Source organism: Pseudoalteromonas sp. S4492 (assembly GCF_005886115.1).
GTDB classification, from domain to species: Bacteria; Pseudomonadota; Gammaproteobacteria; order Enterobacterales; family Alteromonadaceae; genus Pseudoalteromonas; species Pseudoalteromonas gelatinilytica.
In genome coordinates this window covers 1-42,089 of sequence record NZ_PNCP01000040.1, presented here as the reverse complement: position 1 = coordinate 42,089, position 42,089 = coordinate 1, and the positions used below count along the sequence as shown (strand labels likewise).

At 42.4% G+C, this 42,089-nt stretch carries 34 protein-coding genes and 5 tRNA genes; 31 read left to right on the top strand and 8 right to left on the bottom strand.

Annotation, left to right across the window (positions count from 1 at the left end; translation table 11 throughout):
• Positions 1-39: 39 nt before the first annotated feature.
• A complete protein-coding gene (gene pdxH, locus CWC28_RS13585; RefSeq protein WP_055020972.1) occupies positions 40-678 on the top strand; it encodes a pyridoxamine 5'-phosphate oxidase in 639 nt (212 codons plus the stop codon).
• Positions 679-1,452 (top strand): TatD family hydrolase, encoded by a 774-nt coding sequence (locus CWC28_RS13580; RefSeq protein WP_063703369.1) that lies wholly within the window; start codon positions 679-681, stop codon positions 1,450-1,452.
• Here the strand turns inward: CWC28_RS13580 and CWC28_RS13575 are convergent.
• On the bottom strand, positions 1,419-2,039 hold the full coding sequence (locus CWC28_RS13575; RefSeq protein WP_054560826.1) for an AhpA/YtjB family protein: 621 nt from the start codon (positions 2,037-2,039) through the stop codon (positions 1,419-1,421). The two genes, CWC28_RS13580 and CWC28_RS13575, sit on opposite strands and share 34 nt — an antisense overlap.
• Before the next feature lie 125 nt (positions 2,040-2,164).
• Between CWC28_RS13575 and serB the strand changes: the two genes are divergently transcribed.
• Positions 2,165-3,184 (top strand): phosphoserine phosphatase SerB, encoded by a 1,020-nt coding sequence (gene serB, locus CWC28_RS13570; RefSeq protein WP_063703371.1) that lies wholly within the window; start codon positions 2,165-2,167, stop codon positions 3,182-3,184.
• Here the strand turns inward: serB and CWC28_RS13565 are convergent.
• Positions 3,167-5,647 (bottom strand): PilZ domain-containing protein, encoded by a 2,481-nt coding sequence (locus tag CWC28_RS13565; RefSeq protein ID WP_063703374.1) that lies wholly within the window; start codon positions 5,645-5,647, stop codon positions 3,167-3,169. The genes serB and CWC28_RS13565 overlap by 18 nt on opposite strands.
• 354 nt (positions 5,648-6,001) lie before the next feature.
• Here CWC28_RS13565 and radA point away from each other — a divergent pair, with 354 nt between their 5' ends.
• Both radA and CWC28_RS13555 read left to right on the top strand, forming a co-directional pair.
• Positions 6,002-7,387, top strand: coding sequence for a DNA repair protein RadA (gene radA, locus CWC28_RS13560; RefSeq protein ID WP_138625275.1), 1,386 nt, complete (start codon positions 6,002-6,004; stop codon positions 7,385-7,387).
• A 50-nt stretch (positions 7,388-7,437) separates the two neighbouring features.
• Entirely contained in the window at positions 7,438-8,370 is a 933-nt protein-coding gene (locus tag CWC28_RS13555; protein ID WP_063703378.1) for an aq_1923 C-terminal domain, read from the top strand.
• 26 nt (positions 8,371-8,396) lie between these two features.
• On the opposite strand, the gene CWC28_RS13550 is transcribed toward CWC28_RS13555, so the two are convergent.
• Both CWC28_RS13550 and srmB read right to left on the bottom strand, forming a co-directional pair.
• Positions 8,397-8,735 (bottom strand): BON domain-containing protein, encoded by a 339-nt coding sequence (locus tag CWC28_RS13550; RefSeq protein WP_063703380.1) that lies wholly within the window; start codon positions 8,733-8,735, stop codon positions 8,397-8,399.
• A gap of 215 nt (positions 8,736-8,950) precedes the next feature.
• Complete coding sequence (srmB, locus tag CWC28_RS13545) at positions 8,951-10,183, bottom strand: ATP-dependent RNA helicase SrmB (protein WP_063703382.1); 1,233 nt, start codon at positions 10,181-10,183, stop codon at positions 8,951-8,953.
• A 76-nt stretch (positions 10,184-10,259) separates the two neighbouring features.
• Between srmB and CWC28_RS13540 the strand changes: the two genes are divergently transcribed.
• Positions 10,260-10,958 carry a tRNA1(Val) (adenine(37)-N6)-methyltransferase gene (locus CWC28_RS13540; protein ID WP_063703385.1) on the top strand — a complete coding sequence of 233 codons (699 nt, stop codon included), beginning with the start codon at positions 10,260-10,262 and terminating at the stop codon, positions 10,956-10,958.
• Here CWC28_RS13540 and CWC28_RS13535 read toward each other — a convergent pair whose 3' ends face one another.
• Positions 10,959-11,396 carry a hypothetical protein gene (locus CWC28_RS13535; RefSeq protein WP_063703387.1) on the bottom strand — a complete coding sequence of 146 codons (438 nt, stop codon included), beginning with the start codon at positions 11,394-11,396 and terminating at the stop codon, positions 10,959-10,961.
• A gap of 104 nt (positions 11,397-11,500) precedes the next feature.
• Between CWC28_RS13535 and CWC28_RS13530 the strand changes: the two genes are divergently transcribed.
• Positions 11,501-11,929 (top strand): DUF2147 domain-containing protein, encoded by a 429-nt coding sequence (locus CWC28_RS13530; protein WP_063703389.1) that lies wholly within the window; start codon positions 11,501-11,503, stop codon positions 11,927-11,929.
• Between the two features lie 43 nt (positions 11,930-11,972).
• On the opposite strand, the gene fldB is transcribed toward CWC28_RS13530, so the two are convergent.
• Entirely contained in the window at positions 11,973-12,494 is a 522-nt protein-coding gene (gene fldB / locus CWC28_RS13525; RefSeq protein ID WP_063703534.1) for a flavodoxin FldB, read from the bottom strand.
• 128 nt (positions 12,495-12,622) lie between these two features.
• On the opposite strand from fldB, the gene xerD reads away from it, so the two are divergent.
• The 22 genes from xerD (at position 12,623) to CWC28_RS13415 (ending at position 33,375) form a co-directional block, all read left to right on the top strand.
• Complete coding sequence (gene xerD / locus CWC28_RS13520) at positions 12,623-13,510, top strand: site-specific tyrosine recombinase XerD (protein ID WP_229677541.1); 888 nt, start codon at positions 12,623-12,625, stop codon at positions 13,508-13,510.
• 59 nt (positions 13,511-13,569) lie between these two features.
• The gene (dsbC, locus tag CWC28_RS13515) at positions 13,570-14,304 is read left to right on the top strand and encodes a bifunctional protein-disulfide isomerase/oxidoreductase DsbC (protein WP_063703393.1); all 735 of its coding nucleotides are present in this window, start codon (positions 13,570-13,572) and stop codon (positions 14,302-14,304) included.
• A 76-nt stretch (positions 14,305-14,380) separates the two neighbouring features.
• On the top strand, positions 14,381-16,102 hold the full coding sequence (recJ, locus tag CWC28_RS13510; protein WP_063703395.1) for a single-stranded-DNA-specific exonuclease RecJ: 1,722 nt from the start codon (positions 14,381-14,383) through the stop codon (positions 16,100-16,102).
• Between the two features lie 143 nt (positions 16,103-16,245).
• A protein-coding gene (gene prfB / locus CWC28_RS13505) for a peptide chain release factor 2 (protein WP_105181232.1) occupies positions 16,246-17,344 on the top strand; the annotation gives its coding sequence in 2 pieces (ribosomal slippage) (positions 16,246-16,320 and positions 16,322-17,344; 1,098 coding nt in all).
• A gap of 26 nt (positions 17,345-17,370) precedes the next feature.
• Entirely contained in the window at positions 17,371-18,906 is a 1,536-nt protein-coding gene (gene lysS, locus CWC28_RS13500; protein WP_063703397.1) for a lysine--tRNA ligase, read from the top strand.
• Between the two features lie 252 nt (positions 18,907-19,158).
• Positions 19,159-19,356 carry a hypothetical protein gene (locus CWC28_RS13495; RefSeq protein WP_063703399.1) on the top strand — a complete coding sequence of 66 codons (198 nt, stop codon included), beginning with the start codon at positions 19,159-19,161 and terminating at the stop codon, positions 19,354-19,356.
• A 112-nt stretch (positions 19,357-19,468) separates the two neighbouring features.
• Positions 19,469-19,561, top strand: a tRNA-Ser gene (locus CWC28_RS13490).
• Between the two features lie 38 nt (positions 19,562-19,599).
• A tRNA-Arg gene (locus CWC28_RS13485) sits at positions 19,600-19,676 on the top strand.
• Between the two features lie 142 nt (positions 19,677-19,818).
• A tRNA-Arg gene (locus CWC28_RS13480) sits at positions 19,819-19,895 on the top strand.
• A 220-nt stretch (positions 19,896-20,115) separates the two neighbouring features.
• Positions 20,116-20,192: transfer RNA gene (locus CWC28_RS13475), tRNA-Arg, on the top strand.
• Positions 20,193-20,290: 98 nt separating this feature from the next.
• A tRNA-Arg gene (locus CWC28_RS13470) sits at positions 20,291-20,367 on the top strand.
• A gap of 785 nt (positions 20,368-21,152) precedes the next feature.
• Positions 21,153-22,589 (top strand): alpha/beta fold hydrolase, encoded by a 1,437-nt coding sequence (locus tag CWC28_RS13465; RefSeq protein ID WP_138625274.1) that lies wholly within the window; start codon positions 21,153-21,155, stop codon positions 22,587-22,589.
• The gene (locus CWC28_RS13460; RefSeq protein WP_105181231.1) at positions 22,573-23,445 is read left to right on the top strand and encodes a hypothetical protein; all 873 of its coding nucleotides are present in this window, start codon (positions 22,573-22,575) and stop codon (positions 23,443-23,445) included. Before CWC28_RS13465 ends, CWC28_RS13460 begins: the two co-directional genes overlap by 17 nt.
• A gap of 160 nt (positions 23,446-23,605) precedes the next feature.
• On the top strand, positions 23,606-24,904 hold the full coding sequence (locus tag CWC28_RS22535; protein WP_249324972.1) for a peptide deformylase: 1,299 nt from the start codon (positions 23,606-23,608) through the stop codon (positions 24,902-24,904).
• A gap of 28 nt (positions 24,905-24,932) precedes the next feature.
• The gene (locus CWC28_RS13450; protein ID WP_138625273.1) at positions 24,933-26,309 is read left to right on the top strand and encodes an SH3 domain-containing protein; all 1,377 of its coding nucleotides are present in this window, start codon (positions 24,933-24,935) and stop codon (positions 26,307-26,309) included.
• A gap of 8 nt (positions 26,310-26,317) precedes the next feature.
• Positions 26,318-27,430, top strand: coding sequence for a dipeptide epimerase (locus tag CWC28_RS13445; protein WP_138625272.1), 1,113 nt, complete (start codon positions 26,318-26,320; stop codon positions 27,428-27,430).
• Positions 27,427-28,176 carry a L,D-transpeptidase family protein gene (locus tag CWC28_RS13440; RefSeq protein ID WP_119852322.1) on the top strand — a complete coding sequence of 250 codons (750 nt, stop codon included), beginning with the start codon at positions 27,427-27,429 and terminating at the stop codon, positions 28,174-28,176. Before CWC28_RS13445 ends, CWC28_RS13440 begins: the two co-directional genes overlap by 4 nt.
• An 80-nt stretch (positions 28,177-28,256) precedes the next feature.
• A complete protein-coding gene (locus tag CWC28_RS13435; protein WP_138625271.1) occupies positions 28,257-29,825 on the top strand; it encodes a sodium:solute symporter in 1,569 nt (522 codons plus the stop codon).
• Entirely contained in the window at positions 29,826-30,737 is a 912-nt protein-coding gene (locus tag CWC28_RS13430; RefSeq protein WP_138625270.1) for a glucosamine kinase nucleotide-binding domain-containing protein, read from the top strand.
• Positions 30,727-31,662 carry an N-acetylmuramic acid 6-phosphate etherase gene (murQ, locus tag CWC28_RS13425; RefSeq protein WP_054560801.1) on the top strand — a complete coding sequence of 312 codons (936 nt, stop codon included), beginning with the start codon at positions 30,727-30,729 and terminating at the stop codon, positions 31,660-31,662. The genes CWC28_RS13430 and murQ overlap by 11 nt, the downstream gene beginning before the upstream one ends.
• Positions 31,662-32,840, top strand: coding sequence for an exo-beta-N-acetylmuramidase NamZ family protein (locus CWC28_RS13420; protein WP_138625269.1), 1,179 nt, complete (start codon positions 31,662-31,664; stop codon positions 32,838-32,840). Before murQ ends, CWC28_RS13420 begins: the two co-directional genes overlap by 1 nt.
• Positions 32,841-33,075: 235 nt before the next feature.
• The gene (locus CWC28_RS13415; protein WP_138625268.1) at positions 33,076-33,375 is read left to right on the top strand and encodes an energy transducer TonB; all 300 of its coding nucleotides are present in this window, start codon (positions 33,076-33,078) and stop codon (positions 33,373-33,375) included.
• A 64-nt stretch (positions 33,376-33,439) separates the two neighbouring features.
• Here CWC28_RS13415 and CWC28_RS13410 read toward each other — a convergent pair whose 3' ends face one another.
• Both CWC28_RS13410 and CWC28_RS13405 read right to left on the bottom strand, forming a co-directional pair.
• The gene (locus CWC28_RS13410; protein ID WP_138625267.1) at positions 33,440-36,460 is read right to left on the bottom strand and encodes a carboxypeptidase regulatory-like domain-containing protein; all 3,021 of its coding nucleotides are present in this window, start codon (positions 36,458-36,460) and stop codon (positions 33,440-33,442) included.
• Between the two features lie 377 nt (positions 36,461-36,837).
• Positions 36,838-37,683, bottom strand: coding sequence for a MurR/RpiR family transcriptional regulator (locus tag CWC28_RS13405; RefSeq protein WP_054560797.1), 846 nt, complete (start codon positions 37,681-37,683; stop codon positions 36,838-36,840).
• Positions 37,684-38,020: 337 nt separating this feature from the next.
• On the opposite strand from CWC28_RS13405, the gene pbp4b reads away from it, so the two are divergent.
• Complete coding sequence (gene pbp4b, locus CWC28_RS13400; RefSeq protein WP_138625266.1) at positions 38,021-40,468, top strand: penicillin binding protein PBP4B; 2,448 nt, start codon at positions 38,021-38,023, stop codon at positions 40,466-40,468.
• Positions 40,469-40,562: 94 nt separating this feature from the next.
• Positions 40,563-41,939, top strand: a complete 1,377-nt coding sequence (locus CWC28_RS13395; protein WP_063703429.1) for a Na+/H+ antiporter NhaC family protein — start codon at positions 40,563-40,565, stop codon at positions 41,937-41,939.
• Positions 41,940-42,089 lie beyond the last annotated feature (150 nt).

Sequence of the window (42,089 nt, the reverse complement as noted above, 5' to 3'; positions counted from 1 at the left end):
TGATAGCTGATAGCTGATAGTAGCGATAGAGGGAATTTTATGAAACTTGAAGATATTCGCCGTGAATATTTACAGGATGGTTTATCTGAAGACATGCTTGATGCGTCTCCAATCAAGCAGTTTGAAAAATGGCTTGAACAAGCTGTTGCCACTAATTTGCCTGATCCTACGGCGATGGTCGTTGCAACGGTTGATGAACATGGTCAGCCTTCGCAGCGTATCGTGCTGTTAAAGCATCTTGATGAAAATGGTTTTGTGTTTTTTACCAATACTGGCTCGCGCAAGGCGCAGGAGCTCAAAGGTAATAACAAAATCTCTCTGCACTTTCCATGGCACCATATGGAGAGACAAGTCATTGTTTATGGTGAAGCTAAACCTTTACCAACAACGGCTGTGGCTAAGTACTTTTTATCGCGTCCTAAAGAAAGCCAGTTAGCAGCATGGGCATCTCAGCAGAGTCGTCCTGTGTCATCACGTAAGGTATTAATGGAAACATTTGCGAAAATGAAGCAAAAGTTTTCTGAGGGTGAAATTCCATTGCCTGATTTTTGGGGAGGCTACTGTGTTGAGCCTACTAAAATCGAATTTTGGCAAGGCGGTGCACACCGCTTACACGACCGCTTTATGTATCAACGCCAAGCCGATGGCAGTTGGCAGTTTGGTCGCTTAAATCCGTAAATGCGTTTTATCGATTCCCACTGTCACCTTGATTTTAGCGAATTTGATGAAACTCGCACAGAGCTCATCACAGCATGCAAGCAAGAAGGGATCGAGCATTTTATTGTGCCGGGCGTGAGCTTGGCACAATCTACAAAACTATTATCGTTTGCTAAATCAGAGCCAAGTATTTCAATTGCTTTAGGCTTACATCCTTATTTTTTATCTGAACACCAAACTCATCATCTCGCTGAACTGGAGCAGTTAGCAAAAAACCATTCAGGGCAGTTTATTGCCATCGGCGAGTGCGGACTTGATCGCAGTATCGACAACCTCGATAAGCAAACACAGCTTTTTGAAGGGCAAATAGAGCTTGCCAATCAACTCGCTCTACCACTGATTGTGCATCACAGACAAAGCCATGATTTAATTGCTCGCTCATTTAAGCGCTGCAAGCCAAAGTTTGGTGGTGTAATTCATGCCTTCTCAGGCTCAGAACAACAAGCTCAGAGTTATATTAAACAAGGGTTTAAACTTGGTGTCGGTGGTGTAATAAGTTACCCGCGCGCTGCTAAAACTCGTAAAGTCATAAACGCAATTCAGCCACAGCATTTAGTGCTTGAAACCGACTCGCCATCAATGCCGTTAGCTGGCTTTCAAGGCCAAGTTAATACGCCGCTAAAGGTGCGTGATGTATTCACTTATTTATGTGAGCTTAAAGGCGCGACAGGGGATGCAAAGCAGCAATTGGCTGCTGAACTTTATGATTCTTGCTCAGCGCTTTTTTTGATGTAACGGTTGATTTGCCAGTGTTTTAAACCGCGCCCTAGCTGCCAAGTAAAAATACAGGTGATCACTAACATTAATAATACTTGGCGACCTAAATCATGAAAACTACTGTGGCTGGTTGCAATAGAAGCCTGCGTTAAATAGGTAATTGACACAAAACCAATTGGTCTTTCATCATCACTTATCACTGGCTCTACAAATGGGGTTTTGAGTTTGCTAATACCCGGCGTTGAATCGGGTAATAAACCAAAGGTGTGGTGACTTTGCCAATTATCGCTGGCAGCAATTTGGATACCTTGTTGATCGTAAATCGTTGCCGCTAACACATACTCATCTTCAGCAATATGATTACATAACGCATTTAACTCGGGTTTGTTTTTTTCTTGCAGTGGGGTTTTTGCATTCAGTGCCATAAACTTGGTTAAGCTTATCGCTGTGCTGTCAGCGCTATCATAAAGTAACTGGTGGCTTTGAAAGCTACTATTCATGGCAACCCAACTTAACAGCACAAAACAGGCCGCAGCTAAGCTTAAACGCACAACACGTTGGCGATAAGTGGCTGAAAAGGGAATTTTAAGTTGGTTATTTTTCATAGTCACCGTATACGTTACTGACAGCTTTTAAATTTGATGGTACAACATGATAACTTTAACAGCCCCTTGAGTGCGAGTAGCAAATGCACGACCAAGGACAGACATAAGTCTAATGTGGAGCCACTATGTCACAGCTTAGCTTAGCTGCTACACCTTCAGCAAATTTAGCAGAACAAATCAGCCTAAATTGCTGGTATAAAATTGAAAACAAACACCTTATTACAACAGACTTTACGCCAAAAGCAAATCAAGGCGTGTTCAGTGTTGCCTTTGGTAATGAGCTTAATGCTGAGCAATTGCTTGCGATTAGCGAATTTTTAGCAGCGCAAGGGGTTAGCAATTTATCGCTTTGTTGCTATCAGCCAATTGCCGATTTGCCAGCAGCGTGGAGCTTTCATAGCGATACAACAAGCGTACTAAGTCCGCTGGTATTAGTTGAGTTTGCTAAGCAACTGGGGATTCAACTGGTGCAATTAACGAATCCACCCACGGTGAATGAACCAGGTTTATTACTAATGGATATGGACTCAACAGCCATTACTATTGAGTGTATCGACGAAATTGCCCGCCTTGCCGATGTGTATGACGAAGTTGCCGCTGTAACCGCGCAAGCTATGGCCGGGCAGCTCGACTTTGCACAAAGCTTAAAGCAGCGTGTCGCGAAGCTTGAGGGCATCGATGTAGATTTAATTGACGGCTTAAAAGCGCGTTTACCGCTTATGCCGGGCGTGAGTGAATTATGCCAATACCTAAAAGCGCATAACTGGCATTTAGCAATCGCATCGGGTGGCTTTGTGCCTTTTGCAGAGCAAGTGCAGTCACTGCTTGATTTAGATGAAGTGCATGCGAATACTCTCGAATTTAAAGATAACCGTTTAACAGGCAAGGTGATAGGCACAATTGTTGATGCAGAAGAAAAAGCCCGTGTACTTAAACGAATCGAACAAAAGCTGACTTTAAATAACCGCCAAACTGTTGCCATGGGTGATGGTGCTAATGATTTAAAAATGATGGCTGCGGCAGGGCTTGGTGTTGCTGTGCACGGTAAACCGAAAGTGGTTGAGCAAGCACAAACTGCAATTAATGAAGGTTCATTACTGCAAGTTGCTTACTTACTCACTCTCCCGTTAGATTACTCGCTTTAACCAAGTTGCTTTGCGTTTACTCATTTCCGTGATCAGCCTTTGGTCAATATCAAAATGGGTAAGCGCTTCTTCGGTTATATCAATCAAATCACCCACACCGGCTACTGCCCATAGCGCTTCTTCTAGGTCTTTTGCTTTGTGTAATGCGTACTGACTAATATATTTCAGCTCATTCGCTAAGTAATCAATATCTGGGCGGCCAGTCCGTGACACATACAAGCGAAACACAAAGACTAAATCGTTTTTCAGCGCTTTTTTCACAAACAAAGTTTGTGGTTTGTAGTCATCTTCACTAATACAACGACTGGTAATTGCATCGCTGATCACAGCTTGGCGCGGATCAAAGCGAACAAACAGGGTAAATGGTAAGGGGGGATCTTGGCGACTGCGGTCTTTGATTAATGGGGTGATCACCTCAGAGATTTGATCCGTTGATAAGAATCCATCAATGCTGGTTGTCTCATTTAATAACGCAAAGTTTTGCAGCAATACATGAAGAGGGCTAGGGTATAAGCCTTGGCCAATAGCGCCAGCTTTAAAGTGAGCTGCTTCTTTGTGTAAATAAAACGGAAATTGGCATACGCTTTTGGTCACCATATTTCTAAGTGCGGTCGATAATCCCGGAATTTTTGGGGTTTCTTCACAAACACGTAATTTGTCTTTGTTGTTATCGATTAATACAGTAAAAAACTTAATTGCCATATGGGGTAAGTCACCAATACGATGCACTTTTAAGTTCACTGTTGTCAGTGATTTACTCACTGCCATCACTTCATAAGCCAAATTTGTTAAATCATGCTTTTTGGTAATTTTTTGCAAATCAGGCAAGTTTAACTTAATGATATCGCCTTTTTTGAACTCAACCGGATGGTCACACTCTATTTGTAAGCCCATCACAGATAAGTCACGGGTGTGGCCCGTGATAAGCTCTTCACCTTGAGTAATAGAGACTGCGGTTTTGTACAAGTAGCGTTTATGTGCCCGAAGGTTCACATATTCAAGCGCCACTGGCTCTAAATGAGGAGGCGTTTTATGTTTGCTGTGACCAAATTGCTTAAGCTGATTTACTGCATCTTTATTGTAATCAAGTTGCTGGTACGTTTGTTGCTCAAACTTAGTGCCGATCGAGGTCAATATCAGTAGGTATTTAACATCTTTGATCAGCCCTTGCACCCGTGGTGTAGGGGGCTTATTAAGTTTTTCGATATTTTTACCAGCACTACTAGGTAGAGATAACGGAATGTATGAATCTTCCGGGTGGCTTGGCATCAACTGAAGCTTAAAGCATTGCCAGCTGTCTTTTTGGCTACCAAATCCGAGGAATAAATCTCTCAGTTGTGGCTGACTCTCAAGCTCAGTTCGAGTGGCTGAATAATAATAAATCTTGCCCGCTACGGTGTGAGTGAAGGTATACAGGTATTCTTCTTTTACGGCATCGGGTGAGCTGAGTAGATGACCTAAGCGCTGCTGATTGATAATGCTATATAAGCATGACAACTTACGTTCATCACAAAAATAGCGCTGAATAAAAATATTATTCTCAGTAGTGAGCGCAAGGCTAGGGTAAAGCTTATCGCCTTGTAAGCTTAAAAAAGTGTAAAACGAGGTAACACGTGGAATGTAGTATTGCTCGTAGCCTTTCGATACAACTGCATCCAGGGTATTGTCTAAGTTCACTTTATAGCGACGTTTGTTGCCATGAATAAAGCTTTCTAAGAACTCATCAAACTTTTCATTATTTTCAATAAAAGTGCGTTTTAAGCGTACATGATTGTACTCACGAGAGACTTTTTCTACCGCAACTACTTCATATTGAATACCGTTTTTTAAGCCCAGCTCAAAGTCTTGTTCTAGGCCGACTAAGCGCAGACCAATTAATTGGCCTTTTTTAACTTGATAGCGAGGCGCTAATTTTATTTTCGCACCACTTAGGGAAATATCCGAGGTAGATGCCGCAACTTTACTGTCTTTATCAAGCTCAACGGTGATTTTAATTGAATAGTTCATCCGCTCTTCGCGGCGACTTTCATAGGATGCAAACTTAATAACCTTGGCAGATTGTTCTGGGGCTGTACTATCGTCCGTTAACGCTTGTTCTGCGGCTTTTTTTTGCATCACTCGGTGATTATTTTCGGTGTTCATTACCGCTTCGTAAACGGCAAGTGTGTAACCACCGTGGCGTTTTATAGCATCTTCAAACACTTCAATGGCGGTATCGTCCATAAAGTGTTGCTTGCCATCATATTCGTAGGGTTTGACTTGTCCGGTTACTTGACCACGTAAATCAATAAAGCGTGCCACTGGCTGAGATAAGCGCGACATTTCCATTTTGATCAGAAACTGCTCTGGCTTAGTTAAGCTAGCTGTCTTTGATTTAAACAGTTTGTCGAACTGGGGAGTGCCTAAATGTGCCTTTAGTTCTTCAACTAGGCTTTCATATTTAAGCAGTATGTCTTCAGCCATTTATAAAACCATCACCGTCTATCTAAAAAAGTAGGTATACTAACGGGCTATTTAAAGCCAAAGCAGTGTAACTACTTTTTTATTTTATTCGTTATTGTTATATGTATTCGCCAATTAAATGGCAAGCACTGTAAAGTTTTATTTGTAAGCAAAAACTGTGCCCTTAACTATTTCTTAATTAAGCACTTAGCTAAATTAAGCGTTTTTCAGGGGGTCAAGTTACAACATATTATCTTTTGTGATTATAAAAATGACTCTCACTTAATCGTCTGAGTCATAAGTTTTACTTTAGCTATTATATGCTTGAAAATACAGAAATAGTCACAAATCAGCTACAAAAATAGGTAAGGCCGAATGGCAAAATCAGCAAAAATCGAATTTGTCTGCACTGAGTGCGGCATGAACTATCAGCGTTGGCAAGGACAGTGTAAATGCGGAGCATGGAATACGCTGGCAGAATTTAAGCCTTCAGCAGGGCAATCAAAACAAGCGGCAAGCCGTGCGTTAGTGGCAGGTTATGCCGGTATCGCAGGCGGTGGCTCAAAGAAAATAAATGAAGTGGCAACCACTGAGGCCGAAAAACGCCTTACCGAAATCGGCGAGCTAGACAGAGTATTGAGCGGTGGTGTAACGACAGGTTCAGTTAACATTATCTCTGGCGACCCTGGCGCTGGTAAAACTACCTTGCTCTCAGATTTAGTTGCACGTATGTCAAAACTGATGCCGTCTTTATACTGTACAGCTGAAGAGTCTCTATCGCAGTTCAAAAACCGTGTGAATCGCCTACGTTTAGATTACAACGAAGACGAGCTTTACTTACTGTCTGAAACCAGCGTTGAAGCCATCATTGAAGAACTTGATAAAAACAAAATCAAGTTCGCGGTGATTGACTCAATTCAGGCTGTGGTAACAGAAACGGCAAATGGTAGCCCAGGCTCGCCATCGCAGGTTAAAAGTGCAGCGCAAGCTTTAACACAATATTGTAAGCAAAATGATGTAACTATGTTCATCATTGCCCATGTAAACAAAAATAACGAAATTGCAGGGCCGCAAACACTCGTGCATATCGTTGATGCTTTATTGCATATCGATACCAACGATGGGCAAATCAGAACTTTACGTGCTAATAAAAACCGTTTTGGCGATATCGACACCGTGGGTATTTTCAGAATGTGTGAGCGCGGAATGCTGAGCGTTGATAACCCAAGTGAAATCTTTTTGTCAGGCTCGAGTACTGAATCTCCGGGCTCTGCAATCACCTGTATCCGTAAAGGTAACCGTAATTTACTACTCGAAATCCAATGTTTAACCACAGAAACCGAAGCTGAATTCCCGCAGCGAGTATGTGTTGGTTTAAACATGAACCGCATCAAGATGCTGACGGGCATTTTGCGTAAGCACACAAAAACAAAAATCTTTCACGACACTTTTTTCAACATTGTCGGTGGCTTAAAAATCGATGAGTCAGAAACCTGTATCGATTTAGCATTAGTAACAGCGTTATTAAGCAGCTTGAACGAATTTGTTGTACCCCGCACCACCTGTATTATGGGCGAGCTAAGTTTAAATGGTGATGTAAGACCAATCGACAGTGGCGTACCTCGAGTCAAAGAAGCTGCTCAGCATGGTTTTACCGAGATTTTTATCCCGCATCGCAATTACCATAAATCAATGGAAGGCCTTGGGGCGAAGATCACGCCGGTGAAAACGGTGCATGAACTATTGTCGTTAATAAACTAAATACAATTTGATACACTGATAAAAAAATTACACCAATTAAAGGAAATAAAATGAAGAAGTTAATTATTGCAGCGGTTGTTGCTGCGGCTGTCGGTGGCGTGGCTTACGCAAATTACGCAGCGACACAGGAAGTGAAAAAGGTGGTTGATAAGCAAATTAGTGCGTTATCAATTCAAAGCGGTGTAGATATTAAATACAGTGATATCTCAGCAAGTATTTTTGATAGCAGCATGCAGTTATCTGATATCACTGTTTCAAATAGTTTAAGTAATGAGCCAGTTGCAACTATCGACAGCATTGATGTGTCAGGTTATGAAGTTGATGCGATACCACCGCACACAGGCTTTGTGATGACTAACTTTCGTTTTAGCGATGAGTTCTTAGCGCAGCTACCAGAAAACTCAAATAACAAGTTAGCATCAACAAGCTATAACGTAAATTCATCACTTGATTACAATAAAGACTCAGGCGACAGTGACTTTGCACTTAAAGTGACTGCGAATGAGGTGGCTGATGTGAATTTCAATCTTGGTTTAGCTAAAACCACAGCGTTAATGGAAGCATCACTTGCTGCGAGTCAAATGCAAAATGAAGCAGCGGATGGCCAGCTAACCTTAGAGCAGCAATTACAACAGCAATCAAAGATGATGGCAGCACTCACTCAGTTAGAGCCGCGCCGTATTAATCTGTCGATAGCTGATGAAGGTGAGCTTAAAGCCGTGGTCGATAGCTTCTTAACTTCGCAAGGTATGACGCATGAGCAATTTAAGCAAGTGGTAGCTATGCAATTACAGCAAGTTCCTGTGAGTGAAGAACTTGCGGCAGCGATCACTAATTTTGTGAATGGCTTATCGTCTTTCTCTGTGTCGGCAAAATTACCTGAAGGTAAAGGCATGATGGAGATTAATCAGCAAATTCAAATGCTGATGGGTCAACCAGAAGAGCTTGCGAAATTTATCAACCTGCAAGCAAGCGGCGCATAATCTCAAGCCCCTCTGTAAATCTAGCCTTAAAGTGATGGGTGATTGAGCTTACTCACTTTAAGGTTGTTTTTTATCTGCATCACACCTTGGCTATGCTCTAAAAATTTTTGTGCTAAAGCTCTTTGAAAGCCTGTTTCTGCAATGCCTTTTAGTTCAACAGTATCACCATCAACAATCACTTGTAGGTTTTCAATTCGAAAATTAGGATTGCTTGTTAATTTCTGCAGTGCCATTTGTTGTAAGCGCGGTTGAGCCGATGTACTAGTCGTTAGCACGCTAGTATTGGCGCTTACGTTCGTTGCGCATGCAAGTAAAAAAATACAGCTTAATGATGTAAGTACTACGGTTAATTTGAAGCGGCTCATACAATTCCCTCGTTAATGTAGTCTGCTGTGAACTATTGCTGAACCAGTTACAATTATTATTCCAATGTTTAACTTGTTGATTTTAATGGGTTTTATTTGCATTGATGGGGTGAAGGGGAATAAAGTGTGAACTAATTACACACTCATTAGGTAAAAAGGGTAGGGTACAAAAATGCCGAGGCAAGCTCGGCATTTTTTCAGTAAGGGTAATAAAGCTACTTTTTCTTCTTCGCTTTAGCTTTGGCTTTTTTCTTAGCCTTCATTTTTACTGGATCTTTTTTCTTTTTAGAGGGAATTTTTGCTTCTTTGTGCTGTGGCTCAAAGCCTTTAATCACTCGGCGTTTAAGCTTTTGCTCTATGTAGCGCTCAACCTTGCCTAAAATTGCCACGTCGTGTGCTTCAACAAATGAAATCGCAATACCTTTTTTACCAGCGCGGCCAGTACGGCCAATACGGTGTACGTAAACGTCTGCGGTACGAGGCATATCAAAGTTGATAACATGGCTGATATCAGCAACATCAATACCACGTGCAGCCACATCCGTTGCAACTAAGATATTATTGCGACCTGAGTGAAAATTTTCCATCGCTTTCATGCGTTTATCTTGTGGCATTTCACCGCGTAACCAAGCAACACGAAGGCCTTCGTTGTTTAATTCACCAATTAATGTTTCTAAGCGCTCACGAGTTTTAACAAACACAATCGCTTTATGAATGTCGTCACCATTTAACGTTTCAACCAACATTTTAAGTTTGTGGTCGTAGTCATCCGCAAGGTGAACCCATTGGTGGATTTTGCCTTTCTCTTTACGTGAAGATTCGGCTTCAAGGAGTGCCGGATCGTTTAAGATACGCTCCGCAAATAACTCTACGCTGTCACCTTCAAGGGTGGCTGAGAATAAGAAACATTGGCGACGGTTACGTGCTTCATCACAAATACGAAGCATTTCTTTACGAAAACCCATGTCTAACATGCGGTCAGCTTCATCAAGAATAAGCACCTCAACATTTTCAGCATGGAAGTTCTCTGTTTCAAGGTACTCCATTAAACGCCCTGGTGTGGCAATGAGAATGTCGTTATTGCTTTCGAATATTTCTCTGTGTGTCCCGTAGTTTATACCACCTGTCACAACCCCAATTTTAAGATGAGTTTGTGCTGCAAGTAATTCGCATTGCTCATGAATTTGATAAGCAAGTTCACGGGTTGGCGTCATGATCAATACGCGCGCAAAGCCAGGATCGCGACGTGGGAAATCAAGCAAGTATTGAATTGCAGGGATCAAAAACGCGGCTGTTTTACCCGTACCAGTAGGGGCAGATGCCAAAATATCACGACCTTGAAGAGCTTCAGGGATCGCTTGTTGTTGAATACTGGTTGGCGTATCAAAACCCATTTTATTAATGGCATTTAACAGCTTGTTATCGATATCAAATTCAGAAAATTGCATAGAGTGACATAAATAGAGGACAATTGAGCCTAATTATACGCGTTAACGCGGCTGTGGTGAATGAAAAGGTGAAAAAATGTCAGGCTTTGTGTTTAAACAATTTACGGTAACGCAAACACGCACGGCGATGAAAGTGTCGACCGATGGTATTTTGTTAGGTGCATGGGCTGATATAAATAAAGCTAAGCGCATTTTAGATATAGGCACAGGCACTGGATTACTGGCGCTTATGGCAAAACAAAGAGTGTCTGATGCAAGTGTGAGTGCCATTGAAATAGACACGGGTGCCTGCAGTGATGCCCGAGATAACTTTGCCGCTAGCCCTTGGCCAGAAATAAACCTTTTCGAAGGATCAGTACAGTCGTTTAGCGCAGCAGAGCCTTTTGATGCGATCATCACCAATCCACCGTATTTTAATGGGAGCCTAAAAGGTGAAAATGATGCTCGAAATACTGCCCGTCATACTGACGGCCTTAGCTTCAGCGAATTGATAGAAGCGTGTACTAGGATTAGCCACGGCAAAACGCTTTTGAATGTGATTTTGCCTTGCGTAGAGGCAAAACAATTCATTGCGGTAGCTGAGCAGGCAGGCTGGTACTTAAATCGCCATTGCTTGGTACGTACAACCGAGAAAAAACAACCAAGTCGCAGCTTGTTGCTACTCAGCCAAAACAACGGCGAATGTGATACATCATCGTTAACCATACATGCAGCTGATGGCAGCTATAGCCAAGATTATAAAGAGCTATGTAAAGCTTTTTACCTAAACATGTAATTATATCTGTGATTTTTGTATGGAAGGTGGTTGTAATTGCATGACTTCATCAAGCTGAATTTGCTGAACATATTCAAGCTCTAATAGGGCGTCTAACACGGCTTTACTGTGCGACTTTTCTATTTCGGCGCTGCAAAAATCAATAATGCTAAAGCGGCGTTTGATTAGCAGACCTTTGATGTCAGGTAAAGGCTCTGTGGTTTCAATTAGTACGCGGGTTGTTGGGCAAGGGTCGGCATAGCCTGAGCGTAATAACTTTTTTAAATTAAACAAGTTATCATCAAGCCGACCTAGTTCAATGGCGGCTTTAGCGCTATCAGGAATAAATAATGGCTCAGCAAAGCGATTTATTTTTATTTCGCCAATGGCGTTTATTGTGGCAACCTGATTACTGTCGTAACTGACAATATCACCGGTAATTAATGTGAATTGACTCATTGTGTTCCCTCGCAATGTGTTGTCTTTGTATGATCATAACAAAATGGTGTGATTAACCAAGCCCTGTTATAGTGCCAATGTCTTAAATTTTATACGAGTTTTTTATGTTACGTTTATCAATTGCTTTATCTGCCTTATTATTTTCTCAATTGAGCTTTGCCGCAATGACGCCTGTGGGTCTTTGGAAAACCATTGACGAAGAAACCAATGAAGCGAAATCTTTAGTACGTATTAGTGAGCAAAATGGTGTATTGGTTGGCAGTGTTGAAAAAATCCTTAACCCAGCTAAACAAGATGCAATCTGCGAAAAGTGTAAAGGTGATAAGAAAAATCAGCCTATTTTAGGGTTACAAATTATTGAAGGTGCTAAAGATGCTGGTGATGGTAGCTGGCAAGAGGGTGAAATTTTGGACCCAAACAATGGTAAAACCTATACCCTTAAACTAACACCACAAGAACAAGGCAAGGTGTTAGAAGTGCGCGGTTATATTGCGTTTTTCTATCGTAATCAATATTGGCAACGCGTTGAATAATCATTAAAAAAGCCAAGCAATGCTTGGCTTTTTTATTCATGATTTACAAACTTTCGCTGTACTCAGTCATGACCTGTTCAACCCAGCTTGCAATACGCTCATCGCTGAGCTCGTATTGGCTGTCTTCATCAAGGGCTAGGCCTACAAATTGTTTGCCATCTTCGCTGAGTGCTTTTGAAGCCTCAAATTCATAGCTTGCATCGTTAGGCCATTTACCAAGCAAGGTAATGCTTTGATCACAAATTTCATCGTGTAACATGCCAAGTGCATCTTGGAACCACTGACCATAACCTTGTTGATCGCCCATACCAAACAGAGCCACGGTTTTGCCGTTTAGGTTAACATCTTTAATGTCGTCCCAAATTGATTCCCAATCTTCTTGCAACTCACCAAAATCCCAAGTTGAAATGCCGAAGATAACGAAATCAAATTGCTCTGCATTTTTTAATGGTTCATCTTTGATATTGTGAAGGCTCACGATGTCGTGACCAATAATATCGCGAATTTTCTCGGCTGCTATTTCTGTGTAGCAGGTTGTAGAACCATAAAATAAACCAATCTGCATCGTATTTATCACTGTGTATTTGCCTGATATGATAGGCGTAAGTTTACCGTAAGGTATAATCAATTGATACCTTGATAAGGATGAGAGTACGCGTGGCTGATAATAATTCACAAGCCCAAAAAGGTGTAATGACAGCAAATAACGCCGAACATTTAGAGTTATTTTTAGATACGCTGTATCTTGAGCAAGGAGTTAGCGAAAATACACTAGCCGCTTATCGCAGTGACCTTGAAAAGTTTTGCCAATTTTTAAAAGATAAAGACCTACTGGCTGTCCGCTCAGATGATATTGAAGCGTATTTAGCATACCGTGTTGATTTAGGACTGAAGTCGCGCAGCACAGCGCGTAGCATCAGCGCGCTGAAGCGTTTTTATCAGTATTTTGTGCGCGAAAAAGCCATTGCCGATTCGCCGATGGTCAATATTGCTCAGCCAAAAGCTGGGCAGTCATTACCAAAAACACTGTCAGAAGCAGAAGTAGAAGCACTGCTTGCAGCCCCAGATATAGAAGATGCAATGGGGCTTCGTGATAAAGCCATGCTGGAGCTGTTATATGCCACAGGGCTTCGTGTCACTGAGCTGGTGGGACTTAGAATGGAGCAAATTAATTTGCGTCAAGCGGTGGTTTTTGTAAAAGGTAAGGGTAATAAAGAGCGCTTAGTTCCCCTAGGTGAAGAAGCGATGTACTGGCTTGAGCAGTTTTTAAAAGTGGGCCGTTCGCAAATGATTAAACATGCCACTGACTTTGTGTTCCCATCTAAGCGCGGGATTGGCATGACACGACAAACTTTTTGGCATCGCATCAAACACTATGCTATTTTGGCATCAGTTGAATCGCCGTTATCACCGCATACGCTCAGACACGCGTTTGCAACGCATTTGCTTAATCATGGGGCGGACCTTAGAGTCGTGCAAATGATGTTAGGTCACAGTGACTTATCAACAACACAAATTTATACCCATGTAGCGAATGAAAGATTGAAGTCGGTACACGAGCAACATCATCCACGTGCTTAGTGCAAGATTTTTAAAGATGTACCGGTCTATATAAAAAATGATCAGGATATAGGATATTTATGAAAAAGTTAGTTTTAGCCACAGCACTACTAGGCACAAGCTTAAATGTGTTTGCCAATGGCGTATCAACAACAGACGCTGCTGATGCCCCGATTATTGCTAAGTTTGCTGAATTAGGCGTAACCGTTAAGCAAATCAATCCAAGCCCAGTGGCAGGCCTTAAAGAACTAATTACTGACAAAGGCGTGCTGTATGCAAGCCCTGACGGTCAATTTCTAATGCAAGGAACACTGATTGACCTTAATAACCGAGTCAATCTAACAGAACATGCACTGAGCGATGTACGTAAAGAAGGCATTGCTGAGTACGAAGATTCGATGATCGTTTATAAAGCGAAAAACGAAAAGCATTCAATCACGGTATTTACCGATATCAGCTGTGGTTACTGCCGTAAGTTACACCGTGAACTTGATGATTTCTTAGAAGCGGGTATCACCGTTAAATACCTTGCTTTTCCACGTGGTGGTTTACGTGGTAAAGGTTACCAAGATTTAATGAATGTATGGTGTGCTAAAGACCCTGCTGAAGCATTAACAGAAGCAAAAGCGGGTGCAGAAGTCGCTGCAGTGCCTGGTTGTAACGCACCAATTGCAGAGCACTATCAACTAGGTCAAAGCTTTGGTATGTCGGGTACTCCAGCAATTATTTTAGAAGATGGCACCATGATCCCAGGTTATCAATCAGCTGCGCAAATTAGCCAAGCGCTTGATGCCTTACCAAAAACATCTTCATAACTGATTTTTTAACGAAAAGGCCTATTTGTCGTAGGCCTTTTTTATTTGTCTTAAGCTAAGAAGTACCGTTTCCGACATGGAAAAAATAATTCAAGCTCGTCCTCGTGTTGATGATTCGCATCTACCACACCATTTACACCCTGTAATTAAGCAAATATATGCGACTCGTCAGGTGCAAAATGCCACCGAACTCGATAACAGTGCTGCCACATTACATGACTTTAAGTTGTTCAAAGATATCGACAAAGCTGTGGTGCTATTGCAACAAGCCCTCGCAGCTCAAAGTCGCGTGTTAATCGTCGGAGACTTTGATGCCGATGGCGCAACCAGCACAGCAACCTTAATGCAAGGTCTTGCTATGTTTGGCTTAAAGAATCTTGATTACTTGGTACCAGACAGATTCAGCCTAGGTTATGGCTTAAGTCCTGCGCTTGCTGAGCAAATAGTGACTATGCAACCTGAGCTGGTGATCACTGTTGATAACGGTATTTCATGTATTGATGGCATTGCCATTGTAAAGCAAGCGGGTATTAAGGTGCTGGTTACAGATCACCATTTGCAAGGTGAAGCCCTACCAGATGCCGATGCTATCGTGAATCCGAATCGCCATGATTGTCAGTTTCCATCGAAGTCGATAGCTGGCGTTGGGGTTGCTTTTTATCTGCTCATTGCTTTACGTAGCCACTTACGTGAACAAGGGTATTTTCAGCATCAGCCAATGCCAAATTTGGCTGAGTTACTTGATATTGTAGCCCTTGGTACCGTGGCCGATGTGGTCGCGCTTGATGCCAATAACCGTACCTTAGTTCATCAAGGTTTAGCACGTATTCGTAGTGGTAAAACACGCCCTGGTATTAGTGCTCTCATTGAAGTGGCAAATCGCAATGCAGCCCGTTTAAGTGCCAGTGACTTTGGCTTTTCATTGGCGCCACGCTTAAATGCAGCAGGGCGTTTAGATGATATGAGTTTAGGTATAGCCTGCTTGTTATCTAATGATATAAACCAAGCACGCCGAATTGCCGGTGAGCTCGACAGCCTCAATCATGAGCGCCGTGAAATAGAGCAGGGCATGCAAACGGAGGCACAAGCTGTGCTTGACCGTTTAGCATTTAAAACTGAGTCAGTACCTGATGCCATTTGTTTATATCAAGCTGATTGGCATCAAGGTGTCATTGGTATTTTGGCTGGCCGCTTAAAAGAAAAGTATCACCGTCCTACGATTATTTTTGCCGCTGGCGATAATGGCGAAATCAAAGGCTCTTGCCGCTCTATTGAAGGGCTGCATATGCGAGACTTACTCGAGCGAGTAAATACACTCTATCCGCATTTGATCAGTAAATTTGGTGGTCATGCTATGGCGGCCGGACTGAGTATCAATGAGCAGTGTTTTACTGAATTTAAAACCGTGTTTGAGCAAATGGTGACAGACACACTCACTGAAGAGCATAAGCAAAGTATTTTACTTACCGATGGTGAATTACCTAATGAGTGCTTTTCGATGGAATTTGCCAACTTACTAAAAAATGCCGGCCCCTGGGGACAGCAATTTCCAGAACCAGTGTTCGAACATGTATTTGAAGTAATACAGCAGCGCATTGTTGGTGAAAAACACTTAAAACTGGTTTTAAAACATCAATCTGGACGGTTAGTTGATGGCATTGCCTTTGGTGTTGATGTGCGTGCATGGCCAGATACCGAAGTGCGTTATGTGAAAGCTGCTTATCAACTCGATATAAATGAATTCCGTGGTAAATTCTCGCTACAGTTGATTATTCGAGAGCTACAAAAAGCGACATAAAAATATCGTTATAATCGACATAAAAGGCTAATAAAACGCTCGGTTTTTTGTTAAAATCGGGCGTTTTTAATATTTGTAGATAATTTACCGTATTTATTGTCGATATCGGTGCGCGGTAAATCAGCCATTTTGGAGTAATGTACATGTTTGAAGTGAATCCTGTGATTAATCAAATCAAGGAAATTCGCGAACGTACTGAACTGCTTCGGGGGTACCTTTGACTACCCTCTTAAGAAAGAGCGGTTAGAAGAAGTTAACGCAGAACTTGAAGATTCAGCAGTGTGGAATGAGCCAGAGCGAGCTCAAGCACTTGGCCGTGAAAAGTCGGCACTCGAAGCTATCGTTGAGACCATTGATAATCTAGTGTCAGGTACCGAAGATGTTGAAGGGTTAGTCGAGCTTGCTGTTGAAGCTGAAGATGAAGAAACCTTCGCTGAAGCTGAAGCTGAATTAGGCGATTTAAACGCACAGCTTGAAAAGCTAGAGTTCCGTCGTATGTTCTCAGGCGACCATGACCAAAACGATGCTTACCTTGATTTACAATCAGGTTCTGGCGGCACTGAAGCCCAAGACTGGTGTAACATGCTACTGCGTATGTATTTACGTTGGGGTGAAGCAAAAGGCTTTAAAGTTGAACTTGTTGAAGCAACTGATGGTGATGTGGCTGGTATCAAGGGCGCAACTGTGCGCTTCGTGGGCGAATATGCATACGGTTGGTTACGTACAGAAACAGGTGTTCACCGTTTAGTGCGTAAGAGCCCGTTCGACTCAAGTGGTCGTCGTCATACCTCGTTTGCATCGGCATTCGTTTACCCAGAAATCGACGATAATATCGAAATTGATATTAATCCGGCAGACTTACGTATTGACGTTTACCGTGCATCAGGCGCAGGTGGTCAGCACGTAAATACAACAGAGTCAGCGGTTCGTATTACCCATATACCAACCAATACGGTTGTACAGTGCCAAAACGAGCGTTCACAGCACAAGAATAAAGACCAAGCAATGAAGCAGTTAAAAGCGAAGTTGTTTGAACTTGAAATTCAAAAGCAAAATGCTGAGAAACAAAGCCAAGAAGATGCTAAATCTGATATTGGCTGGGGTAGTCAAATTCGTTCATACGTACTTGATGACTCGCGCATTAAAGACTTACGTACCGGCGTTGAAAACCGTAATACACAAGCGGTTCTTGACGGCGACTTAGATAAATTTATTGAAGCCAGCCTTAAATCTGGCCTATAACCACCAAGCTAAAAAAGAGCTAAAAAATGACTGATCAAATCCAAGACGAAAATAAGTTAATCGCTGAGCGTCGTGGCAAATTAGACGCAATCCGCGAAAATTGCCCAGCCAACGGTCATCCAAACCAATTCCGTCGTGAACATTACACGGCTGATTTGCAAGCTGAGTTTGGTGATAAATCGAAAGATGAATTAGTTGCTGAGCAGCACGTTGTATCAGTAGCAGGTCGTATCCTTGCTAAACGTGGTCCTTTCCTTGCGTTACAAGACATGAAAGGCCAAATTCAAGCGTACGCGTCAAAAGACGTACAAAAAGAATTAAAAGCAAAATACGGTCAACTTGATATCGGTGACATCATCGGTGTTAAAGGTGCACTAAATAAATCAGGTAAAGGCGACCTATACGTTGAAATGACAGAGTATGAGTTACTGACAAAGTCATTACGCCCGTTACCTGAAAAGTTCCACGGTTTATCTGACCAAGAAACTAAATACCGTCAACGTTATGTTGACTTAATTACTAATGAAGCGACGCGTGAAACCTTCCGTATTCGCTCAAAAGTTGTTGAAGGTATCCGTCGTTTCTTAGCAGATCGTGACTTCATGGAAGTTGAAACACCTATGCTACAAGTGATCCCAGGTGGTGCGTCTGCTCGTCCATTCGTAACACACCACAATGCACTTGATATCGACATGTACTTACGTATTGCCCCTGAGCTTTACTTAAAACGTCTAGTTGTGGGTGGCTTTGAGCGTGTATTCGAAATCAACCGTAACTTCCGTAACGAAGGTTTATCAACGCGTCATAACCCAGAATTCACAATGATCGAATTCTACCAAGCATACGCTGACTACATTGACCTGATGAACATCACTGAAGACATGCTACGTACTGTTGCGACAGACGTACTTGGTTCACCAATTGTTGTAAACACAACTAAAAACGAAAATGGTGAAGTGGTAGATTCAGTAGAGTACGATTTTGGTCAACCTTTTGCTCGTTTAACAATGAGCGAAGCTATCCTTAAGTACAACCCAGACTTTGATGCTGCAGTATTTAATGACCCTGAAAACCATTTTGAAGAGCTTAAAGCGTACGCGAAGCAAGTACACGTTAAGATCCCAGAAAACTGCGTATGGGGCCCAGGCAAGTTCTTATGTGAAATCTTCGAAGAGACTGCTGAGCATAAGTTAATTCAACCGACTTTCATTACCGCTTACCCGTGGGAAGTATCTCCACTTGCACGTCGTAACGATGAAAACCCATTTGTAACTGACCGTTTCGAATTCTTCGTAGGTGGTCGTGAATTAGCGAATGGTTTCTCTGAGCTTAACGATGCACAAGATCAAGCTGAACGTTTTGCGCGTCAAGTTGAAGAGAAAGACGCCGGTGATGATGAAGCAATGCACTACGACGAAGATTACATTCGTGCGTTAGAGTACGGCTTACCGCCAACAGCGGGTGAGGGTATTGGTATCGACCGTCTAGTGATGTTATTTACTGACTCACCAACAATTAAAGACGTGATCCTGTTCCCACACATGCGTCCTCAAGCTGATTAATCAGCTAAAAGTCTTGAAAACGCCGCTTTTTAGCGGCGTTTTTGTTATCAGAAATTTCTGATTTTTATTGCGTGTTACTTAACTACTAAAATGTAATTACCTGATCTAAAAAGGAATGCTGAATTAGTCTTCCAACAAAGTTACTAAGTTGTAAAATTTTTCTACAAATCCCAAGGCCAATAGTATTATTTTTAGCCAAAATATGACATCATTGCGCAATTCTCGTTCAATGCATAAATGGACTTAATAATAATGACAAAAAAGCCTTCGCAGTTGCCAACAGATACAAATAAAAGCGAGCATCAGCGTGAAGTTTTTTACCGTGCCTGCATCGCCGAATTCCAACAATTGGGCTATCAAGATCAATATCTCGCAGAGTTAACTGATGAATTGATCCCATTGACGGGTCTTGAGCCATTGAGTGATAAAGAAAAAACGGCGAAAGGCTAGACAAAACTGAGTTGTTTTTGTTCGTAGTGGACAATCTATAACCATCTATACGATTTTCCTTGAAAAGTGTTTGACATATTTTCTGAAATCTTTATTATACGCCCCACAAGACGGAGAGGTGGCCGAGTGGCCGAAGGCGCTCCCCTGCTAAGGGAGTATAGGGTTTGTAGCTCTATCGAGGGTTCGAATCCCTCCTTCTCCACCATTTTTCCTAAAATGGCATGTCTTGAAAGTAATATGTGTGGACGCGTAGCTCAGCTGGATAGAGTACCTGGCTACGAACCAGGCGGTCGGAGGTTCGAATCCTCCCGCGTCCGCCACTTTTTACTTTAACTCTGCATCGAGTATAAGATGTTAGTAAATTTGGTCGGAGGTTCTCTCTTTCAAGAGACGTCCCGCAACCGCCCTTTTTACTTTAACTCTTGCTAAGAGAATAAATTAGCAATATTCAAATGTGCGTGTGGACGCGTAGCTCAGCTGGATAGAGTACCTGGCTACGAACCAGGCGGTCGGAGGTTCGAATCCTCCCGCGTCCGCCATATTTGAAACTCACATCGAGTATAAAGATACAAATTTGGTCGGAGGTTCACTCTTTCAAGAGACGTCCCGCAACCGCCATATTTGAAACTCATATCGAGTATAAAGATACAAATTTGGTCGGAGGTTCACTCTTTCAAGAGACGTCCCGCAACCACCATATTTGAAAACTCACATCGAGTATAAAGATAAAATCATTGCAAGATTATAAAATGCAACTGCGGACGCGTAGCTCAGCTGGATAGAGTACCTGGCTACGAACCAGGCGGTCGGAGGTTCGAATCCTCCCGCGTCCGCCACTTTCTCTTAGAAAGTGACATAAGCCGACAAGCTGTCGGTTTTTTTGTGTCTTTAAGATACAGTCAATGCAAGACTTAAACATGCATCATCACACTGCGGACGCGTAGCTCAGCTGGATAGAGTACCTGGCTACGAACCAGGCGGTCGGAGGTTCGAATCCTCCCGCGTCCGCCACTTTCTCTTTGAAAGTGACATAAACCGACGAAAGTCGGTTTTTTTGTGCCTGCAATTCGCGTAGGTGTGGTTGTAGGAGCGACTTCAGTCGTGAATAAACATACCGTTTTATTGCACCTCAATATTCTTTGGGCGACTTTGAACCACGCAGCCGGAGGTTCACTGTTTCAAAATACGTCCCGCGTCCGCCACTTTTCTCTCAAGTAGAGTAAAAGTGACATAAACCGACGAAAGTCGGTTTTTTTGTGCCTACAATTTGCTTAGGAGCGTGAAAACACGATATAAATCTGTAGCAGCGATTTTATATCGCGTTTATTATCGCAATATTCGTAGGAGCGACTTCAGTCGTGAAAAAACATACCGTTTTATTGCACTCATTATTCTTTGGAAGACTTTGAACCACGCAGCCGGAGGTTCACTGTTTCAAAATACGTCCCGCGTCCGCCACTTTTCTCTCAAGTAGATTAAAAATGACATAAACCGACGAAAGTCGGTTTTTTTGTGCCTACAATTTGCGTAGGAGCGACTTCAGTCGCGAACATCACGCTTCCACACAATTAATTAAACCCCAACTCAAAATACAAAAAATGCACCCCGTAGGCGTGAAACGTGTTTCGCGCGTATCAAGATGCTGTCGCCATAAATGATGATCTACACCTCTCACATCTTGCTATCTATTCCAGAATAAGCATTTCTCAATGTTAGGTTCATGCTCATGCATTATTTACATTTAACCGACAAAGGGTACAATCTCGCTAATACAATAATAATTAAACCAATATCCCTTGCGTCTATTTCACTTATTCTTTTTTTATTGCATTTTGCTTGGTTCGTTTGCTGCGCAAAGCGAGCCAGTTGTATTGCAATCAACACCATTAAACCAACAACAAATCCAAGCACTCAAATTTGAATCTCCTATTAAAGCAGATTGGTTGTTTAGTACTTACCAAGAGTCCGTTTTTAATTCATCAATTTTGGTCTTAGAAGCCGGTGATAAAAAGGCGCCGCCTTTGCTGCTCGTGCATGGTTTAGGCGTATTAGGTATGCAAGATTGGTTTGGGGTTATTCCTGAACTCAGTAAACATTATCATGTTATTGCGATTGATTTACCTGGTTTTGCTCACTCAGAAAGCCCCGAAGGACGTTACTCTCCTCGCAATTATGCTGTTGTACTGGCGGAAGTGGTCGATCACTATATTGCTGAACCAACCACGGTTGTGGGTCACTCGATGGGGGGCGCGGTCAGCCTGTATTTTGCTGGCAAATACCGGGAGAAACTCAATAAATTGGTGTTAGTCGACGCGGCGGGTATCTTACATAAAGTGGCATTTATAAAGCCTATCTCCAACATACCTAAGCCTAATACTAAGCTACCTAAATTTCTCTCAACTAAGTTAGCTCAGCTCAATGATTTTACAACCGGACTCATTGAAGAAGGAGCGATAGATTCATACCTGACAGAGTTATTACAGCGTAGTGATGGTGCATGGAAGCTAGTAATGGGTGAAACACCGAATATGAATGCAGCACTGAGTTTAGTTGAGGAAGACTTTAGCGAGATTGTCAGCAATCTGAAAATAGAAACACATATTATTTGGGGTGAAGAAGATGCCGTCGCTCCATTACGAACTGCAAAAGTATTGAACAGCCAGCTAATCAATAGTGATTTAGCTACTTTGCCTGATGTGGGTCATGTGCCAATGAAGCAACAGCCCAGCCAGTTCTTAGCTTTATTAAATCGAGCGTTAACTGGGGAAGTTAAAAAACCAGCCAGTGCAGAAGTTTCAGATAAACAAATCGAGACATTTCATTGTGAAGATCAGCACAGTCGCGAGTTTTCAGGCCATTACCGTCATATGATTATTGAAGACTGTAATAATGTGTTACTTAAAAATGTGGTTGCTGAATCTATCCGTATTAAAGATTCTTTAGTGAGATTAGAAAATGTAAGCTTATCAGGGGCTAAACTCGCTTTAAATGTTAAGCGCTCTGTGGTTGAACTAACCAATGTCACTATTACGGCTCAACAAGGTGTAAAACTGAATGAAAGCCGATTTGATGGTGCTGGTGTGCAAATCAATGCATCTGAGCATGCAATAAGCGTTGTCGATGACAGCAATATTATATTCTCGTTAAGTAGAATCCATAGCCCGATATATCAAGGTTTGGCACATGATGCCATAGAAGTAGAAAAAGGAATTATTGATGACCGCTTTAAATAGCATCCCTTTTGTTAAATTAGCAACGTGCTCGCTGTTTTGTGTCGCTTTACTAAGTGGTTGCAAATCAACAAAGACTGAGCAACAACAATATGCTGATCTACAAGATAGTTTTAGTTATGAAACGTACAGGGGAGTGTCGAATACCAGTGTCGATACCATTGCTTATGGTTATAACAAACTGCAAAAAGAACAGTTAGAGCAAATAGGTGCAATTGAGCCAACACTGACTCATGCCATGATGAGCTACATTTTGAGCCTTGGTGTAAGTAAAGATTTTGCAATTGCTGAAAGCGACTTAGCGCTTGCTAAAGCGACTGATATGCGGGGTAAATATTTAGCATACAGTGCTCAGTCTTTGGCTTTTTATAACAAAGGCTGGCGTAAAATGGCTAAACAAAAAGCTGACTTCATTCGCACCGATCCTTTGTTTGCGACAGTGAGCCAGAGCTATCCAAAAGAGCAGCTTATTTCTTATCTCATTATTGGCAGTGTTGCAGTACGTGATGGTGACCTAGCGACAGCACAAAACATGTTTTATGTGATTGGTGAGCAGATTGAAAAACCCTGGCTACCAAGCTTAGCAAAAGCGTTAACGGTAACTCTAAATGGCTCAACAATAGACTCATTAATCATGCTAAAAGATATCAGCACAGACCCCTCTTTAAACGGCTATGAACGTGAGAAAATAGCCGAACTGATGGATGTTGCGCAAAGTAAGTTAAGCGATAAAAAGAAGCGTCAAAAGATCACCCGTATTGCCGACGATTTCTTTCTCGACCGCATTAAGGATAAAAGCTCAACGCTATATCGAGATTTGATCACTGACTTACAAAAATACACTGAGCAAGTTCTTTAATCTCTTAAGAAGTTGAGTGTAGTTTCACACTCAACTTCACCTAAATCCTCACTGTTTCAAATCCTTTACGCATTAAAACCGAGTTAATTTGCTTCACGGTCAATTTGTGTTAGATTTAATAAAATATTCCAAAAATAATAACAAGTGGGAATTTTATTTTATGTATGCGAAAGGTGCATATCAAAACAGGCTGGCTATAAGTTGCACCCTGATACTCTTGGCAGGTTGTCAAACTAGCACAAAAACAGCCCCGTTAACCGACCAACAATACTTTGAGCAGGTGATGTTAGCGCCTGCTATTTTGCCAAACGATTTAACGAATACCGGTTGTTTATCGCTTGAGAGTGAAACTAAGCTGCAAAGCTATAAATCAGCGGCTGAGGTTAATTACCAGCAAACAGGTTGGCAAAACAGAGTGGCGGCTGATTGGCAGTATTTTTTATCCCCAGAGCAACCGGGCAAGCTACTTCTAATCGATTATCAAGTTCAAGCAGGACAACTAGCTTACCGGTATTTAAGTGACGGCAGCCATAATGAGTTGTATGAACCTTGGAGTTCATCAAAAATTCAAGCGTTTAGCGGTGCGCTGTCAAAAGTAAGGCAAACCCATCCAGAGCTTGGTGCTGCATCTTTTGCCGGTGATACAGCACTGGCTGATTTGATCAGCAGTATTAATAGTTACGAAGCATTTGGTAAAGCCGATGGTAATTCAAATGCGATAGCCAGTTATTTTGTCAATGTCGCAGGGCGCGAGTATTTACGTGGGCTTTTTAATGAAGGCTGGCTAAAACTACAGGATCAGCGTTTGTTATTTAACGGCGCATATGGATCAGAGCAGTTTATGCCATCAGACGAATACTGGCATAACCCTGTCAATAATGAGCTTGATGCAAAGATAGCTCGGTTCAAAGCAAGCAGTGATGATCCGGGCTATTTAGGGTATCGTTGTGAGAGCTGTGGTTTAACGGGCAATAAAGCAATGACCACACTTGCTCAAGCGGAATGGTTAAAACGTCTGGTTAGTCACCAGCGTGAACCAAGTACGCAAATGCCTTATTTACAAGCAAGTGATGTTGATGTGCTACTTAACGGCACAGGTCATACAGATGAACATGCTCCTGTAGGCGGTATGATGGTGGGTATCAGTCATATCGTTACAAATGCATTGGCAAATGTTATTGCGCCAAATGATAGTCGCTCAGCAAAAGAAGTGCTCGATAGCGCAACGAATGGACAGTGGCGTGTTTGGCAAAAAATTGGCTGGGGGCCAAGTGAAACGCGCTCCACCACAGAAACGGTTATGTTGGCACATGTGTGTTTAGGCAATTATCAAGGTGGCCGTGAGTTTACATTTAGTGTGCAGCAGTCAACTTTGGGGGCCGACGAAGCCAATTTGCCAATAGTCGGTAAGCAAATGCAGCAAAAGTTGCAGCATGCTTTTACAAAATTATTAGATTAACGCGTTCAATAAGAATTAAGGTACAGCTATGCGTCGTTCAATTATCGCTTTATCAATTACTTTAGGTGTAGCTTTTAGTGCACCTATGCATGCTGAGGGTTGGCAATCAGATGTTATCGGGGTCACGCAGTCACAGCTTTCGCCCAGCTACTGGCTAGCACAAGGTGCATCGGCAAAAGTGATCATGACTGAGGCGCAAATTGCAGCCTTCAACGAGAAATTAATTAAAGAAAATAAATACATTGTTGATCCTCTTTCATTTCAAAAATCGCTCAGTAAAGACGAGTTAACAAGCGCCATTCATTCGGCAAGTTCAATTCCAAAAAGCCCGCGCTTTTTTACCGATGGCCGACAACTCACCGCGAAAGACTTTGCTAAATATCAGGCTAATTTAAACCTTAACAAGGTCGTAGGTAATAATAAGGTACGCTTTGCTGTGGTCGTTAAGCGCACGGCATTACGTACTTTTCCAACCTGGGATCGGGTTTTAAATAGCGGCCTTGATCAAGACTTAGATCGCTTTCAAGAAAGCGGTATGTTTCCGGGCGAAGCGGTTGCTGTATTACATCAAAGCGCAGATAAGAAATGGTTGTTAGTACGTGCTTACAACTATCTAGCGTGGACGCCTGCCGAAGATCTTGCCTTTGCTGATGCAGATAAAATAAAAGCTTATCGCGAACAAGATAACTTTTTGGTGGTAACCGGTGCAAAGGTCAATACTGCTTATGTGCCAAACGATGAAGGCCTCTCAGAAGTTCAGCTCGATATGGGAGTACGCTTACCATTGGTTGATAGTGAGCAAGTACCGTATTTGCTCAACGGCCAAAACAGCTATGCTAGCCATGTTGTACAGTTACCAACCCGCGATGAGCAAGGCAAACTGGTTATTAAACCTGCAATGATAAGTAAAACTGCCGATGTAAATTTAGGCTATCTAGACTACAACGAGCAGAATCTAATTAAACAGGGCTTTAAATTTTTAGGCGAGCGTTATGGTTGGGGTCATGATTACAATGGCCGTGACTGCACTGGCTTTGTTGGTGAAATTTATAAGAGCTTTGGCCTACTAATGCCGCGTAATTCAGGGCAGCAAGGCAGTAGTGAATACGGGCAAAATAATCGTTTTGATAAAAAAACTGCGGCAGATGATAAGTTGCCAACGGTTAAAAACATGGCGATTGGCGATCTAATTTATATTCCGGGTCATGTAATGATGTACTTAGGAGAGCATCATGGCGAGCCTTATGTTATTCATGACGTTAAAGGCTTAGGTTATAACAAAGGCGATGGTAGTTTTTATAATAGTGCCTTGAATGGGGTGTCGGTCACGCCATTATTGCCACTTAGATTATCTCAAGAAACCAGCTACTTAGATCGTGTTTATAACATTAAGCGTATTCGCTAGAGGCCATTATGAAAATTAAAGCTGTTCGCTTTGCAAAGCTCAAAGTGCCATTAGTTACCCCATTTAAAACAGCACTGAGAGAAGTGAGTTTTATTGAGGATTTAGTGGTTTTAATCGACACCGAATGTGGCCAAGTTGGCTATGGCTCTGCGGCCTCAACACCGGTTATTACAGGCGATACCCATCAAGGAATGATCGCGGTCATTCAGCAGTTTATTGCCCCTAAATTAGTGGGGCAAGAAATCGAAAACATTAATCAGCTTACCCACATTATTCAATCAACGGTGGTTGGTAACAGTAGTGCAAAAGCGGCGTTAGAGTTGGCGGTTTACGACTTGTGGGGCAAGCTCTATCAAGCGCCTTTATATAAGTTACTTGGCGGTGGTAAGTCAGAGTTAAAAACCGATATCACCATTAGCGTCGATAACATAGATAAAATGCTTAGTGACTGTCAGCGAGCGGTTGAGCAAGGCTTTGATGTATTAAAAATAAAAATCGGCAATAACCTTAATCAAGATATTGAACGTGTAAAAGCAATCCATGCAGGCTTTGCCGCTAAAACGCAGCTGCGTTTAGATGTAAACCAAGGCTGGAATGCCAAACAAACTGTGTTTGCACTACAGCAACTAGAGAAAGCAGGCGTGGTATTAGAGTTGGTTGAGCAGCCAGTAAAAAGCAGTGATATTCAAGGTCTCAAATATATTACTGAGCGAGTGAATACCCCGATTATGGCCGATGAAAGCGCCTTTTCACCGAAGCAAGTGATCCAACTTTTAGAGCTTGGCGCAGTTGATATTATCAATATTAAATTAATGAAAACGGGCGGTTTAAGCCGAGCAATTGAGATTGCTAATATCACAGCCCAATACCAAGCAGAGTGTATGATAGGTTGTATGCTAGAGGGCAGTATTGCCGTAGCTGGTGCTGCACATTTAGCCTCTGCCAAAGCACAGCAAATCAATAAAATCGATTTAGATGGCCCAGCCCTTGGTCAATATGACCCTGTGCAAGGGGGCGTTGAATTTAGCGGCCCACAAATACGCTTATCGGATGCCCCAGGTCTTGGCATTGAATCAATAACGGGGCTTGAACTAATTACAAACGGAGTATGGCCAGCATGAAAAAACTAGTCAGTCTTATTGCAGTTATGAGTTTATCGGCTTGTGCCAGCAAAGAGTTACCTAAACCTATTATTGATAACAGTCATCAACAGCTCGTCGTGGTGGTAGCCAATGACAGTGATGCCATTGATGCCACCTTGTATCGCTTTGAAAAAACCGCTGGTAGCTGGCAACAACAAGGCCAGCAACACGCGGTGGTACTAGGTCGTACTGGCCTTGCGTGGGGAGTGGGGCTGCATCCGGCACAACCGGGTCAGCAAAAACAAGAAGGCGATGGTAAAGCGCCGGCAGGTATTTTTGAGCTTGGTACTGCTTTTGGTTATTTAGATTCATTGCAAACGAACCTCAGTTATCAAGCAATGACAGCAAATGATTATTGTATCGATGTGAAAGGCTCACCGTTTTACAATCAATTGGTTGATAAAGCACAAGTTGGTGAAGACGCCGTAAAAGACTCTTCAGAATGGATGCGTCGTGATATATACAGCCAAGATAACCTTTATAAAAAAGGCATTGTTGTTAAGCATAACCCAAGCAATATCAATGGTGCGGGTAGTTGTATCTTTATGCATTTATGGCGGGCACCAAGTAAGCCAACAGCAGGTTGTACAGCGATGACAGAAAGCGATATGGATGCTCTACTTGCTTGGTTAGATGAGCGTAAAAAACCGTTATTAGTCAGCTTAACCAAAGCGCAATATCAACAAAAGCAAAGTCAGTGGCAATTACCTAACTTAGCTAAATAAAAATAATAAAATAAAAGTATTTTAATTTTGTCACAATGGTGGAATAATATATTCCATTAGGGTTTGGGTTAGGATAATAAATGAGTGCAAATTACGCTTTTCTCGATTGGCTAGTATTCGCAAGTTACGGTGCAATTTTATTGCTAAGTGGCTGGTGGTTTAATCGCAAACGCGCTAACTCAAGCCAAGATTTTTTTCTAGGCGGAAATAGCATGCCAACTTGGATGGTGGCTATTTCTGTTTTAGCGACTTCGCAATCAGCGGCAACGTTTATTGGCGGGCCAGATCAAGGCTATCAAGGTGACTTTTCTTACCTTGCGACTAATATCGGTGCGTTTATTGCGGCATTTGTAGTGTCGGCGTTTTTAATTCCAAAGTTCTACCAGCAAAAAGTGTTCACTGTGTATGAACTGCTTGAAAAACGTATCGGGCCAAAGGCCAAGCGCCGTAGCGGCATGATGTATTTATTTGGCCGTGTGTTTGCCAGTGGTGCTCGTTTATACATGGCCGCTATTGCTGTGGCGATGATTCTATATGGCAATATCGATGCCGATAGCGTGGTTATTGCGTCTTTAGTGCTGGCGCTGGCGGGTCTGCTTTATACCTTTTTAGGGGGTATTCGCAGCGTTATTTATTCTGATGTACTGCAAAGTATCGTTTATGTCAGTGCGGCTATTGCGGTTATTTGGTGCTTGTTGAATGTTATTCCGGCTGATTTTTCAACCATTATTGCAACGCTGAATGAACCAAGTCCTGGTGCAGATTCAAAACTTGCGCTGTTTAAATTTGATTTAGACTTTGGCCCGTCAGGGGTGTTTAACATGGCCTCTGTGTTAACGGGGTTTGTGCTGCTAAATATCGCCGCATTTGGTTTAGACCAAGATATGACGCAGCGTTTATTAACCTGTAAAAGTCCAAAAGAAGGCAGTAAAGCGTTATTGCTATCGGTGGTGATGGTGATCCCGGTTATGGCTATTTTTATCTTTATTGGTTTGCTGCTTTATATTGTTTATCAGCAACCTGCACTAATGAATAACGAAGCTGGGCAAACGGTCGTACAAGAATTTAATGGCGAAAAAATCACTATCTTTATGTACTACGTATTAAACGAAGTACCAGCCGGGGTTAAAGGTTTAGTCAGCGTGGGTATTATTGCTGCGGCTATTTCTACTTTGAACTCTGGGCTTAGTTCGATGTCTTCAGTCATCGTACAGGATATCTATCGCCCGTATTTAGAAAAACATAACAAGCAAGTAAGCGATCATCACTTTGTGAAAGCAGGTCGTGTAGGGATGGCACTGGTGAGCCTTGCCTTAGCGCTGATGGCTATTCTTTGTTATTTCTGGCAGCAATACAGTGATATGCCATTATTAAAATTTGCGCTAAGTGTCATGGTGTTCTCGTACAGCGGTTTGTTAGGTGTGTATTTTACGGCCTTGTTCACCAAACGAGGCAGTGAAGGCTCAGTGTTAGCAGCGCTAATAGCGGGCTTTATGGTGACCTTACTAATGCAGCCGTACATGATTGACTGGCTACTACCTGAGTCAATGCGTTTTTACTTAGGCTTTACTTGGCAGCTGTGCATTGGCACTTTACTTGCGACATTGGTGTGTTGCCTTGGTAAAGCGGCGCACGAGAAGAGTGCATAAATGGCCGTACGCTATGTTTTAGCCATCGATGGTGGTGGCACCAAAGTGTTAGCAGAGCTAAAAGAGCAGGCAAGTGGCGCTACTTTTCGTGCCCAAGCGGGTTCGGCATCAATTTCGAATGATCTTGATTTAGCGTTAGAAAACATTGTTAAAGTGACCCGTGATGTTTGCCAGCAAAGTGGCGCAGAGCCAAGTGAAATCGTCACCGTTATGGGTGTTGCTGGTGGCTCATCGCAGAGTCTTGCTGAGCAATTAACAGTGATGCTCAAGCTGATTTACGAAATAGAATTTGCCAGTTTACAAATTACCAGCGATGCAATTACGTCACTATATGGTGCTAATCTTGGTGACCCATGTGTGGTTATTGCTCTTGGCACCGGTGCTGTCGGGGCACGATTAAATGCTCAAAAGCAAACTAAGTTGGTGAGCGGCTGGGGTTTTACCGTTGATGATTTTGGCGGTGGCGCACGTATCGGCCTGATGGCTGTGCAGCAATTATTAAACGATATAGATATTTACGATTTACCAAAAAGCCGATTAACGATTCGTTTGAGTGAGCAGCTAGGATGCACTCGTCAAACAATTAGTAGTTGGCTTAAACAAGCAAAACCCGCGGATTATGCAGCATTTAGCCCGTTGGTGTTTAGCTTACAAAACGACTGTGAGGCGGCAAAAACGGTATTAACAGAGCACACCCAATCGGTGGTTCGGTTAATAAATAAAAGCCGAGGTAACTCGCCGTTACCGGTGATTTTAATTGGTGGTTTGGCGAAAGTCAGCCAACCGTTATTGCCACTTGCCTTACAAAACGAATTATCTCCTTGTAAGGGAGATTCATTAACTGGTGCCGCCATTTTAGCGGTAAAGCATTACCATGACATTATTGAAAAAGGACAACCCAATGAGCCCTGAGCACGTCTTTAAGCAACAACGTGAGTTACTCGAAGAGTTAAACGGTATTGTCTCTGAAGGACAAAACCCAGACACTTTGGATATCGATCTGCTCAGCTCCACTGAGATCCTCACTAAAATCAATAATGAAGATCACAAAGTAGCGGGTGCCGTGAAACTTGTGATCCCACAAATTAGTGAAGCTGTCGATCATGTCGTTGAAGCATTTCAACAAGGTGGCAGGTTAATTTACATTGGTGCTGGCACCAGTGGTCGTTTGGGTATTTTGGATGCGGTTGAATGTGCGCCTACCTATAGCGTAAGCGATCAGCAAGTACTCGGTATTATTGCTGGTGGTGACACCGCGGTTAAAAAAGCCGTAGAAGGCGCTGAAGATAGCACCACGTTTGCTATTGAAGACTTAAAAAATGCCAATTTAACCAGTAAAGATGTAGTCGTTGGCATTGCCGCCAGCGGTCGAACTCCTTATGTTTGCTCGGCAATTGAATACGCTAAATCACTTGGCTGTGTCACTGTGGGCGTCACTTGCAATCCTGATTCAGCGGTGATGCGTTTACCACAAATCGGCATTTGCCCCGTGGTGGGTGCAGAAGCTGTAACTGGCTCTACACGTATGAAATCGGGCACGGCACAGAAGCTGGTGTTGAATATGCTAAGTACAGCCAGCATGATCCGCACAGGCAAGGTGTATAAAAATCTGATGGTTGATGTGAATGCCAGTAACGAAAAGCTGCACGCTCGTGCTATTCGTATTGTGATGCAAGCAACAGAGTGTTCTCAGCAGCAAGCTGTGGATGCATTAAAGCAAGCCGAGCAAAGTGCAAAACTGGCCATTTTAATCGTGTTAACCGGAAAACCAGCTCCTGAAGCAAAACAGTTATTGTCAAAAGCGGGTGGCTTTTTACGTAAGGCGGTTGAAGAATAATGCGTTTTTTAGCTGTTTTAGTTCTTAGTTGTTTTGCGCTTTTGGGTTGCCAAGAAACACCTGCACAAGCACCTAAAAATGCACAGCCTTTACAGGTGGGCGCAGCCAATTTTCAAGCTTATGTACCTGCATTAACAGGGAAACGTGTTGGCTTGGTCGTTAATCAAACATCAGTTGTGAATGGTCAACATTTGGTTGATGCCTTACTTGATAAAGGCGTTGTCGTTAGCAAAATATTTGCCCCAGAGCATGGCTTTCGCGGCGACCATGACGCCGGTGCTCACGTTAAAAGCACAGTAGATGCTAAAACCGGCATTGATGTTGTGTCGATATATGGCAGTAATAAAAAACCAAGCCCTGAGATGCTTGCGGATTTAGATGTTATTATTTTTGATATTCAAGATGTCGGTGTGCGTTTTTACACTTATATCAGCTCAATGCACTACGTAATGGAAGCTGCCGCTGAAAATGGTAAACAGGTTGTGGTACTCGATAGACCAAACCCAAATATAGCCTATGTGGATGGACCTATTCTTGATCCGCAATTTCGCTCATTTGTTGGCATGCACGAAATTCCTGTTTTACACGGTATGACTGTGGCTGAACTTGCTCAAATGATCAAAGGTGAAGGCTGGATAAATGACGCTGATAAGCTTGAACTAAGTGTCGTGCCTGTTGCGAATTATGACCGTACTATGGCTTATGAGCTACCAATAAAGCCAAGCCCTAACTTACCGAATGCTCAATCAATTGCGCTATATCCATCTTTGTGTTTCTTTGAAGCAACGCCTGTAACTATTGGCCGTGGTACTGATTTTCCGTTTCAAGTTGTTGGCTACTCGCCAATTAAACTCGGCGAATTTAGCTTTACGCCAAGGGCGATCAAAGGCGCTTCAATGCACCCTAAATTCAAAGGGGTCGAAGTATTTGGTCAAGACTTACGAGATGCTGATATTCATGGCCTAGATTTAAGCTTGTTTATTTCGGCTTATCAAAAGCTAAGTGCGAATGATCAAACGTTTTTTGAACGCGCTGATTTTATGGATAAACTTGCAGGGACTGATAAATTGCGTTTAGCCATTGAAGCAGGCCAAACAGAGCAACAAATAAAGCAAAGCTGGCAAGCCGATTTAAGTGCTTATAAACGCAAGCGCTCCCCATATTTGCTGTATCAATAATACCTAACTAGCTAACTAGATAACTAACAACGAGGCGCTTGCCTCGTTTTTTTATGCCTATAAAAAGCTATGTTATATTCATGAACTTGATTTGTAAGGATATACCATGAAAGTTCATTTAATTGCCGCATTTGCATTACTTGCTGGCTGCTCATAACTCCCAAACAGTACAATAAGTAACTCAACCGATGTACTTGACCTTCGAGATGATAAAAACGCAGCAGAGCAGCTGTGGATGCTTAAACACGCAACAAAGCCCAGTTATCCTAAAGCAGCAGAAATTGCCAAACAGACGGGCTGTGCGCGCTTTTTAATTACCATAAATAAACAAGGTAATACCACCGATATCCGTTTTGTAGAGAGCTTCCCAGAAGGGCTATTTGTCGATGTGTCGCGAGAGTCGCTTAAAAATTGGCAGTGGCAGGCAAGTTCAAGTAACAGTGAGTCGCGAGCGACAACCCGAACGGTACAGCTCGACTACTTTATGAAAGAAGCGACTAATATAGATGCAGCAAAAGCATTTTGTACAATTTAAGCTTTTACTGTTTTTGAGGCATAAAAAAGGGCCGCAATGGCGGCCCCCAACAGGATTGATTAACTTAGAACTTGAAGTTAAACGACAGCTGCACGCGACGTGGGCTGTAGTAGTTACGATACTCACCAAAGGTTTCTGACGAGACATAAGGGTTATTGTTATAACCTGTTTGACGGTCAAATACGTTAAAGATATCAGCGCGGAATTGTAATTCCATGTCACCTGAGAATCTAAAGTCTTGGGTGTAGTTTAAGTCAAGTTGCCAATGGCTTGGGCTACGACGACTACCTGCAGGCTCGCTGTAGCGCGTGGTGCCACTTGAGTAACCGTAGATTGAACCATCCCATGCTTCCCAAGGTTTACCCGACTGGAATACAAAGTATGCACCGATGTTCGCATCCCATGGCACAGTGTAGTAACCATACACTTTTACTTTATGCGGTTTATCACCTGATAGTGTGCCGTATTTGTAATCCCAAGGGTAACGACCGCGGCCATCACCATAGTTCGATGAACCAATGAAGGTATTAGCATCTGTTGTTGCGGTAGTGTTATCTTGGTCGAAGTTACCGTAATAATGACTCCAAACATAAGAAGCATTGATGTAGCTGTTTTCACCTAAGTATTCAGCTTCGATGCTAGCTTCCCAATATTTAGTCTCACCACCATCTACTTCAGCGATAACATAAGATGAACCACCAATTTCATTACGGATCTCATCTAGGTTATCGACATATAAACCTTTGTCTGCAATATGTTGTGGCACGCCTTCAGCATCAACACCAGAGTAGTCAGTTAAGCGCGCATTATTTGGCATATCTTCCCAGAAATGCGACGCCTTACGGTGACGTACGTGAGCACGTAACACTAAATCAGAACCCACATATTTAGTGGTACCAAGTGTAAACTCTTTGATTTGACGAGGTGTTAAGTCATCAGCAAATACTTTACCTGATGAACCTTGGCGCGGCTCTGCATAAATTACGTTACCCGCTTCATCAAATTCAACTTCAATTTCGGCACGGGTATTACGGTCCCAAGATGCAGCACGTGCAAGAGAGCTTGCTTCAGGGTTATACATTGAGAAGTTTGCAAATACTGAGTCTTGATCTGCATAATTCCAAGTTGCACCTAAACGTGGTTGGATCATATCTGACCAATCTGTTTGGTACATTTTGTACTTTTCGCCAGGTGCTAATTCATAGCCCGAGATGGTACCAGATGCCGATTTAAGACCTTGGCCATACCAAGTATCGCGGCTCACCAACACACCGATGTTGTAAGTCCAATCACCTACTTCAATGGTATCGTTGATTTCGAAGTTCAGCGTTTCCATTTCTGAGTTGATAGCAGAAACGGCGTCTTCACCAGCAACTAAGCTCATTTGTTGCACGCGAGCACGGTAAATAACTGGTGCTGAGCTGCCTTCTTCTAAGCTCTCGTCGAGGCCGCCAACATAAGAGATGCTACCCCAACCATTTGAAAGGCGAGACAGTACTTCTTTACCTTCTTTCCATTCGCCACCTACATGTAACGTGTGGTAAGTATCGCCCCAGCTAAATTCATGCTCTAGGTTTAACTCGAAGCTATCACGGTAGAAGTCGATATTATCGTATTGGTAATACGCACCAACACCACCACCGCCAAGCAATTCGCCGTTTTCAGTATAACCGTATTGTGCAATTAGAGGTGCAGCGCCTGCATTAAATGCAGCAATTTGCTCTGCTGTGTAGTTATCATCAGCATCTAATAAGCTTGGTACACTGAAGTAACCCATTTCAGCGAGATTGCTGATGTCTAGTTGACCCGTTAACGATGGCACTACAGATAGCTCTGTATCAGGTGTGGTACCAGACTCAAGTTCAAATTTACTGTATTGGAATGAAAGGGTTGTTGCGTCACCTAAAATCCATGAACCATCTAATGTAAAGATATCTTGGTTGGCTATATCACCTGCAGAGACGCTGTCTGTTTCGTAAGCGCCAATTGAGCGACCTTCGATGGTTTTTTCTGAGGTACGCTGTGAAATATTAATTAAAATATCGTCTGTTGGTGCCCAAGTTAACTTACCAAAGTATTCATCACGAACACTCTTATAGTCTTTTACTTCACCATACGCGGTATCTTTATTGGTTCGAGTTTCTTCAGGACGAAAATAAGAAGTGTAGAAGTATAAAGTGTCTTCAATAAGTGGGCCGCCTAAACTCGCTGTAAGCCAGCTTTTATCAAGCTCATAGCTTTCTTGACCTGTCGGAGTTGCAACTAAACTTTTAGGTTGAACTTTGTATTCAACATTTCCGTGGAATTCGTCAGTACCTGATTTTGATACAGTGTTGATTGAGAAGCCACCTGAACGGTTAAAACCAACCGCTTTTGCACCACCACGGTCCATAGTTACGTATGCAACGTCATGGGTTGATGGCTCTGATGCTAAGTTACCAAACATAGGGAGTGAAACATCAACACCATCGAAACCGTAAGAGTTATCAACACCAGAACCACCGGCTGATGGGCCAAGAGTTGCGTTTTCAGATAGTTCAACACCCGGTACTAGTTTTAATAGGTCGCGGTAATCTTGACCAACTGGCACGCTGTTGATTGCTTCTTCACCTAATGAGTTAGTCAGTGCAGATTTACCTTCGCGGAATAACTTACTGCCAGTTACTGTGATTACTTCAACATTTTCTTTAGCGCCACCCATAGTGACATTTAAGCTTGATGTTTGTTCAAGTAAAACATCCACAGTCATGGTTTGAGTCACACCGTTTTTATCGGTGAAAGTCAGTTCATAAGTACCTGGTTTTAACTGCGGTAAGTCGTAGCTACCATCTTCGCGGGTAACGACAGTACGTGGTTTTGGCATCACGTTACTTTTTGCAGTAACGGTGATCCCCGCCAGTGACTGCTGCGCTTCAGGTGATGATACTTTACCTTTGATGCTACCAGTTAGATTTGCAAAGGCTGGTGCGCTGGCGAGTGCCGCGGCCATAACAACACCGGTTAAGGCTGTTTTCTTTGCGCGAAGTGCATTGTTAGTCGCTTTGGCTATATAGCTCATTGCGAGTGTGGATGCATGTTGTTTCATTGTTTCCCGTCCTTATATTTATATGCTTTGATGGACTACTTACCCAATTGAGACTTATGAACTTTAAAATTATGTTGCCCATATATTAAACAGGTGTTATTGGATGTGGTCAAGAATATTTTTTTATTTAAAGGTGTGTTTTTAGGAATAAAATATATAACCCATTTTAGGTAAAGTTCAGTAATGGCTTGCTTTAGCTGGGTGCTAAATTATTGGTTGGAGAATTTTGTAAGAAATTATGACTTTTTAGTCAGTCGCTTATCGCAATTATTTAAAGGCTTAGAGGGGAAGGTGAAGTGGTAAACTGCATCCGAAAATTAGACACAAAAAAGCAGCCTAAGCTGCTTTTTTGTATTTATATAACCTTATTGGAGAAATTAGTTATTCTTAAATTCGCCAACAACTTCATTAGAATGTTCTAGTAACTTACGGCCTTGGCGGCTCGACTGTGTTAGGGCAATAAACAAAATATCAATGACAAAATCTTGCGCCGTGCGCGCTAAAATCGATGATAAACGCACAGACTCGCCTTCAGCAACCGAGTAAAGTTTTACATCAGCCGAGTCGGCAACAAGGCTGCTGCCAAATTTAGTCACTGAGATCACCGAGCTTGAATTTTTCTTAGCTTGTTTAACAACTTCGGCAATTTCGCGAGTCATACCTGACTCACTTATCGCGATGACCAAGTCACCTTTCGAAAAGGTCGCAACATACGCAAGTTGTGCATGGCCATCTGGCTCTGCAATTGCAGGCATACCGAGTTTTTGTAATTTATAAGAAAAATCTTTTGCAACCAGCGCTGAGCCACCTAAACCACAAATCAGAATACGTTTTGCTGATTTTAATAGCTCTACCGCTTTTTCGACTGCCGGCGCTTCGTTGAGGTTTTTGGTTTCGGTTAACACCGCCAGTTTACTGCTTAATAGTTTTTCGGCGATTTGCTCTAGCGAGTCATTCAGAGTGATCTTGCCATGTAGCTTAGGTTCGCTGCTTTCATCGTTAAGGGCATCAATTACTGCAAGTTTAAAAGCAGGGAAGCCTTTATAACCTAACTTTTGCGAAAACTTCACCACACTTGATTGGCTTACACCAACCACTTTTGCTAGTTCAACCGATGATAAATTACGAATCGCATTCGCAGAATTTAACGTAAAGTCAGCAAGCTTAGCTTCGCTGCTCGATAGAGATTGGCGTAAGGCTTTAATTTTTACAAAAGTAGACATAGGGCTCACTTTGTTTGCTTAACTTAGTCAAAACGCAAAGCGATGGTTCTATTATAAACACAGGGCTTGGGCGCATTGTTTGCTTAACACGACGACTTATTTTTGTTTTAGCAGACCTAAGTTTGGAATATTTTTCTTAATTTAGATGGAATAATATAGTTTTATTCCATAATAGATACAACACTAATTATTGAGATAGCTCTATTTTTAGTAACTTAGCGATAATGTATGCTTTTTATTCTTTAATTGTGAAATAAAATATTTTACATGTTAAGTGGGTGTTGCTACTGTATTGCTGAGAATCGTCAACGCTTAAATCATCAGGTATGAATCTGTTATGAGTTTTACCCCTTTGAAAACGTTACTTAAACAGCTGTGTTATCTCAGTAGTGCGGCATTATTAGTAAGCTGTGCCAGTAATCCATATACCTACACACAATCAGCTAATTACAGCCATCGTGTTAAGTTCTTAGTGATGCATTACACCGCCATTGATTACGAAAAATCAATGCGTGCTTTGGTGGATGAAGGAGGCTTAAGTTCACATTATTTATTACCTGAATCAGGCGATCCTAGTTATCCAAAAGACGATTTAGAAATTATTCAGCTGGTTGATGAAAAAGATAGAGCATGGCACGCCGGACGCAGTTTTTGGCAAGGCCGAGAAGATTTAAATGACCATTCAATTGGTATTGAAATAGTGAATGTACCAAGCTGTCATATCCCTGAGCAAACTAAGCTTGCAATGGAGAACGACGCCAGCAAGCTATGTATTTTTCCAGATTATGATGCCAAACAAATTGAGCTACTAATCGAGCTAAGCAAAGATATTCTTGCTCGGAACCCAGATATCGGCCCGACTCAAGTTATTGGCCATTCGGATATTGCTCCAAGCCGTAAGAACGACCCAGGTCCGCGTTTTCCTTGGTATCAACTGTATAAAGCAGGTATCGGTGCGTGGTATGAAAGCGACACCGTTGATAAGTATTGGCAGCTATTTAGTTCATCAAAGCCTTCTGTTGAGTTAATGCAAAAAGCATTGCGCAGTTACGGCTATGAGGTGATTGCAACGGGTCAGCTTGACTCGCAAACGCTCGATGCCTTAAGTGCTTTTCAAATGCACTTTTTGCCTTGGCATGTAAGTGGCAATAGTGATGCAAGAAGTGCCGCTGTGCTTTTTGCGTTATTAGATAAATACTTTCCTAAAAAGAGTGAGCGGTTATTTCAAGAATATCAGCAGCAACAGCAAGCGGTTGAGCCAGCGCCAAAAACACTGGCTAATGCACAAGTTGTAGCGCGTATTCCGGCACTTGATCCGAGTAGTCGCGCGCTAGTGAACGACAGGGGCACATTTACTGCCTATAAAGGTCGCGGTGAAATCATCATTGAAAACCAAGATGCAACCGATGCTGATATTTTCATTAATGGTGAAAAAATTAATATTGCCTCACCACTAACAGCCGAAAAAATATATCAATATAGTTTGGCTAAACGCACCCGCGATGGCATTAACACCTATAAAGTAGAAAATGTATTGCCTGAAGGGGCAAGCTTAACCCTGCGTTTTCCTTACCCAACGCTTGATGAAAACAGCACTCAAAAGCGCTTTAGTGCCGTTGATGAATTAATTAATCAAGAGATTAAAGAGGGCTTTCCGGGCGCGGTACTCGCCGTTGTTAAAGATGGCAAGTTGATTAAACTAAGCCATTATGGCGCAGCTAAAAAGTACCATGCTGATGGCAGTGAGCTGAAAACCCCACAAGCTATGCAAAACGATACCTTGTTTGATATAGCCTCAAATTCAAAAATGTTTGCCACTAACTTTGCGCTGATGAAGCTTGCCAGCGAAGGGAAACTCGACGTAGAAAAGCCACTGTTTTATTACCTACCAGAATTTAGGGGCAGCGGCCGTGAACAGCGTTTAGTAAAAGATTTACTCACCCACAGTGCGGGTTATCCTGCGGTGGTTGATTTTCATCGTAAAGACAATAAATTTGGTGAACGTTTTTTTTCACAAAATAGCCTGCGTACTAAAAACCTGCTGTTAACAGGTGTCCCTTTCGTGGCTGGTCGGAACGTAAAACACCTATATTCTGATATCGATTATATGTTGCTTGGTGTACTGGTAGAGCGTATTAGTGGTATGGCCCTTGATACCTATGTAGAAAGCCAAATTTATCAGCCGCTTGGTTTAACGCGTACTGTTTATAACCCATTGCAAAAGGGTTTTTTATCTTCGCAAATTGCCGCCACTGAAATTAACGGCAACACCCGAGGTGGTCGCATCGAATTTGAAAATATTCGAACCGATGTACTGCAAGGTGAAGTACATGATGAAAAAGCATTTTATGCTTTAGGTGGTGTAGCGGGGCACGCAGGGCTTTTTAGTACTGCCGGTGATTTGTCTGTGCTTATGCAGGTACTACTCAATGGTGGCGGCTACGACAATAAGCAAATTTTTACGCCACAAGTACTTGAGCAATTCACAAACTCCCAAGCAAGTGATGAGACTTATGGTTTAGGATGGCGTAGAGCGGGGCATCAAGCGCGTAAATGGCATTTTGGCCCTTATGCTAGCCCGCGGGCTTTTGGTCATACCGGCTGGACAGGCACCGTGACCGTTATTGACCCTGAGTATGACCTTGCTATTGTGCTATTAACCAATGCCCGTCATACACCGATTGAAGGTTCGCAAGAAAATTATCAGTTTGTCGGCAAGCGTTTCGAAACGGGTAAGTATGGCTCTATTATCTCACTGATTTATGAGAGTATATTAAATCACTAGTCGAATTAAGTTGAGTTTGGTGGCAAAGCCATTAAGCTTAGCGAGTTTTCGCATAATAAAAATAAAATGTTGTTCTTAATTTAAAAGGGTTTTTATGTCTTGGTATTCAATTTTACCACCCTTGATTGCTATCTTAATTGTGTTTTGGCGCAAAGAAGTGATCATGGCGTTATTGGTCGCGGTTGCGTCGTCTGAGTTTTTACTTGCTCTGAATGGTGAAGGTAATACCTTGTTTTTCACCTTTATTAATACTATTGAGCGAGTCATCGAAGTTGCCAGCTCTCCTGGTAATAGCCGTATCCTTATTTTTAGTATTCTAATTGGTGCCTTACTTGCCTACATTCGTGAATCTGGCGGCGTGGCTGCGACAGTTAATTTGCTGATGAACAAAGGGGTTGCTAAAAGTAAGCGCCAAGTCGGTTACTTAACCATGTTCTCAGGCATTGCGGTATTCATTGAATCGAACTTAAGTGTATTAACCTCGGGGATTTTATCACGTGGTTTATTCGATAAATTTAAAATGAGCCGAGCGCGCCTTGCTTACATTATCGATAGTACCAGCGCACCTGTGTGTATCTTAATTTTGCTAAATGGTTGGGGCGCCTACGTGCTCGGCCTACTTGGCAACTACGAAATGGAAGAGTCTGCGGTATCGGTATTGTGGGGCAGTATTGGTTATAACTTCTATGCCATTATCACCTTACTTATCGTGTTCTACACCATTACTTTTGACAAGGTACATGGCCCGCTTAAGCAAGCTGAAGAAAACCTAGAACAACAAGAAACAGAAGTAGCCGAAGAAGTAAAAGGTTCAAAAGCACGTTACATGCTTGTGCCACTTATCACCTTAATTGGTAGCATGGTTGGCTTTATGTTCTGGACTGGCGATGGCGATATTGCCAGTGGTAGTGGTTCTAAATCAGTGCTGTACGCAACTATTTTAGCTTGTGTTGTGGCTTACTTCTTAATGATTAGCTCGCGTGAATTTACACACCATAAGCTGGTTGATATTGGCTTTAAAGGTATGGGTGAGTTACTGCCATTAGTGTCTATTGTATTGCTATCACTCACTTTAGGCGCGAGCTTGAAAGACCTAGGTACAGGTGTGTTTGTAGCCGGACTAGTCGGTGATTTCTTACCTATTTACTTGGTTGTGCCAGTGCTGTTTTTAACCGGTGCGGTAATTTCATTTACCACCGGTACCTCGTGGGGCACATTCGCAATTCTTATTCCAATTGGTGTACCGCTCATTCAAGCTTTAGGGTTACCACCTTCATTGGTCATTGCTGCTATTTTAGGTGGTGGTGTGTTTGGCGATCACTGCTCGCCAATCTCAGATACCAGCGCAGTATCGGCCATTGCATCAGGCTGTGATTTATTAACTCACGTAAAAACTCAAATGCCATACGCCTTATTCGGCGGCGCATTAACCTTCATCGCTTACCTAGTGACGAGTATTATTGTGATATAAAAGCTTTAAGCTGTAAGCCTTAAGTTATAAGTAAAAAACCACAGAGAAGTCTGTGGTTTTTTATTGCTTGAATTTCGATAACTCGCACATTCAAGTTTGATAGCCGTCAGCCGTCAGCCGTCAGTCTGGTGATCTGACCCCGATAAAGTA

Excerpts from the sequence above, each read along its gene's own strand:
- dsbC (WP_063703393.1), top strand. The coding sequence starts at position 13,570 with ATGAAAAAGTTAGTTTTAGCCACAGCACTACTAGGCACAAGCTTAAAT.
- CWC28_RS13580 (WP_063703369.1), top strand. The coding sequence starts at position 679 with ATGCGTTTTATCGATTCCCACTGTCACCTTGATTTTAGCGAATTTGAT.
- CWC28_RS13540 (WP_063703385.1), top strand. The coding sequence starts at position 10,260 with ATGTCAGGCTTTGTGTTTAAACAATTTACGGTAACGCAAACACGCACG.
- CWC28_RS13430 (WP_138625270.1), top strand. The coding sequence starts at position 29,826 with ATGGCCGTACGCTATGTTTTAGCCATCGATGGTGGTGGCACCAAAGTG.
- CWC28_RS13555 (WP_063703378.1), top strand. The coding sequence starts at position 7,438 with ATGAAGAAGTTAATTATTGCAGCGGTTGTTGCTGCGGCTGTCGGTGGC.
- CWC28_RS13575 (WP_054560826.1), bottom strand. The coding sequence starts at position 2,039 with ATGAAAAATAACCAACTTAAAATTCCCTTTTCAGCCACTTATCGCCAA.
- CWC28_RS13405 (WP_054560797.1), bottom strand. The coding sequence starts at position 37,683 with ATGTCTACTTTTGTAAAAATTAAAGCCTTACGCCAATCTCTATCGAGC.
- murQ (WP_054560801.1), top strand. The coding sequence starts at position 30,727 with ATGAGCCCTGAGCACGTCTTTAAGCAACAACGTGAGTTACTCGAAGAG.
- CWC28_RS13450 (WP_138625273.1), top strand. The coding sequence starts at position 24,933 with ATGCGTCGTTCAATTATCGCTTTATCAATTACTTTAGGTGTAGCTTTT.
- pdxH (WP_055020972.1), top strand. The coding sequence starts at position 40 with ATGAAACTTGAAGATATTCGCCGTGAATATTTACAGGATGGTTTATCT.
- CWC28_RS13410 (WP_138625267.1), bottom strand. The coding sequence starts at position 36,460 with ATGAAACAACATGCATCCACACTCGCAATGAGCTATATAGCCAAAGCG.
- CWC28_RS22535 (WP_249324972.1), top strand. The coding sequence starts at position 23,606 with ATGTATGCGAAAGGTGCATATCAAAACAGGCTGGCTATAAGTTGCACC.
- CWC28_RS13415 (WP_138625268.1), top strand. The coding sequence starts at position 33,076 with ATGCTTAAACACGCAACAAAGCCCAGTTATCCTAAAGCAGCAGAAATT.
- fldB (WP_063703534.1), bottom strand. The coding sequence starts at position 12,494 with ATGCAGATTGGTTTATTTTATGGTTCTACAACCTGCTACACAGAAATA.
- CWC28_RS13435 (WP_138625271.1), top strand. The coding sequence starts at position 28,257 with ATGAGTGCAAATTACGCTTTTCTCGATTGGCTAGTATTCGCAAGTTAC.
- srmB (WP_063703382.1), bottom strand. The coding sequence starts at position 10,183 with ATGCAATTTTCTGAATTTGATATCGATAACAAGCTGTTAAATGCCATT.
- CWC28_RS13445 (WP_138625272.1), top strand. The coding sequence starts at position 26,318 with ATGAAAATTAAAGCTGTTCGCTTTGCAAAGCTCAAAGTGCCATTAGTT.
- CWC28_RS13535 (WP_063703387.1), bottom strand. The coding sequence starts at position 11,396 with ATGAGTCAATTCACATTAATTACCGGTGATATTGTCAGTTACGACAGT.
- serB (WP_063703371.1), top strand. The coding sequence starts at position 2,165 with ATGTCACAGCTTAGCTTAGCTGCTACACCTTCAGCAAATTTAGCAGAA.
- recJ (WP_063703395.1), top strand. The coding sequence starts at position 14,381 with ATGGAAAAAATAATTCAAGCTCGTCCTCGTGTTGATGATTCGCATCTA.
- CWC28_RS13460 (WP_105181231.1), top strand. The coding sequence starts at position 22,573 with ATGACCGCTTTAAATAGCATCCCTTTTGTTAAATTAGCAACGTGCTCG.
- CWC28_RS13420 (WP_138625269.1), top strand. The coding sequence starts at position 31,662 with ATGCGTTTTTTAGCTGTTTTAGTTCTTAGTTGTTTTGCGCTTTTGGGT.
- CWC28_RS13395 (WP_063703429.1), top strand. The coding sequence starts at position 40,563 with ATGTCTTGGTATTCAATTTTACCACCCTTGATTGCTATCTTAATTGTG.
- CWC28_RS13440 (WP_119852322.1), top strand. The coding sequence starts at position 27,427 with ATGAAAAAACTAGTCAGTCTTATTGCAGTTATGAGTTTATCGGCTTGT.
- pbp4b (WP_138625266.1), top strand. The coding sequence starts at position 38,021 with ATGAGTTTTACCCCTTTGAAAACGTTACTTAAACAGCTGTGTTATCTC.
- CWC28_RS13550 (WP_063703380.1), bottom strand. The coding sequence starts at position 8,735 with ATGAGCCGCTTCAAATTAACCGTAGTACTTACATCATTAAGCTGTATT.
- CWC28_RS13565 (WP_063703374.1), bottom strand. The coding sequence starts at position 5,647 with ATGGCTGAAGACATACTGCTTAAATATGAAAGCCTAGTTGAAGAACTA.
- CWC28_RS13530 (WP_063703389.1), top strand. The coding sequence starts at position 11,501 with ATGTTACGTTTATCAATTGCTTTATCTGCCTTATTATTTTCTCAATTG.
- xerD (WP_229677541.1), top strand. The coding sequence starts at position 12,623 with ATGACAGCAAATAACGCCGAACATTTAGAGTTATTTTTAGATACGCTG.
- radA (WP_138625275.1), top strand. The coding sequence starts at position 6,002 with ATGGCAAAATCAGCAAAAATCGAATTTGTCTGCACTGAGTGCGGCATG.
- lysS (WP_063703397.1), top strand. The coding sequence starts at position 17,371 with ATGACTGATCAAATCCAAGACGAAAATAAGTTAATCGCTGAGCGTCGT.
- CWC28_RS13495 (WP_063703399.1), top strand. The coding sequence starts at position 19,159 with ATGACAAAAAAGCCTTCGCAGTTGCCAACAGATACAAATAAAAGCGAG.